We start from the raw sequence: 57,671 nt of genomic DNA, 5'->3' as shown, positions 1-57,671 counted from the left end.
GGGTCCGGCTGTGGAACGTCACCCGCCCCGACCGGCCGGTGTCCCTGGGCGAGCCCTTCCTGCGCGGCGACGGGGCCGAACGCACCATGACGTTCTCCCCCGACGGCCGCACCCTCGCGGTGCTCACCCCGAACCGCGAGGTGTACCTCTGGGACGTCCGCGACCCGTCCCACGCCGTCTCCTACGGCCCGCCCCTGCTGCTGCGCACGCGCTTCTCCGGCCCCACGGCCCTGGCGTTCGCCCCGGACGGCCGCACCCTGGCGACCACGTACGACGACCACACGATCCAGCTCTGGAACGTCACCCACCCCGCCCGCGCCACCCGGCTCGGCAGCCCGCTCACGGGTCACAAGGGGTACGTCAACAGCCTCCTGTTCGCCCCCGGCGGCCACACCCTGGCCAGCGGCAGCGCGGACGGCACGGTCCGCCTGTGGGACGTCGACGACCCCCGCCACGCCACCCCGGTGCGCACCCTCACCGGCCCCACCGGCCCGGTGAACGTCCTCGCCTTCAGCCCCGACGGCCACACCCTCGCGGCCGGCAGCGACGACGACACGGTCCGCCTGTGGAACGTCACCGACCCGCGCGGCGCCGCCCCCTCCGGGCACCCCCTGTCGGGCCACACCGAGGCGGTGGTCTCCCTGACCTTCAGCCCCGACGGCCGCACCCTCGCCAGCGGCGGCAACGACAACACCGTGCGCCTGTGGAACGTCGGCGACCCCGCCGACCCCTCACCCATCGGCCAGTCGATGAGCCCCCACGCCAAGACCGGCCACTTCCTCGCGTTCGCCCCGCGCACCAACCGCCTGGGCATCTCCAGCGGCGCGGGCACGGTCCGCCTGTGGAACCTGGACGTGGACGCGGCCATCACCCACATCTGCACGACGACCCACAACGTCCTGACCCCCCGCACCTGGCACGAGTACCTCCCCCGCCTGCCCTACGACTCCCCGTGCGGGGACTGACGCACGGGGGGTGCAGGATTCGCCCTGGGGACGATGGGGAGTGCGCCGACTCCATCGCCGAGATGGTCCACCAGCCTGCCCGGCATCAACCGACGTCAGGCCTGTGCCGAACAGAGGCAGCACCAAGCGCGCCTCGCCTCGCCCCCCAGCTCCCCGTCCGCCGCCGACCTCACGACCGCGGACGCCGAAGACCCCCAGCCGATATCGACTGGGGGTCTCCGTGCTGGTGGGGCTAACAGGATTTGAACCTGTGGCCTCATCCTTATCAGGGATGCGCTCTAACCAACTGAGCTATAGCCCCGCCGCGCTCTGCGGTGTGTGTCCCGCGCGCTGACTCCTGAAGATTAGCGCACGACCCGGGCACTCCCAAAATCGGTTCCCGGGGGGCCCGGCTCGGGGGTCCTGCCGCAGGTCACTCGTCCTCTGCGAGCGTCAACTCCACACCGCCCACGAAGCCCGCAGACAGGTTGTAGATGAAGGCGCCCAGCGTCGCCAGCGCCGTCGCGAGGACGACGTCGATGACCGCGATGATCGTCGCGAACGTCAGCACGTGGGGGAGCGACAGGTACGACTGGACGTCGAAGCCGTTCGACTCGGTCGAGCCGGTCGCATCGGACACCGCGCTGCCGACCGACGAGAAGACGCCCATCGCGTCGATGACCATCCACAGCACCGCCGCCGCGACGATCGTGCAGACGCCCAGCGCGATGGAGAGCAGGAAGCTCACCTTCATCACGGACCACGGGTCGGCCTTGGCCACCCGCAGCCGGGCCTTGCGCACCCGCGGCGTGGTGCGCGCGCCCGTCCGGGGCCGCCGTACCGCGCCGGCCGCGGTGCCGCCCTGGGCCGGGTAGGCCTGCGGCGGGTGGTACGGCCCGGCCTGTTGCTGCGTCCGGCGCTCGCCGGGCAGCGGCGAGGCCGTCTCCGGGGCGCCGGCCTGGCCGGCCGGGCCCGCACCGGCCCCGTACGGCTGGGCCTGCGGGCCTCGGGTCTCCGTCACAGTTCCCCCCTGGGATCCGTCCACGTCGGGAGCGGGCGGTTCGGCGTCCACCTTGACCGGCTTCAGGTTGGTCGTCTGCGGATCCGTCACCTGCGCGGCGGAGCCACGGCCGCCGCCGCCCTTCTTCCCGGAAGACGTCCCGGCGCCCGTGGCTCCGCTCACGATGACTCTCTCCTCGTGCTACTCGGCCGAGGGCGCCTCACCCTCGTCCGTGCCGGTGGTCGCGGCATCCTCCGCGGGCTCGTCCACGGCCACGTCGCCGTCGACTTCCTCCGCCTCGCGCCCCGCCTCGGCGTTACGTGCGATACCGACGACGGCATCGCGCTTGCCCAGGTTGATCAGTTGGACGCCCATGGTGTCACGGCCCGTCTCCCTGACCTCGTTGACTCGCGTACGAATCACACCGCCGGACAGCGTGATGGCGAGGATCTCGTCGAGCTCCTCGACAACCAGCGCGCCGACGAGCGAACCGCGGTCCTCCACGATCTTGGCGGCCTTGATGCCGAGGCCGCCGCGACCCTGGACGCGGTACTCGTCGACGGCGGTCCGCTTCGCGTACCCGCCGTCGGTGGCAGTGAACACGAACGTACCGGGTCGAACGACATTCATCGAGAGCAGCTCGTCGCCCGCGCGGAAACTCATGCCCTTGACGCCCGAGGTCGCACGGCCCATCGGCCGCAGCGTGTCGTCCGTGGCGGTGAACCTGATCGACTGTGCCTTCCTGCTGATCAGCAGGAGATCGTCGTCGGCCGACACGAGCTCGGCACCGATCAGTTCGTCGTCCGAACCGTCTTCCCGCTCACGGAGGTTGATGGCGATCACACCGCCGGAGCGGGGCGAATCGTAATCCTTCAGTGGCGTCTTCTTCACCAGGCCGCCCTTGGTCGCGAGGACCAGGTACGGCACCGCCTCGTAGTCCCGGATGGCGAGGATCTCGGCGATCGCCTCGTCCGGCTGGAAGGCCAGCAGGTTCGCCACGTGCTGCCCGCGCGCGTCGCGCCCGGCGTCCGGGAGCTCGTACGCCTTGGCCCGGTAGACCCGGCCCTTGTTGGTGAAGAACAGCAGCCAGTGGTGCGTGGTGGAGACGAAGAAGTGGTCGACGATGTCGTCTTCCTTCAGCTTCGCGCCGCGCACGCCCTTCCCGCCGCGCTTCTGCGCGCGGTAGTCGTCCGCCTTGGTCCGCTTGACGTACCCGCCGCGCGTGACGGTGACGACGATGTCCTCCTCGGCGATCAGGTCCTCGATGGACATGTCGCCGTCGTAGGGCACCAGCATGGTCTTGCGGTCGTCGCCGTACTTCTCGACGATCGCCGCCAACTCCGCGCTGACGATGCCCCGCTGACGGACCGGCGAGGCGAGGATCTGGTTGTACTCGTTGATCTTCGCCTGGAGCTCGTCGTGCTCCTGGACGATCTTCTGGCGCTCCAGGGCGGCCAGCCGGCGCAGCTGCATCTCGAGGATGGCGTTGGCCTGGATCTCGTCGATCTCCAGGAGCTCCATCAGGCCGCCGCGCGCGACGTCGACCGTCTCACTGCGCCGGATCAGCGCGATGACCTCGTCGATCGCGTCCAGCGCCTTGAGCAGACCGCGCAGGATGTGCGCCCGCTCCTCGGCCTTGCGCAGCCGGAAGCGCGTGCGGCGGACGATGACCTCGATCTGGTGCGTCACCCAGTGGCGGATGAACGCGTCCAGCGACAGGGTGCGCGGCACGCCGTCGACCAGCGCCAGCATGTTGGCGCCGAAGTTCGTCTGCAGGTCGGTGTGCTTGTACAGGTTGTTCAGCACGACCTTGGCGACCGCGTCCCGCTTGAGCACGATGACCAGGCGCTGGCCCGTGCGCGAGGACGTCTCGTCGCGGACGTCCGCGATGCCGCCGATCTTGCCGTCCTTCACCAGGTCGGCGATCTTCTGCGCGAGGTTGTCCGGGTTCACCTGGTACGGCAGTTCCGTCACCACCAGGCACTGGCGGTTCTGGATCTCCTCGACCTCGACGACCGCGCGCATGGTGATCGAGCCGCGGCCGGTGCGGTACGCCTCCTCGATGCCCTTGCGGCCGACGACCAGCGCGCCGGTCGGGAAGTCCGGGCCCTTGATGCGCTCCAGGAGCGCGTCCAGCAGCTCCTCGTGCGAGGCCTCGGGGTTCTCCAGGTACCACTGGGCGCCGGCGGCGACCTCGCGCAGGTTGTGCGGCGGGATGTTGGTCGCCATGCCGACCGCGATGCCGGCCGAGCCGTTGATCAGCAGGTTCGGGAAGCGCGACGGCAGGACGGTCGGCTCCTGGGAGCGGCCGTCGTAGTTGTCCGTGAAGTCGACGGTCTCCTCGTCGATGTCGCGGACCATCTCCATCGACAGCGGCGCCATCTTGCACTCGGTGTAGCGCATGGCCGCGGCCGGGTCGTTGCCCGGGGAGCCGAAGTTGCCGTTGGAGTCCACCAGCGGCATCCGCATCGACCACGGCTGGGCGAGGCGCACCAGGGCGTCGTAGATCGAGGAGTCGCCGTGCGGGTGGTAGTTGCCCATGACGTCGCCGACGACGCGGGCGCACTTGTAGAAGCCGCGCTCGGGGCGGTAGCCGCCGTCGTACATCGCGTACAGCACGCGGCGGTGGACGGGCTTGAGGCCGTCCCGCACGTCCGGCAGCGCGCGCGAGACGATGACGGACATCGCGTAGTCGAGGTACGAGCGCTGCATCTCCGTCTCGAGCCCGACGGGCTCGACACGCTGGGCGATGACGCCGTCGCCCTCAGGGGTGACGGGAGTGTTCTCGTCGGTCATTGCTGGTGAAGGTCCTTCCTGGTGCGGTCAGCTGAGACCGACTCAGATGTCGAGGAAGCGGACGTCCTTGGCGTTGCGCTGGATGAACTGGCGGCGGGCTTCGACGTCCTCACCCATGAGGACCGAGAACAGCTCGTCGGCCTGGGCGGCGTCGTCCAGGGTGACCTGGCCGAGGACCCGGTGCTCCTGGTCCATGGTGGTCACGCGCAGCTCCTCGGCGTTCATCTCGCCGAGGCCCTTGAAGCGCTGGATGGAGTCCTCGCGCACGCGCTTGCCGCGCTGCCGGCCCATCTCGATCAGGGCGTCGCGCTCGCGGTCGGAGTAGGCGTACTCGATGTCGTCCCGGCCCCACTTGATCTTGTAGAGCGGGGGTCGCGACAGGTACACGTGCCCGGCCTCGACCAGCGGCCGCATGAAGCGGAACAGGAACGTCAGCAGCAGGGTGCTGATGTGCTGGCCGTCGACGTCGGCGTCCGCCATCAGGATGATCTTGTGATAGCGGAGCTTCTCGATGTCAAAGTCCTCGTGCACGCCCGTGCCGAAGGCGGAGATCAGCGCCTGGATCTCCTGGTTCTGCAGGATCTTGTCGATCCGCGCCTTCTCGACGTTGAGGATCTTGCCGCGGATCGGGAGGATCGCCTGGTACTGCGGGTTGCGGCCGGACTTGGCCGAGCCGCCGGCGGAGTCGCCCTCGACGATGAAGATCTCGCACTTGGCCGGGTCGTTGGACTGGCAGTCGGCCAGCTTGCCCGGCAGGGAGGCGGTCTCCAGCAGGCCCTTGCGCCGGGTCAGGTCGCGCGCCTTGCGGGCCGCCACGCGCGCGGTGGCCGCCTGGATGCCCTTGCGGATGATGTCGGCGGCCTCGACCGGGTTGCGGTCCAGCCAGTCGTTGAGGTGCTCGTAGACCGCCTTCTGCACGAAGGTCTTGGCCTCCGTGTTGCCCAGCTTGGTCTTGGTCTGGCCCTCGAACTGCGGCTCGCTCAGCTTCACCGAGATGATCGCCGTCAGGCCCTCGCGGATGTCGTCACCCGTGAGGTTGTCGTCCTTCTCGCGCAGCAGCTTCTTGTCGCGCGCGTACTTGTTGATCAGCGAGGTCAGCGCGGCCCGGAAACCCTCTTCGTGGGTACCGCCCTCGTGGGTGTGGATGATGTTGGCGAAGGAGTACACACCCTCGCTGTAGCCCGAGTTCCACTGCATGGCGACCTCGAGGGACAAGCTCTTGTCCTTGTCCTCGGCCTCCAGCGACACCACGGTGGGGTGCACCACGTCTCCCTTGCGGGAGTTGAGGTACTTCACGAAGTCGACGATGCCGCCCTCGTAGTGGTACGTGACCGTCTTCGGCTCGTCCTTCTCGTCCGCGCCCGCCTCGTCCGCGCCGGCCGTGGCCTTCGCCGACTCGCGCTCGTCGGTGAGCCGGATGGTCAGGCCCTTGTTGAGGAACGCCATCTCCTGGAAGCGCCGGGAGAGCGTCTCGAACGAGTACTCGGTGGTCTCGAAGATCTCCGGGTCGGCCCAGAAGGTCACCGAGGTGCCGGTCTCCTCGGTGGCCTCGTGCTGCGCCAGCGGAGCCGTCGGCACGCCCGTCTTGTAGTCCTGCGTCCAGCGGTGGCCGTCCGTCCTGACCTCGACCGACACCCGGTTCGACAGGGCGTTCACGACCGAGACGCCGACGCCGTGCAGACCGCCGGAGACGGCGTAGCCGCCGCCGCCGAACTTGCCGCCCGCGTGCAGCACGGTCAGCACGACCTCGACGGCCGGCTTGCCCTCGGAGGGGACGATGCCCACGGGGATGCCACGGCCGTTGTCGACGACGCGCACGCCGCCGTCGGCGAGGATCGTCACGTCGATCGTGTCCGCGTACCCGGCCAGCGCCTCGTCGACGGAGTTGTCGACGACCTCGTACACGAGGTGGTGCAGACCGCGCTCACCGGTCGAGCCGATGTACATACCGGGTCGCTTGCGGACTGCGTCCAGGCCCTCGAGGACGGTGATGGCGCTCGCGTCGTACGAGGTCGTTGCCTCGCCGGCGGCCGGGACGGCCGCGGTGGTCGCGCCTTCGTCGGTGGACGGGATGTTCTCGTTGGGGTTGCCGGAATCGGCCACGAAGCGCCCTTTCTGGCACAGCACAAGCCAGGCTCGTCGGCGGGGTGCCGGAGCGGCTGCGGCATGGTGCGTTGGTAAGCCTTGATCAGCGTTGCTCAGCTTTTCCCGGGCGGTCCCCACGGTTGGGGCGGGATTGCTTCCAGTCTACCGGTACCACTGACAGCGATGGGGGTTTGCCGGTACCTGAGTCCGCATGTGCCGCCCTGAACCGGCCTCTCCCGACTCCCGATATGTGGATGGGGGCTCCAGGAGGCTCACGGCGGCACTCAGCGCTTCCAGCTGTCAACCCTTGGCTACCGCGGAGTCACTCCGGGATTCGCACCCGTGTGCGGCGGTTTGACCTGGTGTTCTGCCGGGCGTGCGGGCCCGCGGCGCACCACCGGGGGTGCGCCGGCCCGCATCCGGTCGTACGAAACGACGGCAGGGACGGTTCAGAAGAACCGTCCCTGCCGTCGAAGGGCCCGCGGAGCGCGGGCCTCAGCCCCTCCCTACGTGACGCACATCACGCGCGCGAGAGGCCGTCTCGGGGCGCTCACGCACGCGTGGTGCCGCACCGAGGCACCCCACAGGGGGTTACGGAGGCACCCCGGGGGTCGTGTCACCCGTACGTGTCGCCGGGCCCCTTGCTGCCGGGGGCGCGCAGCGGGCCGTAGCGGCGGACGGGACCGCTGGGGCCCTGCACCTTGATCTGCCGCACCGCGCCGTGCCCGAGGTCCTCGTTCAGGCGGGCGACCAGGGTGGGCGCGAGGAGGCGCAGGTTGGTCGCCCAGGCCGTGGAGTCGCAGCGCACCACCAGCACCCGCTCGTCCTCGTCGTAGCGCTCGGGCTCGCAGTGCTTGGCCACGTCCTCGCCGACGATCTGCGGCCAGCGGCCCATCACCCCGCCGACCGCGGCCGGCGCCTCCCAGCCGCGCTCGGTGAGCAGCCGGTTGATCGCGGCACCCAGCGCCATGGGGTCGCGCCCGTCCGCCCGCGCGCCGGAGCGCAGGCCGCCCCCGCGCCGGGCCTGCTTCTTCTGCCGCGCCGCGTCGCCCCGCGCGCGTGCCTGTTCGCGCGCCGCCCGCAGCGCCACGCGCGCGAGGTCGACGCCGGACTGCTCGGGCTTCCCGCCGGGCTCCTGGGCCGTCATACGCGCTCCACCGTTCCGTCGGACACCGTGTACCGGGCGCCGCTCAGCACATGCGGTACGTCGTCGTCGACCGCGGCCGTCACCAGCACCTGCTCCCCGGGCGCGACCAGCTCCGCCAGCCGCTCCCGGCGCCGGGAGTCCAGCTCGGCGAAGACGTCGTCAAGGACCAGCACCGGCTCGTTGCCCTCGGCCCGCAGCAGGTCGTAGGAGGCCAGCCGCAGCGCCAGAGCGTACGACCAGGACTCGCCGTGCGAGGCGTACCCCTTGGCCGGCAGCTGTCCCAGCTTGAGCAGCAGGTCGTCGCGGTGCGGACCCACCAGGGTCACGCCCCGCTCGATCTCCTGCTTGCGGGCCTCGACCAGCGCGGCCGTCAGCTGCTCGTACAGCTCCTCACGCGTGTGTGCCTCGCCCGGCGCGGACGGCCGGTACTCCAGGGCGACCGGACCACCGCCCGGCGCCAGCTGCTCGTACGCCTTGTCGGCCAGCGGCTGCAGCGCCGCGATCAGGTCGAGCCGCTGGGCGAGCAGCTCGGCCCCGGCCCGCGCCAGGTGCTGGTCCCACACGTCGAGCGTGGACATGTCCATGGAGCGCCCGCCGTGCCGACGGGCCAGGGCGGCCGACTTCAGCAGGGTGTTGCGCTGCTTGAGCACCCGCTCGTAGTCCGACCGCACGCCCGCCATGCGCGGCGAGCGCGCGGTGATCAGCTCGTCCAGGAACCGCCGCCGCTCCCCGGGGTCCCCCTTCACCAGCGCGAGGTCCTCGGGCGCGAACAGCACGGTCCGTACGATCCCCAGCACGTCCCGCGGCCTGACCTGCGAGGACCGGTTGATGCGGGCCCGGTTGGCGCGGCCCGGGTTCAGCTCCAGCTCGACCAGTTGCTGCCGCTCGCCCTGGCGGACCTGGGCCCGGATCACGGCACGCTCGGCGCCCATGCGGACCAGGGGAGCGTCGGAGGACACCCGGTGGCTGCCGAGGGTGGCGAGGTAGCCGACCGCCTCGACCAGGTTCGTCTTGCCCTGTCCGTTGGGCCCGACGAAGGCCGTGACGCCCGGGTCGAGCGGGACCTCGACCCGGGCGTACGAGCGGAAGTCGGCCAGCGACAGGTGCGTGACGTGCATGGTCGGGTGCCGACCTCCCCAGCTGTGGTGCTGCTTACTTCTTCTCGACCGCGTGGCCGCCGAACTGGTTGCGCAGCGCGGCGATCATCTTCATCTGCGGGGAGTCCTCCTGGCGGGAGGCGAACCGCGCGAAGAGCGAGGCCGTGATCGCGGGCAGCGGCACGGCGTTGTCGATGGCGGCCTCCACCGTCCAGCGTCCCTCACCGGAGTCCTGTGCATAACCCCGCAGCCCGTGCAGGTGCTCGTCGTCGTCGAGGGCGTTGACGGCGAGGTCGAGGAGCCAGGAGCGGATGACGGTGCCCTCCTGCCAGGAGCGGAAGACCTCGCGGACGTTCTCCACGGAGTCGACCTTCTCCAGCAGCTCCCAGCCCTCGGCGTAGGCCTGCATCATCGCGTACTCGATGCCGTTGTGGACCATCTTCGCGAAGTGCCCGGCGCCGACCTTGCCGGCGTGCACCGAGCCGAAGTCGCCCTCCGGCTTGAGCGCGTCGAAGACCGGCTGCACCTTGGCGACGTTCTCCGCGTCGCCGCCGTACATCAGCGCGTAGCCGTTCTCCAGGCCCCACACACCGCCGGAGACGCCGCAGTCGACGAAGCCGATGCCCCGGGCGGCCAGCTGCTCGGCGTGCTTCTCGTCGTCCGTCCAGCGGGAGTTGCCGCCGTCGACGACCACGTCGCCGGGCTCCAGCAGCTCGGCCAGCTGGTCGACGGTGGACTGGGTGGGCTCGCCCGCCGGGACCATCACCCAGACCACGCGCGGGGCGCTGAGCTTGCCCACGAGTTCTTCCAGGCTGTGGACGTCCGCGACGTCCGCGTTGCGGTCGTACCCGATGACGGTGTGGCCCGCGCGGCGTATCCGCTCGCGCATGTTGCCGCCCATCTTGCCGAGGCCGACGAGACCGAGCTCCATCAGTTGTGTTCCTTAGGTCGCTGTGGCGTGTGCGGCACCTTCGTGCCGACGTATGAGCCTAATCCCGCAGGGTTGTGCACAGCTGTGGGCATACGCGCTCAGACGTGGCGCCTGACCTGTGGCTTCCGTGCTGGTCACGGTGCCGGTCGCCCACAGGGGCGGACCGGCACCGTGCACACCTGTGGACGACGTCAGCCGCTGAGCCGCACCGGCATGATCAGGTACTTGTAGGCGTCGTCCGCCTCCGCGTCCAGGGCGGGCCGGCCGCTCAGCAGCGCCGGCTTGGTGGACGTGGTGAACGACAGCTGCGCCACCGGGGAGTCGATCGCGCTCAGGCCGTCCAGCAGGAACGTCGGGTTGAAGGCGATCGAGATGTCGTCGCCCTCCAGCTGGGCGTCGACCCTTTCCACAGCCTGTGCGTCGTCGCTGGAGCCGGCCTCCAGGATCAGCACGCCCTGCTCGAAGCTCAGCCGGACCGGGGTGTTGCGCTCGGCCACCAGCGCGACGCGCTTGACGGCCTCCACGAAGGGCGCGGTCTCGATCACGGCGACCGAGTTGAACTCGGTCGGGAAGAGCGTGCGGTACTTCGGCAGGTCGCCCTCGAGCAGGCGCGTGGTGGTGCGCCGGCCGGCACCTTCGAAGCCGATCAGACCCTCACCGGCACCGGAGCCCGACAGCGCCAGCGTGACGGTGTCACCGGCGCCGAGGGCCTTGGCGGTGTCCAGCAGCGTCTTCGCGGGCACCAGGGCGACCGCGGACGCGTCCGGGTTCTCCGGCTTCCACAGGAACTCGCGGACCGCGAAGCGGTAGCGGTCGGTGGAGGCCAGCGTGACCGTGTCGCCCTCGATCTCGATGCGCACACCGGTCAGCACGGGCAGCGTGTCGTCCCGGCCGGCCGCGATGGCCACCTGGGAGACGGCGGCCGCGAAGACCTCGCCGGGGACGGTGCCCGTGGCGTTCGGCATCTGCGGCAGCGCCGGGTACTCCTCCACCGGCAGGGTGTGGAGCGTGAACCGCGAGGATCCACAGACCACCGTCGCCCGTACACCGTCTGTGGAAATCTCCACCGGCCGGTTGGGCAGGGCGCGGGAGATGTCGGCGAGCAGCCGGCCCGAGACGAGGACCGTGCCCTCCTCCTCGACCTCCGCCTCGACGCTCACCCGTGCCGAGACCTCGTAGTCGAAGCTCGACAGGCTCAGCTGACCGTCCTCGGCCTTCAGCAGCAGGCCGGCGAGGACCGGCGCCGGCGGACGGGCCGGGAGGCTGCGCGCCGCCCAGGCCACTGCCTCCGCGAGTACGTCGCGTTCCACCCGGATCTTCACCGTAAGCCGCCTCCTGCTGTTGCCGGCGCTTCTCGCCCTGCTTCGCTTCGTCGTCTGTCTGGGTGTCGCGGCTCCCTGGGTCGGGAAGGACACCGGGGTCCAGTCTGACGCACCGCACTGACAGTCGGTGCCGCTCGGGGTCAAGTCGTGACGAGGGGCAGCCGGGCACCGGAGGGCGAGTTGTGCACAGGACCCCCTTCGAAGCGATTTCCTGGCTCTTACTAGTCGGGAGTAGTAGTAGGGCCTGTGGAAACCGTGGATAACCTCGTTTGCCCAGGTCAGGGGCGGAATTTTGTCCACCGGGCCTGTGGGCGGAGCCGGTGGACAACTCGGGGCTTCTGTGGAGAACGGAAAGTTCTGCACACCCCGTGCACAGGCCGGGGCGACTTCTCCCCAGCGGCGTCCCCAGGTTTACCCGCCTTTCCCACAGCCCAACCCGGCACCTTCGTGTGACGCCTTTCACTCGACACGGTGAGGAGGCGTGCCGCGTTGCCGAACAGTGGACAGCCATGTGGAGAAGCCGGTGATCGCTGGGGACAACCGGCCCCAGCCTGTGGGCCGCCCGTGGACAACTTTGCGCACAGGCTGTGGATCACGGCGTCGTCCACAGTCTGTGGAGATCCTTCGTCCACGAATCCACAGCCACCTGACCTCGGCTGATGATCCCTCAACAGGCCTGTCTGTGGACAGGATCGGGACAACTTCGCGGTCCCCAGTCTGTGGACGGGAGAAAGTCGCCGAATCTGTGGAGGGAGGCCGTAACCCGGGACGTAATCGAACAGCGGGCGCGGCGGCGGGCGGTCCGCGGACGCGTCCCGGGACGGCCACGGCAGCGAAAAGGCGCCCCCGGAACCCTCCGGGAGCGCCTCACGGGCCGTGGAACCGCCGGCGGCGTCAGCCGTTCTTGATCCGGTTCGTCAGCTCGGTCACCTGGTTGTAGATCGACCGCCGCTCGGCCATCAGATTGCGGATCTTGCGGTCGGCGTGCATGACCGTCGTGTGGTCCCGGCCGCCGAACAGCGCGCCGATCTTCGGCAGCGACAGGTCCGTCAGCTCGCGGCACAGGTACATGGCGATCTGCCGGGCGGTGACCAGCGCGCGCCCGCGCGAGGTGCCGCACAGGTCCTCGACGGTCAGCCCGAAGTAGTCCGCCGTGGCGCCCATGATGGCCGTCGACGTGATCTCGGGGGCCGAGTCCTCGCCGCCGGGGATCAGGTCCTTCAGGACGATCTCGGTCAGCCCCAGGTCCACCGGCTGCCGGTTGAGCGAGGCGAACGCCGTCACCCGGATCAGCGCGCCCTCCAGCTCACGGATGTTGCGCGAGATGCGGGACGCGATGAACTCCAGCACCTCCGGCGGCGCGTTCAGCTGCTCCTGCACCGCCTTCTTGCGCAGGATCGCGATGCGCGTCTCCAGCTCGGGCGGCTGGACGTCGGTGATCAGGCCCCACTCGAAGCGGTTGCGCAGCCGGTCCTCCAGCGTCACCAGCTGCTTGGGCGGCCGGTCGCTGGAGAGCACGATCTGCTTGTTGGCGTTGTGGAGCGTGTTGAAGGTGTGGAAGAACTCCTCCTGCGTCGACTCCTTGTCCGCCAGGAACTGGATGTCGTCGACGAGCAGGATGTCCATCTCGCGGTAGCGCTTGCGGAAGCTGTCGCCCTTGCCGTCGCGGATCGAGTTGATGAACTCGTTGGTGAACTCCTCGGAGCTCACGTAGCGCACGCGCGTGCCGGGGTACAGGCTGCGCGCGTAGTGCCCGATGGCGTGCAGCAGGTGCGTCTTGCCGAGACCGGACTCGCCGTAGATGAACAGCGGGTTGTACGCCTTGGCGGGCGCCTCGGCGACGGCCACCGCGGCCGCGTGCGCGAAGCGGTTGGACGCGCCGATGACGAACGTGTCGAAGAGGTACTTGGGGTTCAGCCGGGCCGTGGGCTCACCCGGTCCGCCGGACGGCGTGGGCTGGGCGGCCGTCGGTCCCGGCCCGCCGGTCCCGCCGGAGGACGGCACAGGGCCGCCCGGACCGCCGCGGTGGCCCGGACCGCCGCCCTGCTCGGACAGCTCGCGCCGGCCGCCGTCCCGCTGGTCGTAGTCGCGCGACGGCTCGTAGTCGCCGCGGGACTTCTCGTACGGCGACTCGTACCCGGTCCGCTCCGGGGGCTTCGGGCGGTAGTCCGAGGAGGGGGCGTCGTAGGAGTCCCGACCGCCGGGGCCGCCGTAGCCGTCCTGGGAGGGCGAGGCGTACGGGTCGCGCTCGGGGAAGCCGAGGCGCTGCTGCTGCCAGCCGTAGTCGTCCTGCTGGGCCCGCGGCCAGGCGCCCGGCTCGGGGCGCTGGTACTCCGAGGGGTAGGCCGGCCGGGCCGAGGGCAGGTCGCGCCCACCGGGACGCTGGTCCCGGCCGCCGGGGTGCTGGTCGCGCCCGCCAGGGTGCTGGTCCCGCCCGCCGCCGTGCTGATCGCCGGGCGGCCCGGGCAGCGGTTCCGCGCGGTGGCGGCCGTACCCCTCGTACGAGCCGTCGTAGGACGTCTCGTACGAGCTGCGGCCGGCGTGGTTGCCGCGGCCCCCGTCGTAAGAGGTGTCGTACGGGCCGGTCGGCAGCTCGGGCTGGGCCGACTCGTCCTCGTAGCGCTGCGGCTGCGGGGCGGAGGGCGCCGGCGGGGCCGGGGGCTCGCCCGCGGAGTCGTCGACGGTGATCGCGATGCGGATCGGACGGCCGCACTCACGGGTCAGGGACTCGCTGACGATCGGCGCGAGCCGGCCCTCCAGCACGTTCTTGGCGAACTCGTTCGGCACGGCGAGCAGCGCGGTGTCCGCGACCAGCGCCAGCGGCTGGGTGCGCCGCAGCCAGTGCTCGTCCTTCACCTCGACGCCCTGGCCGCGCCCTTCCCCGAGGAGTTGCTCCAATACGCGTGGCCACACTGCGGCAAGATCGGCAGGTACGTCAGCCACAGGGCACGCTCTCTCACAGGTCCCACGTTCGTGTGATCGTGGGACGGGTCGGGATGTCGTCGGGTGGACGGGTGGGGACTGATCCGCTGGTGCGGGTCACAAGGGAACGAATCGGAGTCCAGCCACGGTAGTCAGCGCGGCGGGTACGGTTCAAGTTGTTGTCCCCAGGCTGTGGACAGTGTCCCCCGACGGCCGCCGGTTTGACCGGATGGCGTAGCCGCGCGTACCGTAACCAGGTCGAGTTGTCGATGGCTGCTGCCGCCTGCCTCCGATGGGCACAGATCGCTTCAAGGTGATCGGGAAGCGGTGCACTCGGGCGTGACGCGAGCTACTCGTGGGCGCACGGTGACAGCCAGGACGGCACCCCGCCACCACCGATTCTTTTCTGGAGCCCCCGAGTGAGCAAGCGCACCTTCCAGCCGAACAACCGTCGTCGCGCGAAGACCCACGGCTTCCGGCTGCGGATGCGCACCCGTGCCGGCCGCGCGATCCTCGCGTCCCGCCGTAGCAAGGGTCGCGCCCGTCTGTCCGCCTGATCCCGGTCAGGTCATGCCGTCGTGCTGCCCACCGAGAACCGGCTGAGGCGGCGCGAGGACTTCGCGACCGCGGTACGACGAGGGCGCCGGGCCGGACGCCCGACGCTCGTCGTCCACCTACGAAGCGGTGCCACGGACCCGCACGCGCCTGGGGAGAGCGCTCCCCCGACGCGTGCGGGTTTCGTCGTGAGCAAGGCCGTGGGCGGCGCCGTCGTCCGCAACACGGTGAAGCGTCGACTGCGGCATCTCCTGCGTGACCGAGTCGCCCTTTTCCCGCCCGGTAGCCTGGTAGTCGTACGAGCGCTGCCCGGCGCGGGCGACGCCGACCATGCACAGCTGGCCCAAGACCTTGATGCCGCCCTTCAACGGCTGCTGGGAGGGGGCGCGCGATGAAGTACCCGCTGCTGGCTCTGATCAAGCTGTACCAGTGGACGATCAGTCCTCTGCTGGGGCCGGTCTGCAAGTACTACCCGTCGTGTTCCCACTACGGCTACACGGCCATCGACCGGCACGGCGCCATCAAGGGAACGGCGCTCACCGCCTGGCGGATCCTTCGGTGCAATCCGTGGTCGCTCGGCGGTGTGGACCATGTTCCACCGCGCAAGCGTCCGCGGTGGTACGAGATGCTGCGCGACGCCTGGCGTGCACGCAGGGGCGGGCCCTCCGCCGCCGAAACGGCCACCGGGGACAATCGCTCCCCGAGCCCGGCCGCAGAGACACCGTCCCATGCCCAAGGAGCATGATTAGTGGACACGATTGCCAGCCTCTTCAGTTTCATCACGACACCCGTCTCCTGGGTCATCGTCCAGTTCCACAAGGTGTACGGCGCCCTCTTCGGCCCGGACACCGGATGGGCCTGGGGCCTGTCCATCGTGTCCCTGGTGATCCTGATCCGCATCTGCCTGATCCCGCTCTTCGTGAAGCAGATCAAGGCGACCCGGGCCATGCAGACGCTGCAGCCCGAGATGAAGAAGATCCAGGAGCGCTACAAGAACGACAAACAGCGCCAGTCCGAAGAGATGATGAAGCTGTACAAGGAGACGGGTACGAACCCGCTCTCCTCGTGCCTTCCCATCCTGGCGCAGTCCCCGTTCTTCTTCGCCCTGTACCACGTGCTCAACGGCATCGCGTCGGGCAAGACCATCGGCGTCATCAACGACTCGCTGCTGGAGAGCGCGCGCAACGCGCACATCTTCGGCGCCCCGCTGGCCGCCAAGTTCAAGGACGGCTCCTCCACCATCGAGGCCCTCGGCGCCTCGGTGACGGACGTGCGCGTCGTGACCGTCATCATGATCGTCCTGATGTCGGCCTCGCAGTTCTTCACCCAGCGCCAGCTGATGACGAAGAACGTCGACACCTCGGTGAAGACGCCGTTCATGCAGCAGCAGAAGATGCTGATGTACGTCTTCCCGCTCATGTTCGCCATCTTCGGCATCAACTTCCCCGTCGGTGTCCTCGTCTACTGGCTGACCACCAACGTGTGGACCATGGGCCAGCAGATGTACGTCATCCACAACAACCCGACCCCGGGTTCCAAGGCCCAGGCCGCGTACCTGGAGCGTCTGTACAAGCGCGTCACGCACCACGGCGGCACCCGCGGACGGGGCGAGCGGGCCATCGTCAAGGCCATCGTCGCCAAGGGCCGCGACCGCAACGAGGCCGAGCGCAAGTTCATCAACGGGCTGAGCAAGGCGGGTCTCGCCGCCCAGGTGGACGGGACCATCGTCAAGAGCGAGGCCCGGGCCGTCGAGGGGACCGAGGACGGCGGGACCACCGCCGCGGCCGCCGCCAAGCGCCAGCAGCCCAAGCGGCAGTCCAAGTCCCAGCGCCAGTCCACCGTCAAGGCGGCCGGCGAGCCCACCACCTCGCTGTCCAAGTCCGACGACGAGCCGCTGGACGACGAGCCGCCCGCTGCCGCTGCCCCGCAGGCCGCCCCGAAGCAGCCCACTGCCAAGCAGCCCGCCGCCAAGACCGGCGGTGGCCGCAGCAAGGCGCAGTCCGGGCAGCGCAAGGGTGGCCCGCAGCGCCCCAAGTCCCCGTCCAAGAAGTAAGAAGGAGCCCATCCCGTGACGGAAGGCACCACCTCCGCTGCCGCCGAGGGTGCAGACACCCTGACCCGCCTGGAGCAGGAGGGTGAGATCGCGGCGGACTACCTCGAGGGTCTGCTGGACATCGCCGATCTCGACGGCGACATCGACATGGACGTCGAGGCCGACCGTGCCTCCGTGTCGATCATCAGCGACGCGGGCGGCCGCGACCTCCAGAAGCTGGTCGGCCGTGACGGCGAGGTGCTGGAGGCGCTGCAGGAGCTGACGCGTCTGGCCGTGCACCGGGAGACCGGCGACCGCAGCCGGCTGATGCTGGACATCGGGGGCTACCGGGCCACCAAGCGCGCCGAGCTGTCGGAGCTGGGCGCCAAGGCCGCGGCCGACGCGAAGAACAGCGGCGAGCCGGTCAGGCTGGAGCCCATGACGCCGTTCGAGCGCAAGGTCGTCCACGACGCGGTGAAGGCGGCGGGTCTGCGCAGTGAGTCCGAGGGCGAGGAGCCGCAGCGCTTCGTCGTCGTGCTCCCCAACTGACTCGGTACTGCACCACCCCGCGGCCCCGTCTGTTGCGCAGGCGGGGCCGCTCTTTGTCAGCCTGATAGTTCTGATGACCGGCGTGAGAAGCGCCGGTGCGGTACGGAAGGACGGTCCCCGTGACGGAGGCAGCGGAGCTCCCCCCTGCGCCCGAGCAGGCTCGCGAGGTATTCGGTGATCGCTTCGCTGATGCGGTCCGGTACGCCGAGCTGCTGGCCGAGGCAGGCGTGCAGCGTGGGCTGATCGGCCCGCGGGAGGTGCCCCGCCTGTGGGAGCGGCACCTGCTGAACTGCGCGGTGCTCTCCGAGGTCGTGCCCGAGGGTGTGACCGTGTGCGACGTCGGCTCGGGAGCCGGACTCCCCGGTATCCCCCTGGCGCTCGTCCGGGAGGACCTGAAGATCACGCTGCTGGAGCCGCTGCTGCGCCGCACGAACTTCCTCACCGAGGTCGTCGAGCTGCTCGGCCTCGACCACGTGACCGTGGTGCGCGGTCGCGCCGAGGAGGTCATGGGCAAGCTGAACCCGGTCCACGTGGTGACGGCCCGGGCCGTGGCGCCCCTGGACCGGCTGGCCACCTGGGGCATTCCGCTGCTGCGTCCCTACGGCGAGATGCTCGCCCTCAAGGGGGACACGGCGGAGGAGGAACTCAAGAGCGCGGCGACCGCACTGAGCAAGCTCGGCGCCGTCGACACTTCCGTCGTGCAGGTGGGCGAAGGCGTCGTGGATCCCCTGTCCACGGTCGTCCGCGTCGAGGTCGGGGAAAGCCCGGGCGGTGTGCGCTTCGCGGCCAAGCGAGCGAAGGCCGCGCGGACCGGACGGACGCGTCGCCGACGCTGACCCGTACTCCACACAAGCTGCCCCACCCTTGCCTGACGGAGTGTCGCGACCATCCGGTCGTCGGCGCTGTGCATCGTGTTTCACGTGAAACGTCGCTCACTGCTGCACGGCATCATCAGTCGGGGCCGCGCCGCGGCCGACCCCCGCGACCGCAAGCCTCTTGGGTCCCTCGATGAGGGGGCGGAGTTGTCCACAGAGGTGGATTTCTCCACAGAACACCAGGCCTCACTGGTTCATGACCCCGAAGGCATGGGAGGCTCTGTTCATTGCGAGCCTGAAGTCGAGGAGAGTGAATCCTTGCGGTCCGACGCCAACATCGCGGGACCGATGACCGATCCGGTCCCCGGTCCCCGTACCGAGTCGATGGGGGAGGATGTTTCACGTGAAACACCGCCCCCGATGGACGACACTCCGATCGGTCGTGCTGCCCAACTGGCGGTAGAGGCTCTGGGCCGTGCCGGCGAGGGCCTGCCACGGCCCGAGCAGACACGCATCATCGTGGTGGCCAACCAGAAGGGCGGGGTCGGCAAGACCACGACCACCGTGAACCTGGCTGCCTCCCTGGCCCTGCACGGGGGCCGCGTCCTGGTGGTCGACCTGGACCCCCAGGGCAACGCGTCCACGGCTCTCGGGATCGACCACCACGCCGAGGTTCCCTCCATCTACGACGTGCTGGTGGACAGCAGGCCGCTCTCCGAGGTCGTCCAGCCGGTCCCCGACGTCGAAGGTCTCTTCTGCGCGCCCGCCACGATCGATCTGGCCGGTGCGGAGATCGAGCTGGTGTCCCTGGTGGCCCGCGAGAGCCGGCTCCAGCGGGCGATCCAGGCGTACGAGCAGCCCCTGGACTACATCCTTATCGACTGCCCGCCCTCCCTCGGCCTGCTGACCGTGAACGCCCTCGTGGCGGGGGCCGAGGTCCTCATCCCGATCCAGTGCGAGTACTACGCGTTGGAGGGCCTGGGACAGCTGCTGCGCAACGTCGACCTGGTACGGGGGCACCTCAACCCCCACCTGCACGTGTCGACCATCCTGCTCACCATGTACGACGGCCGGACGCGCCTCGCCTCCCAGGTCGCGGAAGAGGTGCGCACCCACTTCGGTGACGAGGTGCTGCGGACGAGCATTCCCCGCTCCGTCCGCATCTCCGAGGCGCCGAGCTACGGACAGACGGTGCTGACCTACGATCCCGGATCGAGCGGTGCCCTGTCGTACCTTGAGGCGGCACGAGAGATCGCGCTGAAGGGTGTCGGCGTCAGCTACGACGCCACCCACGCCCATATCGGCGCCCAGAACAATCCGAGCATGGTGGAGGGGATCCAGTGAGCGAGCGACGGAGGGGGTTGGGCCGTGGGCTCGGCGCGTTGATCCCTGCTGCTCCGACGGAGAAGAACCCGGCCTCGGCAGCGGTGGGAAGCGGCGCACCCGTCTCCCCGGCTGCCGTCCCGGTGCTGACGGACCGCGGAGTGGCCGCCGCCAGGGTGGCGACGCTGCCGCCGGTTCCACGTGAAACCACGGAGGGACCGTCGACGAACGGCGCCGCAGAGGTCCCCGCGCCTCCGGTGGGCGCGCACTTCGCGGAGCTCCCGCTCGACGCCATCACCCCCAACCCGCGTCAACCGCGTGAGGTCTTCGACGAGGACGCGCTCGCCGAACTGATCACCTCCATCAAGGAGGTCGGCCTCCTCCAGCCCGTCGTCGTACGGCAGCTGGGCCCCGAGCGCTACGAGCTCATCATGGGCGAGCGGCGTCTGCGGGCCAGCCGTGAGGCGGGGCTGGAGGCGATCCCGGCGATCGTCCGCGAGACGGACGACGAGAAGCTCCTCCTGGACGCGCTCCTGGAGAACCTCCACCGGGCGCAGCTGAACCCGATCGAAGAGGCGAACGCCTACGAGCAGCTGCTGAAGGACTTCAACTGCACCCATGACCAGTTGGCGGACCGCATCGGACGCTCCCGTCCGCAGGTCTCCAACACGCTGCGCCTGCTGAAGCTGTCGCCGGCGGTACAGCGTCGGGTGGCGGCCGGGGTCCTCTCGGCCGGACACGCGCGGGCACTGCTGTCGGTGAACGACCCGGAGGAGCAGGACCGGCTGGCCCACCGCATCGTCGCCGAGGGGCTGTCGGTGCGGTCGGTGGAGGAGATCGTGACCCTGATGGGGTCCCGGCCGCAGTCGGCGCAGCGAGCCAAGGGGCCACGGGCCGGCGGCCGGGTCTCCCCGGCGCTCACCGATCTCGCCACCCGGCTCTCGGACCGCTTCGAGACCCGGGTGAAGGTCGACCTGGGGCAGAAGAAGGGGAAGATCACCGTCGAGTTCGCCTCCATGGAGGACCTGGAGCGCATCCTGGGCACGCTCGCCCCGGGCGAGGGGCCGGTGCTGCCCAAGGGCCTCGCGGAGGGCGGCTCCGACGAAGCGGAGTCCTGACCGGGCGTCGGCCGGGCGGATGCCGCCCGGCCGACGCGGAGCGGGCCCTGTCCGGTGTGTACCGGAACAGGGCCCGCTCTTTGCTTTTCGTCAGTTTCGACGCAAACGCATCGTGGATACGCTCAAGGAACGGAGTTCTCCAACGGCCGTCCGCGGTGGCGCGGGCGAAGGAAGCGAGGAACAGCCTTCATGGGCCGACGGCTCGTACCGCTCACGCTGGACAACCTCCAGGACCTCCCCCAGCGCTGCGGCTCGTGCGTCTTCTGGGAGCTGGACCCCGTCAGCGGCGAAGCAGCGGTGAAGGGCGGCACGGCCACGCTGGAGAAGGAGGCCTGGATCTCCGCCGTACTGCTCGACTGGGGCTCCTGCGGCCGGGTCGTCTACGTGGACGACGCTCCCGTGGGTTTCGTGCTCTACGCCCCGCCCGCTTATGTGCCCCGGTCGTCGGCGTTCCCGACCAGCCCGATCTCCCCGGACGCGGTGCAGCTGATCACGGCCTTCATCGTGCCGGGCTACCAGGGACAAGGACTCGGCCGGGTGATGGTGCAGACGGTGGCGAAGGACCTGCTCCGCCGGGGCTTCAAGGCGATCGAGGCGTTCGGCGACGCGCGGTGGAAGGAGCCCGCCTGTCTGCTGCCGGCCGACCACCTCCGGGCGGTGGGCTTCAAGACGGTGCGGTCCCATCCGGCCCACCCGCGGCTGCGGCTGGAGCTGCGGTCCACCCTGTCCTGGAAGGAAGACGTGGAGATGGCGCTCGACCGGCTCCTGGGAGCGGTACAGAAGGAACCCGTGCTGCGGCCGCTCTGAGCGCGGTGGCTGACCGAGCATGACGAAGGGGCCGCCCCAGCGGGGCGGCCCCTTCGTTCGTCACCGTGTTTCACGTGAAACATCGGGCCGTCGGCGGACGGCTCCGGGGGTCACTCGGCGATGAAGTCCGCGAGGTCGCGCAGGAGCGCGGCCTTCGGCTTGGCGCCGACGATGGTCTTGGCGACCTCGCCACCCTGGTAGACGTTGAGCGTCGGGATGGACATGACGCCGTACTTGGCCGCGATCCCCGGGTTCTCGTCGATGTTGAGCTTGACGATCTCGATCTTGTCGCCGTGCTCAGCGGCGATCGCCTCGAGCGACGGGGCGATCTGGCGGCACGGACCGCACCAGGCGGCCCAGAAGTCCACCAGGACGGGCTTGTCGCTCTTGAGGACGTCCTGCTCGAAGGAGTCGTCGGTCACGTTCTTCAGGTCGGCCACGGCGGGCTCTCCTTCACTGGTCGGTGCGTGGGGCGGAAGGGGGATCAGACGGAGGTCTTCTCGGGCTCGGCCTGCTGCTCGGTATCGGCCAGGGCGGCGAGGTACCGCTCGGCGTCCAGAGCAGCGGAACAGCCGGTGCCGGCGGCGGTGATCGCCTGGCGGTAGGTGTGGTCCACCACGTCGCCCGCGGCGAAGACACCGGTCACATTCGTCCGCGTGGACGGGGCGGCGACCTTGAGGTAGCCCTCCGCGTCCAGGTCGAGCTGGTCCTTGAAGAGCTCGGTGCGCGGGTCGTGGCCGATCGCGATGAACAGGCCGGTCACCGGCAGGTCCGACAGCTCGCCGGTCTTGAGGTTGCGCAGCTTCAGCCCGGCCAGCTTCGGGTCGCCGTGGATCTCGGCGACCTCGCTGTCCCAGATGAACTTGATCTTCGGGTCGGCGAAGGCACGCTCCTGCATCGCCTTGGAGGCGCGCAGGGTGTCCCGGCGGTGCACGATGGTCACGGACTTGGCGAAGCGCGACAGGAAGGTGGCCTCCTCCATCGCGGTGTCGCCGCCGCCGATCACGGCGATGTCCTGGTCCTTGAAGAAGAAGCCGTCACAGGTGGCGCACCAGGACACACCGCGGCCGGAGAGCGCGTCCTCGTTCGGCAGGCCGAGCTTGCGGTGCTGCGAGCCCGTCGTGACGATGACGGCCTTGGCGCGGTGGACGGTGCCGGCGGTGTCCGTGACGGTCTTGATGTCACCGGTGAGGTCGACGGAGACGATGTCGTCCGGGACGAGCTCGGCGCCGAAACGCTCGGCCTGGGCACGCATGTTGTCCATGAGCTCGGGCCCCATGATGCCGTCCTGGAAGCCCGGGAAGTTCTCGACCTCGGTGGTGTTCATCAGCGCACCACCCGCGGTGACAGCACCCTCGAACACCAGCGGCTTCAGCGACGCGCGCGCGGTGTAGAGCGCCGCCGTGTAGCCGGCGGGCCCGGAGCCGATGATGATCACGTTTCGGACGTCGCTCACGGCTGGATTCCTCGTCTCTGGTCTACGTCAGTTCGACCGGTGGGAGTTGCTCTGAACTCTCACCCCACCCAACGGATCCTAAGGGGCGTGCATTCCCGGTGTGTCCGGGCACACGGAGGGTGGCGAAGGGCGTCGGGACAGTGTCCCAGGACGTGCGGATCAGGGACGGGCGTAGGTGTGCCGCAACAGCACCTTCGGCTGGGCTCCCGGGTGCTGAACGCAGCGCGTGTCCACCAGGTAGGCGGTGACCTTGCCGGTGTCCGCGGGGTCGGGCAGCACGACCAGGAGCACGTCGCGCCCCTGGTACACGCCGGTCTGGGTGGCCAGGGCCGTGTCCTGCCGGCCGATGCCCTGCTGGACGCAGGCGGGCACGGTCGGCTGAGTGAAGACGCGGGGCGGCTCGGAGTCGCCGTCGAGACCCAGACTGTGCGGCGCGCGGGAACCTTGGCTCTTCGAGAGGAGAGCGGTCACCTGACGCTCCAGGGCGGTCCGGGAGAAGGTGTCCGCCGCGGTGGAGTGGCTGCTGCTCGCCGTGGTGCCGCCGTCCTCGCCCCCGCCCAGCGAGGCCACCAGTACGGAGCCGAGGCCCAGTGCGGCCGCGCCGAAGACGGCACCCAGGACTGCGATCTTGCGGCGCCCAGGACGCTTGCGTTCCTTGCGGCCCGGTCCGGTCGAGGAGCTGCGGGCATGTCCCGCCGGCCGGTCGGGCGCCGCCGCCGATGTTTCACGTGAAACAGGCGTCGTTTCACGTGAAACATGAGAGGTGACACCGCTCATGACACCGCTCGCCTCGGAGCCCTGGGCCGCGTCCAGCGCCTCGGCGTCGAGCAGAGCCTCGGCCGCCAGGGCGGCGTCGATGCGCTGGGCGACGTCGTCCGGCATGCGGGCCGGCCCGGGGAGCGTGCCGAGCAGCCCGCGGATCTCCTCCAGGGAAGCCTGGACGTCGGCGCACAGGGCGCAGGCCGCCAGGTGCCGTCGGATCTCCTCACTGCGGGACGGGCCGAGCAGGCCGTCGGTGAGATCGGAGATCTCGGTGACGTCCGGGTGCCCCGTCGTGTCCGTCGTCGATGTCACGCTCGCCCACCTCCGCCCTTCACTGCGGCTGAGTCGCCTGCTCCGTCCCCACTCGGACCCTCACCGCGAGGACCCGCTGCGGGTGGGACGGATGTCCCCTCCGCCCGGTTCCGTCCCGCGCCGGGTTCTTCCCTGTCGTCGGCGTCGCGTTCCTCGTCCTGCCCGGGGCGGTCCGGCCGGAGGTGGGTCAGCAGGGGCAGGAGTCTGGCTCTGCCCCGGGCACAGCGGCTCTTGACCGTGCCCACGGGCACGTCGAGCACGCGGGCGGCTTCGGCGACCGGATAGCCCTGCATGTCGACCAGGACGAGGGCGGCCCGCTGATCGGGAGGAAGGGTGCCGAGCGCCTCCAGGAGCTGGCGGTGGAGGTCGTTGCGCTCCGCGGGGGCCGAGGCCGACTCGTGGGGCTCCAGGAGCTGTTCCAGGCGCTCGGTGTCGTCGACCGGCGCGGTCTTGCGGGAGGCGGCCTTGCGGGCCCGGTCGAGGCAGGCGTTCACCGTGATCCGGTGCAGCCAGGTCGTGACGGCCGACTGGCCCCGGAAGGTGTGGGCGGCCCGGTAGGCGGAGACGAGGGCGTCCTGGACGGCGTCGGCGGCCTCCTCGCGGTCACCCAGCGTCCGCAGCGCGACGGCCCAGAGCCGGTCCCGGTGCCGGCGCACGATCTCGCCGAAGGCATGGGGGTCACCCTCCAGGTGCCGGGCGAGCAGGTCCTGATCGCCCACCCCGTCGTACCCGCCGCCCTCGGCCATCCGACCCCTCCCCGCTCGGCCTAGCTGGTCACCTTGATGTCCGCCACCCGGCCGCGGTAGGTGCCTTCCTCGGTCATCGGCAGCTTCGTCAGCCAGACCAGCAGGTAGCGGGTCTTCACGGACCGGCTCGGCTTGAGGGTCACGGTCGAGCCGGTGCCCGAGGCGGCCTTGGTGAAGGCCTCGAACGTCGTCGGCTCCGACCCGGTGTCGGCGGACGCGGTCCGCAGTTCGACCGACGTGGAGCCCACGAAGGTCACGGTCACCTTGCCGACCTCCTGGACCTTGCCGAGGTCGAGGACGACGCCGAGGCCGGGCTTCAGGTTGCCGAACGCGGCGCCCTGGTAGTAGTCGGTCTGCCAGTAGGTCGCCGTGCTGTCGTCGTACGTCTTGCTTATGTCGGACGGCTTCTCCGACCCGTCGCCGAACGGGTCGAAGTCCCGGGCGCCGACGATGCTGATCGGCCGGCTGATCGGCTTGACCGGGCTCTTGTCGTTGCCGTCCGTCGTCTGGGTCTGGTTGTTGTCGTCGGACTGGTTGCCCTGGTCCATGAGGGCGTCCGCCAGCTGCCAGCTGCCGAGTCCCAGGGCGGCGATGAGGAGGGCCGAGACGGCCCACTTCAGGGCGCGGCCGGTACGGCTCTGCAGCGGGGGCGGTGCGGTGAGCGGCTGCGTGACGCCTGCGGGCGCGGGGCGGCCGTAGGTGCCCTGCTGGTACGTCGTGTGCTGGTACTCCGGCGGCGCCGTGAACGCGGGCTCCGGCGGGCGGATGCGGGGCATCTCACCGATCGCCTTGACCAGTTCCTCGGGCGTGGTGCACGGGGCCTCGTGGCGCGAGGCGGTCGCCCCGTCGTTGGCGAGCGCGCGCATGGTGAGCTCGGACAGCCCGCGGTGGATACCGGCCCGCACCTGGTCGGGGGCGATGAGACCGATGTGCTTGGGCAGCCCGGACAGCCCGTAGGCGTCGTTCTCGTACGGCCAGCGCTGGGTGAGCGCCGCGTACAGCAGGGCGCCGATCGCCTCGGTGTCCGTGCGCTGCGGCGTCTGCGAGGAGACGCCGCGCAGGGCGGCGTTCACCGCGAGGCCGCGGATGCGCCACTGGCCGGTGGAGGTGCGCAGCACGGCGTTGGGGTTCAGCCGCAGGTGGGCCAGGCCCTCGCGGTGCGCGGCGGCCATGGCGGCGGCGACCTGACTGACCATCTGGTACGCGTCGTGCGGTTCCAGCGGTCCGGCGGCGAGGAGGGTGGTCAACTCCGTGGCGTCGGGCAGCCATTCGTGGACGACGTAGACGACGTCGTTCTCCTCGACGGCGTCCAGCACCTGCACGAAGCGCGGATCGCCCAGCAGCGCGGAGGAGCGGGCGGCGGCGAGGACGGAACGGGCCCGCGAGTGGTCCGCGGGCAGGATGTGGACGCCGACGGCACGCCGGAGTTTCTCGTCGACCGCGCGCCAACTGCTGAACCCGTCCAGACGGGTGACGCACTCCTCCAGCCGGTAGCGCCGGGCGAGCTTGTGGCCGCTGTGCAGCTCGGGCGGTGAGGTCTTCCCGGGACGTTCCGTCCCCCCGCCCCCCTGGGCCTCGTCGTTGTCCGTGTCCCGCTCCCGGTTCGTGGCCACCCCGTCGGCCGTGGCCTGGTCCGCCTGTGCGGTCAGCGGCTCGTCGCCGCTGTTGTCTGCCACGTCGACGGCAGCCGTGCTCCGTTCCGCCACCGTCGTTCCTGCCTCCCCATCCAGTGCGTGCCCTCCGACCTCGAGCACGCCGTCCGACGCCGAAACCAATTGTGCCCACAGTCCGGCGCTATGCACGACACGCGGCGACGGACGATGGTTGTGCGCCTACCCCCCGACTCAGCGACCCAGGCGTCCCCGGACGGTACCGACGAGCGAGTTGAGCTCCTCGATGCGCATCCGGCGGGCACTGACGTAGAAGACGGCGAGCAGGACAGCCCCGCCGGCCAGCAGCGCCACGAAGGACCCCCCGACGCCCTGGCCCAGGGTGCGGCCGATGCCGTAGCAGGCCGCGCCGCTGAGCAGGGCGGCCGGTACGGAGGCGATGCACAGTCTCGCGTACGTCCGCAGCACCCGGGCGCCGTCGAGGTCGCCGCCGAGCCGCTTGCGCAGCCGGTTCCAGGCGACGCCGACGCCGATGGCGTAGGCGAGCCCGTAGGAGGCGGCCATGCCGACCACGGCCCAGCGGGCCGGGAGGACGAAGAAGCAGAGGGTCGAGGCGCCCGCGTTGACGGCGGCGACGATGACCGTGTTGTAGAAGGGCGTCCGGGTGTCCTCGTAGGCGTAGAAGGCGCGTAGGACGACGTACTGCACCGAGTACGGGACCAGGCCGAGGCCGAAGGCCATCAGCATGTACCCCATGTTGGTGGCCTCGCTGGTGCCCGACGAGCCGAAGATCAGGGTGCACATCGGGATGCCGAGCGCCAGGAAGCCGAACGCGATCGGCACGATCGCGACGGCCGTGGTGCGCAGCCCCTGGGAGATGTCCTCGCGGACGGCGCCGCCGTCGCCCTCGGCGGCCGAGCGGGAGATGCGCGGCAGCAGCGCGGCCATCAGCGAGACGGTGATGATGGCCTGCGGCAGGCCCCAGATCAGCTGGGCGTTGGCGTAGGCGGCGAAACCGGTGCCGTCGACGGGCGAGTCGTCACCGGCGGCGGTGGACAGCTGGGAGACGACCAGCGCGCCCGCCTGGTTGGCGAGGACGAACAGGAAGGTCCACTTGGCGAGCGTCACCGCCTTGCCGAGGCCGTGGCCCCGCCAGTCGAAGCGCAGCCGCATCCGGAAGCCGGTCTCCCGCAGGTACGGGATCATCGCGAGCGCCTGGACGACCAGGCCGAGCAGGATGCCGACGCCGAGGAGGCGCTGGCCCTCCGCCGGGATGGTGGTGACCTTCATGCCGGAGTCGGCGGCGGTGCCGTAGACCCAGATGAACATGCCGAGCGTCACGATGATGACGACGTTGTTCAGGACCGGCGTCCACATCATCGCGCCGAACTTGCCGCGCGCGTTGAGGACCTGCCCCATCACCACGTGGACGCCCATGAAGAAGATCGAGGGCAGGAAGTACTGCACGAAGGTGACGCCGACGTCGTTGGCCGCCGGGTCGCTGGCGACGCGGTCCGACAGCAGCCGGATCAGCAGCGGCGCGGCGAAGATCGCGGCGACCGTGAGCAGGCCGAGCGCCACCATGACGAGGGTGAGCAGCCGGTTGGCGTAGGCCTCGCCGCCGTCCTCGTCCTCCTTCATGGCGCGCACCAGCTGCGGCACGAAGACGGAGTTCAGGCCACCGCCGACGGTCAGGATGTAGATCATCGTCGGCAGCTGGTAGGCGACCTGGAAGGTGTCGCCGAGCAGGCCCACGCCGAGCGCGGAGACGATCAGCGCCGAGCGGATGAAGCCGGTGAGCCGGGAGACCATCGTGCCGGCGGCCATGACCGCGCTGGACTTCAGCAGTCCCCCGGCCCGGCCGCCCTTCTTGGCGGCCGGAGCGGCAGCCGCCGCGGCGACGGGAGCGGTGGCCTCGGCGGGCGCGGTGCCCAGGTTCATCGTCCGGTCGTCGGCGGGTGCCGACGCCGCCGCGTACTGCTGCGCCGGGCCCGGTCCACCGGGTGCCGCGGCCGGGCCGGGTACCGCCGGGGAGTCGGTGAGCGGGCGGGTGCCGCTCTGCTGCTGGTCGCGGAAGAGGTGCGCGAAGGCGTCCGGCTCGTGCTGCTCCTCGCCGGAGTGCGACACCAGGTCGTCCACGCCCACGTACTGGGTCGTGCGCGGGTCGTCGCCGTACGGCAGGTACTGGGTGGCACCGTCCGGCTCGGGCGCCGGCGTCTGCGCCCACACCCGCGGGTCGGGCGCGTACGGCGACTGCGGCGGGCGCCCGTACAGCGACTGCTGCGGCTGCTGGTAGGTGCCGGGCGGCGGCGGGGGGTGCGCGGCGCGGTCGTACAGCGCCTCGGCGACGGGGTCCTGCGCGGTGAGGTCCTGTGCGCGGTAGGGGTCCTCGTCGTAGGCGTCCTGGAGGTACATGTCCGCGGGGTGCTGCTGGGGCACCTGGCCGTGCTCGGGCGGCGGGCCGTCGGGGTACCCCGAGCTGCCCGCGGCCTGACCGCGGTCACCGTCGTACGGCGCGTTCATGGTTACCCCACCTCATCGTTCCGGGCCACCGGCCACGACATCCTCAACGGTCCACTCTCTCACCCGTGCCGGACGGGTCGGCGCTTTCCGCTGCGGTGTCCGGCGTCCCGTCACTCGGCTGCTGCGGGCCATCGGCCCGGGGACGGGCGGCGGTCCCGTCCGGGAGACGGTCCCCGGTGCCCTGCGGGTTCCGGGCGGCGTCACCGGGCTCGTCGGCGTCCTCGGCCGCGGCCTCGTCCGTGCCGTCGTCCTCCGGCGACCCCTCCGCCTCGCGGGCGGCCGCGCGCTTGCGCTGGGTGTACATCCGGAAGCCGGCCAGCACCAGCAGCAGCACACCGCCGCCGATGACCAGCATCACCGTGGCCGTGATCTCGGTGACCTTCACGTCGAACGTGACCGGGGCGCCGTACGCCTGGCCGTCCTGCGTGTACAGCTGGGCGACGAGCGTGGACTGGCCGTTGGCGTTGGCCGAGGTGGTGAACTTCACCGTCGTGCTGTGCCCGCCCGAGACGGCGATCGGCTGCTCGTCGTAGTCCTTGCCGCTGATCTCCAGGCGCGTCGGGTTGGTGGAGCTGAGCCGCAGCACCAGGTGCTCGACGCCCTGCACCAGGTTGTTCTGCACGGTCACCGGGATGGTGGCGCTGCGCCCGGACAGCTTCGTCGGTGACTTGTCGATCAGCCTGACCCGGCCGGCGAGCGTGTCGAGGTAACTGCGCACCGCCTGGCGGAACACGCCGGCCGCGCCGGGCCGGCCGCGCCACGACGTGGACATCTCCCGGTTGACGGCCCGCCCGAAGGGGGTCACCACCCGGGACTGGTCGCTGAGGATCACCTTGAACCGGTCGAGCCGCTCCTGCGTGGTGGCGGTCTCCTGGAACGCCGTCCGCGCCAGCTCCTGCTTGCGCAGCGCGGAGGGGTACGCCGAGCGGGCGGGCACCTTGGTCGTGGCGTCCGGGTCGGGCTTGGCCTTGGCGGTCGCGGTGAGGTCCTGCGGCTGCGACCAGGTGCTGCCCTGCAGGGCCGACACCGCCTCGGCCATCGCCCGGGCCTGTCCCGCGGTGAGCAGGCGCTGCGGGGCGACGACGACGCTGCGCTGCTTGTCGGTCTGCAGGTTCAGGGCGAGGCTCTGCGCGAGGAACTGCTGCACCGCCAGGGTGGCCGCGGAGGCGTTCGTCAGGTCGCCCTCGAAGGCGCGTGACAGCTTGCTGTCCGCGACGACCGCCGTGGTGCCCCCGCCGATGGGGCGGGCCGCGGACGGCGTGTACGTCAGACCGCCCGTCTCCTGCAGGCTGTCGCTGCGGGCGATGACCTTGTCGGCGCCCGCGGAGGTGGCGACCTTGACGATCGACGGGTCGACGGCGCCCTGCACGGGCCAGGCGAAGTCGGTGCTCGGCGTCACGTGCAGCACGGTCTCCACCGTGGTGGCGGCGACGTCCGTGGCGGCCTTGAGCTGGCTGAGCGAGCCGGTGACGCGGGTGCCGTTGTGGGCGAGGGAGGCCAGGTCCGGGTCAGCGAAGGGCAGGGCCACGACCTCCTTGCCGGCGACCGCGTCCTGGAGCTTGGCGAGCCACTGCTGGGCGACCGCCTGGTGCGTGCCCGGCTCGGTGGTGTCGCCGTTGACGCGGAGGCGGTAGCCGCCCGCCATGGCGTCGACGGACGCCAGCAGGTCGGGGTCGATCACCCAGGTGACGTCGAGTTCCTTGCCGAGCGCCAGCAGCTGGTCCAGGCGGCCGCCGGGCGCGATCTCCGTGGCGAGGCCGTCGTCGAGGAACACCGGAGTCTGCTGCTGGTTGGACCCGGTCTCCGCCGTCATGTGCACGGTCGAGATGAGCGGCCACAGCACCGTCGTCCTGGTCGTCGGGTCGGCCTCGTCGGCCTGCCACGGCAGGAAGGTGCGCTGGATCCCCAGCACCTGGTCCCACGGCTGCGCGGACGTCTCACCGGACAGCGCGACCCCCAGCGGGTAGACGCCGTCCCCGCCCAGGTCGAGCTTGTCGACGGGCACGGAGATCGTGAAGTGCTCGGCGACGCCGGGCGTGAGCTTGACGAACGTCGCCTTGTACGCGCCGCCCACCGCGGTGCCGTCGGTGCCCGGCAGGTCGTCGGCGCGCTTGGCGACGTCGGCGATCGCCGACCGCGTGGTCAGCGCCGACCCCACCCGCAGGTCGACGTGGGCGTGGGTGACGGCCTGCTTGCCCTTGTTCGTCACCGTGCCGGACACGGTCACCGTGTCCCCGTCGGTGGGGGCACCAGGGGTGAGGGAGTCCACGGACACGGCCACCGAACCGGAGCGCGAGGCCTGCCGTGCGCCGTCCGGACCGGCCGCCTGTGCGGGACCGGCCGCGGGCAGCTGGAGCAGCCCGGCCAGCAGCGGTGCTCCGGCGAGCAGTGCGCCGGTGCGCCGAAGCCACCGGCGGGCAGCTGAGGGAGTCGTCCCCGGGGTGTCTGCCGCCTCGGCCACGCGTTCGCCGTCCCTCGTCGTCGTCAGTGGTCGTCGGAAAGTACGTCCACGCATGGTAACGAGGTGCGCTGAGAGGAAGTGCCGCGGAGCCCTCCACAAGATCGGCGAGAGGGCCTCGGGCCGTCCTCTATGTGCACGTATAAAGAGGAGCGCCGTCGAACACCACAAGCGCTGATCTTGTGGGTGTATCGAGGGAGGTGTCCGGCCCCGCCGGGGCGCGGCGGCCCGGGGCTCGCCGGGGCGCGGGGGGCCTCCGGGGCCACGTACCCTTTCCTGTTGTGCCGAACGCCAACGAAGACAACACCAGTGCCCTGAGCCAGGCGCAGCACCGCGCGGTCAACGAGCTGCTGCGGGTCGCCCCGGTCGCCGACGACCTCGCCCGCCGCTTCCAGGCGGCCGGGTTCTCGCTCGCCCTGGTCGGCGGCTCGGTCCGGGACGCGTTGCTCGGGCGGCTCGGCAACGACCTGGACTTCACCACCGACGCCCGCCCCGAGGACGTCCTGAAGATCGTCCGGCCCTGGGCGGACGCCGTGTGGGAGGTCGGGATCGCCTTCGGCACGGTCGGTGCCCAGAAGGACGGCTACCAGATCGAGGTCACGACCTACAGGTCGGAGGCCTACGACCGCACCTCCCGCAAGCCCGAGGTGTCCTACGGCGACTCCATCGAGGAAGACCTCGTCCGCCGCGACTTCACCGTGAACGCGATGGCCGTCGCGCTGCCGGAGAAGGAGTTCGTGGATCCGCACGGCGGCCTCGTCGACCTCGCGGCCCGGGTGCTGCGTACGCCGGGCACCCCCGAGGAGTCGTTCTCGGACGACCCGCTGCGGATGATGCGGGCCGCGCGCTTCGCCGCCCAGCTCGACTTCGCGCTGGCGCCGGAGGTCGTCACGGCCATGACGGACATGGCCGACCGCATCGGCATCGTCTCCGCCGAACGGGTCCGGGACGAGCTGAACAAGCTCATCCTGTCCGCCCACCCCCGTCAGGGCCTGACCCTGCTGGTGGACACGGGCCTCGCGGACCGGGTGCTGCCCGAGCTGCCCGCGCTGCGCCTGGAGAGCGACGAGCACCACCGGCACAAGGACGTCTACGAGCACTCGCTGATCGTCCTGGAGCAGGCGATCGACCTGGAGCAGGACGGCCCCGACCTCGCCCTGCGACTGGCTGCCCTGCTGCACGACATCGGCAAGCCGCGCACGCGCCGCTTCGAGCAGGACGGCCGGGTCTCCTTCCACCACCACGAGGTGGTCGGCGCGAAGATGACCAAGAAGCGGATGACCGCGCTGAAGTACTCCAACGAGCTGGTGAAGGACGTCTCCCGGCTCGTCGAACTGCACCTGCGCTTCCACGGCTACGGCACCGGTGAGTGGACGGACTCGGCGGTGCGCCGCTACGTCCGGGACGCCGGCCCCCTGCTCGACCGCCTGCACAAGCTGACCCGCTCCGACTGCACGACCCGCAACCGGCGCAAGGCGGCAGCGCTGTCACGTGCGTACGACGGGCTGGAGGAGCGCATCGCCGAGCTGCAGGAGCAGGAGGAGCTGGACGCCATCCGTCCCGACCTCGACGGCAACCAGATCATGGAGGTCCTGGGCGTCGGCCCGGGCCCGGTCGTGGGCAAGGCCTACCAGCACCTGCTGGAGTTGCGCCTGGAGAACGGCCCGATGGAGCGCGATGACGCGGTCGCGGCCCTGAAGGAGTGGTGGGCCGAGCAGAACTGAGGGAACGCAACGGGGTCATGTTTCACGTGAAACATGACCCCGTTGCTTTGCTGCGGTCTTGCTGTCACACGAGTGCGGGGCGTTGTTTCACGTGAAACATCGCTCCGATCCGAGTGCCTCGTCCTACTTCGCGTAGCCCTTCAGGCAGAGCAGGAAGTCGCCCCCGTCGCCGGACTGGGTGTAGACGTACTCGAAGCCCTTGGCCTTGGCCTCGGCCTCGCACTTCGTCGACGCGGCCATCTGGCCCGAGTACGTGCCCTTGATCTTGGCCAATACGACGTACTGGGCCTTCGACGACTTGCAGTCGACGACCTCGAGGTCCGGGTCGTTCGATGAGCTGCTCCCACGGTGCATGCAGTCGCCGACCGCGGCCGTGTCCGCGTCGTCCCGGCTCGCTATGAAGCTGCCGATGGCCACCCCGAGGACGACCAGCACGATGACGATGTTCTTGATGAGCTTGAAGCTCACCTTGCGGCGGGGCGGCTGCGGCGCGGGGACGCCCTGGTTCGGGAACGGGGCGTAGGGCACCTGACCCGGCTGCTGCGGCTGGCCGCCCTGCGGCGGGTACGGGGCCTGGGGCTGCTGCGGCTGGCCGGCCGGCTGCTGGCCCTGCGCGTAGGGGTTCTGGCCCTGCGCGTAAGGGTTCTGGCCCTGGGGCGGCGTCGTGGTCACGGAGGGGTCCCCCTGCGAAAAGTTGGTGAGCGCTCGCATAAGAAGCGCATAAGACGCACGTAAGTTACCGGCCACCACTGACACTGCTGCTACCTGGCGGGACTCTGTGGCTCGGATGTGACACTCAGCGGTGCCCAAAGCGGGCCATAGCCCCTGCAACCGCTCCGTAGATCACGGCGATCGTTACCACCAGGGCCGCTGACCGGCCGTCCTGCGGGAGCATCAGGGCGGCGACCCCGGCGGCGCCCACGAAGGCGACGTTGAACAGGACGTCGTAAAGGGAAAAGATCCGGCCGCGATAGCCGTCCTCCACCTCGGACTGGACGACGGTGTCGGTGGCTATCTTCGCCCCCTGGGTCACGAACCCCAGCAGGAAGGCGAGGACGAGGGCCGGGCCCTGGCGGAACGGCGGCCCGAGGACCAGTTCCAGGACGGCCGCCGCGGCCGCGCACACGACGATCCAGCGGACCGGGCCCAGCCTCCCCGCCGCCGACGGCGTCACCAGGGCCGCCGCGAAGAAGCCGGCGCCGGAGACACCCACCGCCAGACCCAGCAGTGCCAGCCCCTCGTCCGGGTCGGAGCCGGACGACCAGGCGTACCGGCACAGCATCAGCACCATCACGGTCAGCGCGCCGTAGCAGAACCGCATCAGCGTCATGGAGCCGAGCGCCCACGCGGCCGCCCGGCGCCGCGGCTCGGTCAGGTGCCGTACCCCGGCGGCCAGGCCGCTCGCCGTCCCCCGGAGGGCGACCGACAGCCGTGGGCGCACCAGGGCGCGGTCCGGACCGAGCAGGTCGGGCGCCATGCGCAGGGCGGCGAGCGCCGAGCACAGGTACAGGCCGGCCCCCAGCAGCACCACGGCGGCGTCGGAGTCCGCCACGACCAGCCGTACGAGGAAGGCGAGCCCGCCGCCCGCGGTCGCGGCGAGCGTCCCGGCGGTCGGGGACAGCGAGTTGGCGAGGACGAGCCGGTCCGCGTCCACCACGCGGGGCAGGGCCGCGGACAGCCCGGCCAGGACGAAGCGGTTGACGGCCGTCACGCACAGGGCGCAGACGTAGAACAGCCAGTCGGGGACGTGCGTGACCATCAGGGCGGCGGTGACCGTCGCGAGCACGGCGCGCAGCAGGTTGCCGAACAGGAACACCTGCCGGCGGCGCCAGCGGTCCAGCAGGACGCCGGCGAAGGGGCCGACGAGCGAGTAGGGCAGCAGCAGGACCGCCATGGCGGAGGCGATGGCACCGGCCGAGGTCTGCTTCTCGGGGGAGAAGACGACGTACGTCGCGAGCGCCACCTGGAACACCCCGTCGGCGCACTGGGAGAGCAACCGCACGGCGAGCAGCCGCCGGAAGGTGCTGAAGCGCAGCAGGACGCGCAGATCAGGGACGACGGCCATGGCGGACAGCCTCACATACGGCAAGGTCCCCGGATCGAGTGACCCGGGGACCCTGTGCGCCCTGGCAGGAGCGGTGTGTGCGGTGCCGTGCTTAGCGCTCGACCTCGCCGCTGATGAACTTCTCGACGTTCGCGCGGGCCTCGTCGTCGAAGTACTGGACCGGCGGGGACTTCATGAAGTAGCTGGAGGCCGACAGGATCGGGCCGCCGATGCCGCGGTCCTTGGCGATCTTCGCGGCGCGCAGGGCGTCGATGATGACGCCGGCGGAGTTCGGGGAGTCCCAGACCTCGAGCTTGTACTCCAGGTTCAGCGGGACGTCACCGAAGGCACGGCCCTCGAGGCGGACGTAGGCCCACTTGCGGTCGTCGAGCCACGCGACGTAGTCGGACGGGCCGATGTGGACGTTCTTCTCGCCGAGGTCCCGGTCGGGGATCTGGGAGGTGACGGCCTGCGTCTTGGAGATCTTCTTGGACTCCAGGCGCTCGCGCTCGAGCATGTTCTTGAAGTCCATGTTGCCGCCGACGTTCAGCTGCATGGTGCGGTCCAGGATGACACCGCGGTCCTCGAACAGCTTCGCCATGACGCGGTGCGTGATGGTGGCGCCGACCTGCGACTTGATGTCGTCACCGACGATCGGGACACCGGCCTCGGTGAACTTGTCGGCCCACTCCTTGGTACCCGCGATGAAGACCGGGAGGGCGTTGACGAAGGCGACCTTGGCGTCGATGGCGCACTGGGCGTAGAACTTCGCCGCGTCCTCGGAACCCACCGGCAGGTAGCAGACGAGCACGTCGACCTGCTTGTCCTTCAGGACCTGGACGACGTCGACCGGCTCCTCGGCGGACTCCTCGATGGTCAGGCGGTAGTACTTGCCGAGGCCGTCGAGGGTGTGACCGCGCTGGACCGTCACACCGGTGGTGGGGACGTCGCAGATCTTGATGGTGTTGTTCTCGGAGGCGCCGATCGCGTCCGCGAGGTCGAGACCGACCTTCTTGGCGTCCACGTCGAAGGCGGCGACGAACTCGACGTCCCTGACGTGGTACTCGCCGAACTGGACGTGCATCAGGCCCGGCACCTTGGCCGCCGGGTCGGCGTCCTTGTAGTACTCGACTCCCTGCACCAGCGAAGCGGCGCAGTTGCCCACGCCGACGACGGCTACGCGAACCGAACCCATTCCGGTTGCTCCCTGTGTGTACGAGTGAGGCCCTGACTGGGCGCTCACGTGGCGGTGTCGCCGGGCGTATCCGTCCCGGGAGTGTTCCCGGGACGGGGCAGGCCGCCCGTCGATCCAGTGGTGGTGTCCTGCTGAGCGGTCCCCCCGGAGCCGGCACCCTTCAGGTCCCGTCCGGCCCGCTCGCTCTCGATGAGCTCGTTCAGCCAGCGCACTTCGCGCTCCACGGACTCCATTCCGTGGCGCTGGAGCTCGAGTGTGTAGTCGTCGAGGCGCTCCCGGGTGCGCGCCAGCGAGGCGCCCATCTTCTCCAGGCGCTCCTCCAGACGGCTGCGGCGGCCCTCCAGGACGCGCATGCGCACGTCGCGGGAGGTCTGCCCGAAGAAGGCGAAGCGTGCGGCGAACGTCTCGTCCTCGTACGCGTCGGGCCCCGTCTGGGAGAGCAGCTCCTCGAAGCGCTCCTTACCTTCCGCCGTCAGCCGGTAGACGATCTTGGCGCGGCGGCCCGCGAGGGTGGTGGCGAGGGCGTCCTCGGGGCTGTGCCCCGGTTCCTCCGTCAACCAGCCGTTGGCGAGCAGCGTCTTGAGGCAGGGGTAGAGCGTCCCGTAGCTGAACGCCCGGAACACCCCCAGAGACGTATTGAGTCGTTTGCGCAGCTCATAGCCGTGCATCGGAGACTCGCGGAGCAGGCCGAGGACGGCGAACTCGAGGATGCCTGCACGCCGGCTCATCCGTCGCCTCCCCTCCTGTCGTCCTGCTTTATCTCGCGCTGATGTATCGACTCGATACATCACGACGATAGAACGGCCTTGCGCACGGGACAAGAGGGGAGAGGGTGAACGGGATCACATCACCGTTTCGTTCGCAGCAAGTTGCCGGGTTTGGGGTGAACTTCGGAACTCGGCGGGTTTTGGCGGCCCGTAGTCTGTGCGCCATGCACACCACCGGGAACCGTGGGACGCCGGGGGGCGTCGAGGCTCTCGGTGCCGTACGGGTGAATGGGGAACCGACCCCATCCGTACTTCGGGGGGACCGGAAACCAGCCGCCGTTTCCAGGCGCGCACGGATGCGCCTGCCCGAGGAGTAGTCGTTCGATGAGCGAGCACCGTCGCAAACCGCCGCAGCCGCAGGGAGGCGGACGTGCCGCGGCCCGACGCGGCCAGTCCGGTGCGTCCTCCGGTCGCCGCGCGGCACCGCGAGGCGCCACCGGATCTCCCTCCGACTCGTACGGGTCGGGTCAGTACGGCGCGGGAGGCGAGCAGCAGTCCTACGGCGGCCGGGCCGAGGCCCGGCGCGCGGCACAGCGGAGCGCCGGCGGCCGGCGCCGGGCGCCCGAGCCGGGCGCGGGTCGGCGCGGCGGCGCGGCGGGCCCGGGCGGAGGCCGGGGCCGCCAGGGGCCCGAGCGCAAGCGCCTGATCGACTACCCGCGCCACGGCAGGGACGGCTGGCGCCGCTGGATGCCCTCCTGGAAGCTGGTCAGCGGCTTGTGCCTCGGCTTCATCGGCAGCCTGGTGGCCGTGGCGGGCATCGGCTACGCCATGGTGGGCGTCCCGGACATCGCGAAGACCGCGACGGCCCAGAACAACGTCTACTACTGGTCGGACGGCACCGAGATGGTCGCCACCGGCGGTGAGACCAACCGGCAGATCATCGACTACTCCCAGATCCCCGCGGCGATGCGCTACGCGGTGATCTCGCAGGAGAACAAGACCTTCGAGACGGACCGCGGCGTCGACCCCAAGGGCATCGCCCGCGCGTTCCTCAACATGGCGCGGGGCGGACAGACGCAGGGTGGTTCGACCATCACCCAGCAGTACGTCAAGAACGCGATGCTGAACGACCAGTCCCAGACGGTCTCCCGGAAGTTCAAGGAGATCTTCGTAGCCATCAAGGTGGGGGCCACGTTCGACAAGGACGAGATCATGGCCGGGTACCTGAACTCGGCCTACTACGGGCGCAACGCCTACGGCATCCAGGCCGCCGCCCGCGCGTACTTCAACAAGGACGCCATCAAGCTCAACCCCGGCGAGTGCTCCTTCCTCGCGGCCATGCTCAAGGGCGCCACCTACTACGACCCGGCGGGCGCCGAGTCCATCGACACCGCCGCCACGCCCCAGGCCAACACGAAGCGCGCCTTCGCTCAGATGCAGGACACGCTCGACAAGATGGTTGAGTACGGCCACCTGAACGCCACCGAGCGGGCCAAGTACACCCAGCTCCCGAAGTGGCAGAACCCCCGGTCGAACACGGCGCTGAGCGGTCAGACCGGCTACCTCGTCGACCTCGCCAACAGCTACCTGGTCAACAACAGCGACAAGACCGGGATCACCGAGGAGAAGCTGCGCACCGGCGGCCTGTCGATCCACACGACCTTCGACAAGAAGAAGGTCAAGGAACTCACCGCCGCGGTCACCAAGGTCCAGAAGTCCAACATCAAGCCGAAGGAGCGCCCGGAGGACACCCACGTCCAGTTCGGCGGCGCCTCCGTGGACCCGGACAGCGGCGCCATCCGGGCCATCTACGGCGGTGAGGACGCGACCAAGCACTTCACCAACAACGCCGACCAGACCGGTGCCCAGGTCGGTTCGACGTTCAAGCCCTTCGTCCTCGCGGCCGCGATGACCTGGGGCGTGCGCGATCCCGACCTCGGCTCGTCGCAAGCGCAGGACGAGCGCACCATCGTCTCCCCCAAGAGCCTGTACCCGGGCAAGAACAAGCTCAAGATCAGGAACTACGACGGGTCGGTCTGGAAGAACGAGAAGGGCGAGGAGTGGCTCCAGACCAACGACGGCCAGGCCTCGTACGGCAGCCCGCCCAACTACAAGATCGACCTGCGGGAGGCCATGCGGGAGTCGGTGAACTCCGCCTTCGTGCAGCTCGGCATGGACGTCGGCCTGGACAAGGTCAAGGACGCGGCCGTCAGCGCCGGCCTGAAGGAGAAGAGCCTGACGGGCACCGGCTTCCCGTCCTTCTCCATCGGCATCTCGGACCCGAGCGCGATCCGCATGGCGGGCGCCTACGCGACCTTCGCCGCCAGCGGCAAGCAGCGCGACCCGTACTCGGTGGAGAAGGTCACCAGCAAGGACGGGGTGACCTACACGCACAAGACCGAGACCAAGGAAGCGTTCACCTCGCCGGTCGCCGACAACGTCACGGACATCCTGAAGACCGTGGTCGACAAGGGCACCGGTACGGCGGCCCAGCTGCCGGGGCGGGACGTGGCCGGCAAGACCGGTACCACCGACGGCAACAAGTCGGCCTGGTTCGTCGGCTACACGCCGCAGCTGTCGACCGCGATCACGATGTTCCGGTACGACGACAACGAGTCCAACAAGAACCGCACGTTCCTGGAGATGTATGGAACGGGCGGCCAGAAGAAGATCCACGGTGCGTCGTTCCCGGCCCAGATCTGGCACGACTACATGGCCGAGGCGCTCAAGGGCGAGAAGGCGAAGTCGTTCCCGACGCCCGAGCCCATCGGTAAGGTCCTGAACGAGGACCCGCTGCCGAGCCCGTCGCCGTCGGTGAGCGAGTCCGAGGAGTCCTCGCCGAGCCCGTCCCCGAGCCCCAGCGAGAGCGAGGTCGAGCCCTCGCCGTCACCCAGCGACACGTGCGGCAGGTTCGACTGGCAGTGCCAGAGCAACGGCGGCACCAACCAGGGCTCGACCAACGGCGGCGGCCCGGGCGGTGGCGACACATCGCCCTCGCCCTCGGAATCGCCGTCCGACGGCGGTAACCCCAGGGGCCAGGACGGTGGCCTCTTCGGAGGCCGGGACGGTTAGCGGCCGTTCATCCGACACCGGGTGTTTCACGTGAAACGTGCGCATGTTTCACGTGAAACACGGTCTGTCCCCAGAGGGCAGGGACCGGTGCCCTCAGGAGACGGGGGCCGTCACACCGCACCAGGTGTGGCGGCCCCCGGCCTTTTCCTGGGTCCGTACGGCAGGATGTGAGCCATGCCCAGCGCAGATTCGACGCAAGCGAGCGTGCACGAAGCGGACCCGGTGTGCCCCACCAGGGACGACGCGGTCTCCCGGGCCGGCAGCGAGCTGATCGGCGGCCCGATCGGCCGGCGCGCCCTGCTCGGCACGTCCTGGTGGACGCCGGTGCGCGTGGTGGCGCTGGTGGCGATCGGGATGTTCGCCCTCGGCATGGTCCAGAAGCTGCCCTGTTACGACTCCGGGTGGTTCTTCGGCGCCAGCTCCCAGTACACGCACGCCTGCTACTCGGACATCCCGCACCTGTACCAGGGGCGGGGCTTCGCGGACGGCCTGCTGCCGTACTTCGACAAGCTGCCCGGCGACATGCAGTACCTCGAATACCCGGTGCTGACCGGCCTCTTCATGGAGGTGGCCGCCTGGCTCACTCCCGGCAGCGGCAGCCTCCAGCACCAGGCCCAGTGGTACTGGATGGTCAACGCGGGGATGCTCATGGCCTGCGCGGCCGTGATCGTGGTCTGCGTGAGCCGTACCCACGCCCGCCGTCCCTGGGACGGCCTGCTGGTCGCGCTCGCACCCGCCTTCGCATTGACCGCCACCATCAACTGGGACCTGTTCGCGGTCGCCCTGACGGCCGCGGCGATGCTGATGTGGTCGCGGGGCCGCGCCCTCGCCTTCGGTGTCCTGCTGGGGCTCGCCACGGCCGCCAAGCTCTACCCGGTGTTCCTGCTCGGCCCGCTGTTCCTGCTGTGCTGGCGGGCCGGCACCTGGCGGCCCTTCGGCAAGGCCCTGGCCGGTGCCGTGGTCGCCTGGCTGGTGGTCAACCTGCCGGTCATGTGGTTGGCCTTCGACGGCTGGTCGAAGTTCTACACGTTCAGCCAGGAGCGGGGCGTCGACTTCGGCTCCTTCTGGCTGATCCTGGCGCAGAAGTCCTCCGACCCGCTGACCACCCACAGCGTCAACACGCTGGCCACGGCGCTGGTCGTGCTGTGCTTCCTGGGCATCGCCGGGCTGACCCTGACCGCGCCGCGCCGGCCCCGCTTCGCCCAGCTGGCGTTCCTGGTGGTGGCGGCCTTCATCGTCACCAACAAGGTCTACTCCCCGCAGTACGTGCTGTGGCTGGTGCCGCTCGCCGTGCTGGCCCGCCCCAAGTGGCGGGACTTCCTGGTCTGGCAGGCCTGCGAGGTGGCGTACTTCCTGGGCATCTGGCTGTACCTCGCGTACACGACCAGCGGTGACGCCCACAAGGGCCTGCCGACCGACGGCTACCAGTACGCCATCGGCCTCCACATCGCCGGAACCCTCTACCTGTGCGCCGTCGTCGTACGCGACATCCTCACGCCCGAGCGGGACGTCGTCCGGCAGGCCGGGGACGACGATCCCTCCGGGGGTGTCCTCGACGGCGCACCGGACGTCTTCGTCCTCGGGGCCGCGGCCCATCCGCCGCGGCACGCCGCCCACTTCGACGGCCCGCAGGTGGAGTGGGGCCGCGAGGAGGCGTCCGACGGCCCCTTGTGAGCCGTCGGGGACGCGGGAGGCCCTTCGGGGCCCCGGGCATGCGAAAGGCCGTACACAGCCCGTGTACGGCCTTTCGTGCTGTCCTGGTGGCGGCGCCGGAGCGGCTAGCGGTCCACGATCCGGTCGAACTGCGTGGTGGTGTGCCGCAGATGGGCCACCAACTCGTCGCCGACCTGCGGCTCCGGTGCGTCCGAGGGCACGAACAGGATCGACACCTGCATGTGCGGCGGCTCGGCGAACCAGCGCTGCTTGCCGCCCCAGACGAACGGCGCGAGGTTCCGGTTGACCGTGGCGAGACCGGCCCGGGCGACGCCCTTGGCGCGCGGCATGACACCGTGCAGGGCCTTCGGGGCCTCCAAGCCCACCCCGTGCGAGGTACCGCCCGCCACGACCACCAGATAGCCGTCGGAGGCCGCCTTCTGCTGGCGGTAGCCGAAGCGGTCGCCCTTGGCGACCCGGGTGACGTCCAGCACCGCACCGCGGTACTCGGTGGCGTCGTGGTCGCCCAGCCACAGCCGCGTGCCGATCCGCGCGCGAAAGCGGGTCTGCGGGAACTGCTGCTGCAGCCGCTGCAGTTCCTCGGCCTTCAGGTGGCTGACGAACATGGTGTGCAGCGGCAGCCGGGCCGCGCGCAGCCGGTCCATCCAGCCGATGACCTCCTCGACGGCGTCGGAGCCGTCGGTGCGGTCGAGCGGCAGGTGGATGGCGAAGCCCTCCAGGCGGACGTTCTCTATGGCGGAGTGCAGCTGTGGCAGGTCCTGCTCGCTCACCCCGTGGCGCTTCATCGAGGACATCACCTCGATGACCACCCGGGCCCCGACGAGGCCGAAGACGCCGTCGATGGAGGACACCGAGCGGATGACCCGGTCCGGCAGCGGCACCGGCTCCTCGCCGCGCCGGTACGGCGTCAGCACCAGCAGGTCACCGCCGAACCAGTCCTTGATGCGCGCGGCCTCGTACGTCGTCCCGACGGCGAGGACGTCCGAGCCGAGACGGGTCGCCTCCTCGGCCAGCCGCTCGTGCCCGAAGCCGTAACCGTTGCCCTTGCAGACCGGGACGAGACCGGGGAACTGCTCCTGCACGTGCTTGTGGTGCGCCCGCCAGCGCGCGGTGTCGACGTAGAGCGTGAGCGCCATGGCCGGACCCGGGACCTTTCTCGTGACTGTGTTGGCTGTGTGGGTATCGAAGCACCCGAGGGGACGCGTCAGCGGCGCGACATGTAGATGTCGAGGGCCTTGTGGAGCAGCTTGTTCAGCGGGAAGTCCCACTCGCCCAGGTACTCGGCCGCCTCTCCGCCGGTGCCGACCTTGAACTGGATCAGACCGAAGAGGTGGTCGCTCTCGTCCAGCGAGTCGGAGATGCCGCGCAGGTCGTAGACCGTCGCGCCGAGCGCGTAGGCGTCGCGCAGCATCCGCCACTGCATGGCGTTCGACGGGCGGAACTCACGGCCGATGTTGTCGGAGGCGCCGTAGGAGTACCAGACGTGCCCGCCGACGATCAGCATGGTCGCCGCCGCCAGGTTCACCCCGTTGTGGCGGGCGAAGTACAGCCGCATCCGGTTGGGGTCCTCGGAGTTGAGGGCCGTCCACATGCGCTGGAAGTACGACAGCGGGCGCGGCCGGAAGTGGTCGCGCACGGCCGTGATCTCGTACAGCCGCTGCCACTCCTCCAGGTCGTGGTAGCCGCCCTGGACGACCTCGACGCCGGCCTTCTCGGCCTTCTTGATGTTGCGGCGCCACAGCTGGTTGAAGTTCTTGTGGACCTCTTCGAGCGAACGGTTCGCCAGCGGCACCTGGAAGACGTAGCGCGGCTGGACGTCGCCGAAGCCGGCGCCGCCGTCCTCGCCCTGCTGCCAGCCCATCCGGCGCAGCTTGTCCGCCACCTCGAAGGCGCGCGGCTCGATGAAGTCGGCCTCGATGTCGCGCAGCCGCTTCACGTCCGGGTTCTGGATGCCCTGCTTGATGGAGTTGGCCTCCCAGCGCCGGATGACGACCGGGGGGCCCATCTTCACGGAGAACGCGCCCTGCTGCTTGAGGTGCGCGAGCATCGGCTCCAGCCACTCGGTCAGGTTCGGCGCGTACCAGTTGATGACCGGGCCCTCGGGCAGGTAGGCCAGGTAGCGCTTGATCTTGGGGAGCTGACGGTAGAGGACGAGACCCACGCCGACCAGCTGGCCGGTGCGCTCGTCGAACCAGCCGAGGTTCTCCGACCGCCACTCGGCCTTGACGTCCGCCCAGGCCGGGACCTGCATGTGGCTCGCCGACGGCAGGCTCTGGATGAATGCCAGATGCTGCTCGCGGCTGATCGTCCTCAGGGTCAGGCTCATGTCGGGGCGCTCCTCGGGCTGGTGTGTCCCCATGGGTTCAGGGGCTCCGGCTCTCGCGCCGAAGCCTACTGCGCCCGGGGAGCACCCCGTTTGGGCGTACGGCACCTTCGCCCCGGCCCGGCTGCGGCGGGGGCGTGCGCGGGGCGGCCGGAGGAGCCCGGCCGCCGGTCGCGGTCAGGTCACCAGAGGCCGCCGAAGAGGCCGCCGTGGGCCATCCCCAGCAGGAAACCGACGCCGGAGGCACCGAGGCCCAGGATCAGTCCGAAGCGCTCGCGGGTGGTCACGGAGATCCACTGCCCGTAGGCGCCGGTGACGATCCCCACCAGACCCGTCCACGAGCTCAGCAGGTGGAGGCTGTCGAACTGCGCCGTGACGAAGGACACCACCCCGAGGACCAGGGTGACCGCCGTGAGGGCGTCCTGGACCGGGTGGCGTTTGCCGTCGGTGGCGAAGAGGGATCCGGCGGTATTGGGTTGCAATGCCTGTTGTGCCATGGGGCACCTCCTGCGGAAGGCGGCGCATCGTAGCGCCCTACACACCCGACGTGTACAAGACTGACGGGCCCCCCGGCCGGATTTCAACCGGAAGCGGGGGTGCGGGTAGTGTGTACCGTCTGCACCGGTGTCTGCCCATGCCCCGACCGATTGTCAGTGGCGGCCGATACCGTTGCGAACGCATCACAACCCTCCTGCCACGGAACGACCGTGGCCGCTGAGTCCGAAGGAGGTGGGTTCCACATGCGTCACTACGAGGTGATGGTCATCCTCGACCCCGATCTGGAGGAGCGCGCCGTCGCCCCCCTGATCGAGAACTTCCTCTCCGTCGTCCGTGAGGGCAACGGAAAGGTGGAGAAGGTCGACACCTGGGGCCGTCGTCGTCTCTCGTACGAGATCAAGAAGAAGCCCGAGGGCATCTACTCGGTCATCGACCTGCAGGCCGAGCCTGCGGTCGTCAAGGAGCTCGACCGCCAGATGAACCTGAACGAGTCGGTCCTCCGGACCAAGGTCCTCCGTCCCGAGACCCACTGAGCCTCCGGCTCAGCCGATCCCGGGAATCGAGTAGCACCACCAGCAGCCAGCAGCAGCAAACCCGCCGAGAGGTTCCCCCATGGCAGGCGAGACCGTCATCACGGTCATCGGCAACCTTGTCGATGACCCCGAGCTGCGCTTCACCCCCTCCGGTGCGGCGGTCGCGAAGTTCCGTGTCGCGTCCACTCCCCGCACCTTCGACCGCCAGACGAACGAGTGGAAGGACGGCGAGAGCCTGTTCCTGACCTGCTCGGTCTGGCGTCAGGCGGCGGAGAACGTCGCCGAGTCGCTCCAGCGGGGCATGCGCGTCCTCGTGCAGGGCCGGCTGAAGCAGCGGTCCTACGAGGACCGTGAGGGCGTCAAGCGCACGGTCTACGAGCTGGACGTCGAGGAAGTCGGCCCCAGCCTGCGCAACGCCACGGCCAAGGTCACCAAGACCGCCGGCCGTAGCGGCCAGGGCGGTGGCGGCGGCTTCGGCGGCGGCGGTGGCGGCCAGCAGGGCGGCGGCTGGGGCGGTGGCCCCGGCGGCGGCCAGCAGGGCGGCGGCGCTCCGGCCGACGACCCCTGGGCCACCAGTGCTCCCGCCGGCGGCGCCCAGCAGGGCGGCGGCGGCTGGGGCGGCGGCTCCGGCGGCTCCGGCGGCGGTGGCGGCTACTCGGACGAGCCCCCCTTCTAGGGGCGGGCTCGAATCCCCCCTTCTTGATCACACAGGAGATACACCATGGCGAAGCCGCCTGTGCGCAAGCCGAAGAAGAAGGTCTGCGCTTTCTGCAAGGACAAGGTCACGTACGTGGACTACAAGGACACGAACATGCTGCGGAAGTTCATTTCCGACCGCGGCAAGATCCGTGCCCGCCGCGTGACCGGCAACTGCACGCAGCACCAGCGTGACGTCGCCACGGCCGTCAAGAACAGCCGTGAGATGGCGCTGCTGCCCTACACGTCCACCGCGCGATAAGGGAAGGGTGACCGACTCATGAAGATCATCCTCACCCACGAGGTCTCCGGCCTCGGCGCCGCTGGCGAAGTCGTCGACGTCAAGGACGGCTACGCCCGCAACTACCTGATCCCGCGGAACTTCGCGATCCGCTGGACCAAGGGTGGCGAGAAGGACGTCGAGCAGATCCGTCGTGCTCGCAAGATCCACGAGATCCAGACCATCGAGCAGGCCAACGCCATCAAGGCCCAGCTCGAGGGCGTGAAGGTCCGTCTGGCCGTTCGCTCCGGCGATGCCGGTCGGCTCTTCGGTTCCGTCACCCCGGCCGACGTCGCGTCCGCGATCAAGGCCTCCGGTGGTCCCGAGGTCGACAAGCGCCGCATCGAGCTCGGTACGCCGATCAAGACGCTGGGCGCCCACGAGACGTCCGTGCGTCTGCACCCCGAGGTGGCCGCCAAGGTCAGCATCGAGGTCGTCGCCGCGTAAGCGGTGTGCTCGCTGAGCACGGGCAGGGGCCGCATCCTCCAGGGTGCGGCCCCTGCTCTGTTTCACGTGAAACGCTCAGCGCGTCGCGCCCGTGACGATCCAGCGGCCGGAGCGGGACCGCAGCCACAGCGTCACCATGCGCACGATCATCATCAGCGTCATCGCCGCCCACAGCGCGGTGAGCCCACCGTCGAAGACCGGCACGAGGAACGCCACCGGCGCGAAGACCGCCAGGGTCACGAGCATCGCCCAGGCCAGGTACGGGCCGTCACCCGCGCCCATCAGGACACCGTCGAGGACGAAGACGATCCCGGAGACCGGCTGGGAGAGCGCCACGATCACCAGTGCGGGCAGGGCGGCGTCCTGTACGGCGGCGTCGCTGGTGAACAGCGTCAGGAACACCGGCCGGCTGATGACGACCAGCGCCCCCAAGACCACGCCTACGGCGACGCCCCACTGGACCATGCGCCGGCAGGCGGCACGGGCGCCGTCGGCGTCGCCCGCCCCGAGGTAGCGGCCGATGATGGCTTGTCCGGCGATGGCGATGGCGTCGAGCGCGAAGGCCAGCAGGCTCCACAGGGACAAGATGATCTGGTGGGCCGCGATGTCGGCGTCGCCGAGCCGTGCGGCGACGGCCGTCGCGATCATCAGGATCGCCCGCAGGGACAGCGTCCGCACGAGCAGGGGCGCACCGGCCTGGGCGGAGGCCCGGATCCCGGCGGCGTCGGGCCGCAGGGACGCGCCGTGGCGCCGGGCACCCCGGACGACCACGACGAGGTAGACCGCGGCCATGCCGCACTGGGCGATGACGGTGCCCCAGGCGGAGCCGGCGATCCCCAGGCCGGCGCCGTAGACGAGCCCCGCGTTCAGGGCGGCGTTGGCGACGAAGCCTCCGACGGCCACGTAGAGCGGTGTCCTGGTGTCCTGGAGCCCGCGCAGCACGCCGGTCGCCGCGAGCACGGTGAGCATGGCGGGGATCCCGAGCGACGAGATCCGCAGGTAGGTCGTCGCGTAGGGGGCCGCCGTGTCGGAGGCGCCGAAGAGGCCGACGAGCGCGGGAGCCGTGGGCAGGACGACGACGATCACGGCGGCGCCGAGGAGCAGGGCGAGCCAGATGCCGTCCATGCCCTGGCGGATGGCTGCCTGCAGGTCGCCCGCGCCCATCCGCCGGGCGACGGCCGCGGTGGTGGCGTAGGCCAGGAAGACGAAGACGCTGACGGCGGTGGTGAGGAGGGCGGAGGCGACGCCGAGCCCGGCGAGCTGCGCGGTGCCGAGGTGGCCGACGATGGCGCTGTCGGCCATGACGAAGAGGGGCTCCGCGACCAGGGCGCCGAAGGCGGGAACGGCCAGGGTGACGATCTCGCGGTCGTGTCGGCGCCGGAGGCTCTGGGGGGTCGCGGGGGCCTGTGTCATGAGCACCAATCTAACCGTCCACAGGTAAGAGATGCAATGACTCACTGACCCTTACTGACCGTCCGGCCGTACGTGCTTGTGCACACAGTTCGAACCGATCTTGCGCCGACCGGGAAAGTTTTTCTTCTGCACAGCCGGTGGACGGGGAAAACGCAGGTCAACGAGGTCCCGCAAGAAAGATCGAGGGCTTGTTCACAGGGCTGTCCACCGGCTCGTGCACAGGTTTTGCGGAGTTCTCCACAGCATCGGGGCCGTCGTCCACATGGCCTGTGGATAACCAGATTGGCTGACGGTGCCCGCGGGCCTACCGTGGTCCGGCGCCCGCTCCGTCCGCCGGTTGGGAAACCAGCACAAAACCGACGCGCCACAAGCGGAGTTGGGCCTCTCGATTGTCAGTGCCGTGCCGTAGAAATGAGGGGCACGGCGAGGTCCGCTCGGCGGACGGGAGGAGGTCGCTCGGTGAGCATTTCCGAGCCCTTGGACGACCCGTGGGCCGACAGCGGTCCGAGTGATCGTCTGCCGTCCTCCCGCCGACGGAGCGACGGCGGCCGGGGCCGCGACGACCAGCACGACCGGGGCCGGGACAGCGACGCCTGGGACGGCGGGGGCCCCGCCTTCGAGCGGGTACCGCCCCAGGACCTGGACGCCGAGCAGTCCGTGCTCGGCGGCATGCTCCTGTCCAAGGACGCCATCGCGGACGTCGTGGAGATCCTCAAGGGCCACGACTTCTACAAGCCGGCCCACGAGACGATCTTCCAGGCGATCCTCGACGTCTACGCCAAGGGCGAGCCGGCCGACCCGATCACGATCGCGGCCGAGCTGACCAAGCGCGGCGAGATCAACAAGGTCGGCGGCGCCTCGTACCTCCACACCCTCGTCCAGACGGTCCCCACGGCGGCCAACGCCGAGTACTACGCGGAGATCGTGCACGAGCGGGCGGTCCTGCGCCGCCTGGTCGAGGCGGGGACCCGCATCACGCAGATGGGATACGCGGCCGACGACGACGTCGACGAGATCGTCAACCGCGCCCAGGCCGAGATCTACGCCGTCACCGAGCAGCGCACCAGCGAGGACTACCTGCCGCTCGGCGACATCATGGAGGGCGCCCTCGACGAGATCGAGGCGATCGGCTCACGCAGCGGCGAGATGACCGGTGTGCCGACGGGGTTCACGGACTTCGACTCGCTCACCAACGGCCTGCACCCCGGCCAGATGATCGTCATCGCCGCCCGTCCCGCGATGGGCAAGTCGACCCTCGCGCTGGACTTCGCCCGGGCCGCGTCGATCAAGAACAACCTGCCCAGCGTGATCTTCTCCCTGGAAATGGGGCGCAACGAGATCGCGATGCGCCTGCTGTCCGCCGAGGCGCGGGTGGCGCTGCACCACATGCGCTCCGGCACGATGACCGACGAGGACTGGACGCGGCTGGCCCGGCGCATGCCCGACGTCTCGGCCGCGCCGCTCTACATCGACGACTCGCCCAACCTGTCGATGATGGAGATCCGCGCCAAGTGCCGCCGCCTGAAGCAGCGCAACGACCTGCGGCTGGTCGTCATCGACTACCTCCAGCTGATGCAGTCCGGCGGCTCCAAGCGCGCCGAGAGCCGTCAGCAGGAGGTCTCGGACATGTCCCGTAACCTCAAGCTCCTCGCCAAGGAGCTGGAACTCCCGGTGATCGCGCTGTCCCAGCTCAACCGTGGCCCGGAGCAGCGCACCGACAAGAAGCCGATGGTGTCCGACCTGCGTGAGTCCGGCTCCATCGAGCAGGACGCCGACATGGTCATCCTGCTCCACCGCGAGGACGCCTACGAGAAGGAGTCACCGCGCGCGGGCGAGGCCGACCTGATCGTGGCCAAGCACCGTAACGGCCCGACGGCGACCATCACCGTCGCCTTCCAGGGCCACTACTCCCGCTTCGTGGACATGGCCCAGACCTGACCTGGCTCAGATCTGCCTGGCCCGGATTTGATCCGGCCCGGACCTGACCGGCGGGCCGCCCGCCGAATTGCGGTCGACGCGGTGCGGTCGTGCGGGATGGACTGGGCCCATGACGACACCTCACGAAGAGCTGCTGCCCGGTACCCGGCGCGCGCTGCTGCACCGGATCGCCGTCGCCCAGGCGGAGGGCCGCACCCCCTCGCTGGTCGCCACGGTCGTCCGGGACGGCCGGGCCGTCTGGCACGGGGCGCGGACATCGGTGGACGGGCACGGGCCGGACGAGAACGTGCAGTACCGGATCGGCTCGATCACCAAGACCTTCACCGCCGTGCTCGTGCTGCGCCTGCGCGACGAGGGGGTGCTCGACCTGAACGACCCCCTGGAGAAGCACCTGCCGGGGACCGGGGTGGGGGAGGCCACCCTCGCCCAGCTCCTGTCCCACACCGGCGGCCTGGCGGCGGAGACCCCCGCGCCCTGGTGGGAGCGGACCCCGGGCTCCCTGCGGCCCGGGCTGGCCGACGTGCTGGGCGACCGGCCGCTCCGCCATCCGGCCGGCCGGCGCCACCACTACTCCAACCCCGGGTACGCCGTGCTCGGCGCGCTCGTCGAGCAGGTGCGCGGTGCGTCCTGGGAGGAGGTGCTGCGCCGGGAGGTGCTGGAGCCCCTGGGACTGCACCGGACGAGCCTGCGGCCGGAGGCGCCGCACGCGGGCGGCTGGGCGGTGCACCCGTGGGCCGATGTGGTGCAGCCCGAGCCGGTCGAGGAGTACGGGCCGATGGCGCCGGCCGGACAGCTCTGGTCCACGACCGGTGACCTGGCGCGTTTCGCGGCCTTCCTGATGCGGGGCGACGACCGCGTCCTCGGCGCCGACACGCTGCGGGAGATGCGGGCGCCCGCCGCCCCGGCCGAGGCGGCGGACCTGGGCGAAGGCTCCGCCTACGGCCTCGGACTCCAGGTCCAGCACCGGGACGGCCGGCTGCTCGTCGGCCACTCCGGCTCGGTGCCCGGCTTCCTCGCCAACCTCACGATCGCCCTGGACGACGACGTCGCCGCCGTCGTGCTGACCAACTGCACGTCCGGACCGGCGGTGTCCCAGGTCGCCGCCGACCTCGTCCGGATCGTCGCCGAGGCGGAGCCGCGGATCCCCGCACCCTGGCGTGCGCTGCGGGAAGTCGATCAGGACGTACTGGAGCTGGCGGGCCAGTGGTACTGGGGGACCGCCGCCTTCGCGCTGCGCGTGACGGCCGACGGCCTCGTCTCACTGGGTCCGTTGTCCGGCGCCGGCCGGCGTTCCCGCTTCCGGTCGCTCGGTGACGGGACGTGGAGCGGGCTGGAGGGCTATTTCGCCGGGGAACCGCTGCGCGTGGTGCGGCGGGCGGACGGGAGCGTGGACCACCTGGACGTCGGGTCGTTCGTGTTCACCCGCGAGCCGTACGACGAGACGGCGGACGTGCCCGGCGGGGTGGACCCGGAGGGGTGGCGCGGGATCGGTTGAGGCTCGGGCGGGCGGATCGGCCGACCCGCCGACTGGTTCCTGCCTGAGCGAAAGGGGTGTGTTTCACGTGAAACACACCCCTTCGGTGTCAGAGCTGGAGCTTGAACCCCACGTGGGACGCCTCGAAGCCCAGCCGCTCGTAGAAGCGGTGGGCGTCGGTACGGCTCCGGTCGGACGTCAGCTGCACCAACTGGCACCCGGCGGCCCGGGATTCCTCGATCGCCCACTGGATGAACCGGGTGCCGAGCCCGCTGCCCCGCTCGTCGGCGTGCACCCGCACCCCTTCGATGATCGACCGGGTCGCGCCGCGCCGGGACAGTCCGGGGACGAGGGTGAGCTGGAGCGTGCCCACGACCCGGCCCTCGCGGACGGCGACGACCAGGCGCTGGTTGGGGTCGGAGCTGAGGCGCTCCAGCGCGGCGACGTAGGGCGCCAGGTCGTCGGGGGACTCGCGCTGGGCCCCCAGGGGGTCGTCGGCGAGCATGGCCACGATCGCGGGCACGTCGTCGGCGACGGCGGGCCGTATCTCAAGATCTCCCATGCCCGGCAGCCTAAGCGGTGGCCGGTACCTTCAGGTCTTCCACGACCCGGACCAGCGGAGCCAGTTCGGGGTTCTTCGCCGCCTCGTCGAGGGCCTCGCGCAGGGCCGCGTCGTTGGTGGGCCGGGCCTCGTCCAGCAGCTTCAGGCCCGCGTCTGTGACGTTCGTGTAGATGCCGCGCCGGTCGGTGGGGCAGAGGTAGCGCTCCAGCAGGCCGCGGTCCTCGAGCCGGGTGACCAGTCGCGTCGTGGCGCTCTGGCTGAGGACGACCGCGTCGGCGACCTGCTTCATCTGCAGGTGGCCGCCTTCGCCGTCGTGCTGCCGGCTGAGCACGTCGAGCAGGGAGTACTCGCGCGCGCTCAGGTCGTGCCGGGCCTGCAGCGCGCGCTCGATGTGGGCCTCGATCCTCCCGTGGAGCAGGGAGAGCGCGCACCAGCTCTGTGCCAGTGCGGTGAGCGAGGGGTCCGTCGCGGTCATGGGCGATTCCTCCGTCCGGAGCGGCTGTCTCCAGGATAGAGCAACGGCGAAATATACGGCGCTTGCAATTAACGCGCGTCTGCAACTATTGTGGACGCACGCAAAGCGCACCTGCAATCGTTCGGAAGGTCTACCCCCTCATGCCTCTCGCGCTCCTGGCCCTCGCGATCGGGGCCTTCGGCATCGGAACCACCGAGTTCGTGATCATGGGTCTGCTGCCCGAGGTCGCGGGCGACTTCGGTGTCTCCATCCCCACGGCCGGCTTCCTCGTGACGGGCTACGCGCTCGGCGTGATGTTCGGCGCCCCGCTGATGACCGTCCTCGGCACCAAGGTCCCCCGCAAGCGGATGCTGATGCTGCTGATGGGCCTGTTCGTCGTCGGCAACCTGCTCTCGGCCCTCGCCCCCGCGTTCGGCGTCATGCTGATCGGACGCGTGGTCGCCTCGCTGGCCCACGGTGCCTTCTTCGGCATCGGCTCCGTCGTCGCGGCCGAGCTGGTCGCACCGGAGAAGAAGGCCGGCGCCATCGCCATGATGTTCACCGGCCTGACCGTCGCCAACGTCGTGGGCGTCCCGTTGGGCACCCTCGTCGGCCAGAGCATCGGCTGGCGCGTCACCTTCGGCATCGTCGCCGCCCTCGGCGTGATCGGCCTCGTCGGCATCGCGAAGCTCGTCCCCGACGTGCCCCGGCCGGAGGGCGTGCGCCTGCGCCACGAGCTGGCCGCGTTCAAGAATGCCCAGGTCCTGCTCGCCATGGCGATGACCGTCCTCGGCTTCGGCGGCGTCTTCGCGGCCATCACCTACATCGCGCCGATGATGACCCACGTCGCCGGCTTCGCCGACGGCTCCGTCACCTGGCTCCTGGTCCTCTTCGGCCTCGGCATGGTCGGCGGCAACCTCGTCGGCGGCAGGTTCGCCGACCGCGCCCTGATGCCCATGCTGTACGTCTCCCTGGGCGCGCTGGCGATCGTCCTGGCCCTCTTCACGGTCACCGCGCACCACAAGCTCCTCGCGGCCGTCACGATCGTCCTGATCGGCGCCCTGGGCTTCGCCACCGTGCCGCCGCTGCAGAAGCGCGTCCTGGACCAGGCGCACGGCGCCCCGACCCTCGCCTCGGCCGTCAACATCGGCGCCTTCAACCTGGGCAACGCGCTCTCCGCCTGGCTCGGCGGCCTCGTCATCGCGGCCGGCCTCGGCTACACCGCTCCCAACTGGGTCGGTGCCGCCCTCGCCGCGGGCGCCCTGCTGCTCGCCGTCCTGTCCGCGGCCCTCGAGCGCCGGGACAACACCGCGAGCACCGTCGCCGCGGGCTCCGCGCCGACCGGGACGCGCGTCCCGGCCCACCAGCGCTGAGCCGCCCGGCCGCTTTCCCACGGCCGCCTGAGCGGAGCCGCTCCTCCCGACCACCTGCCGGGTCGGCTCCCCTCGACCACCCGACCGGATCCGCGACCACCTCGCCGGATCCCGCACCGCACCACCCGCAAGGAGAAACCCCGATGAGCACCACCACCGCCCCCGTCGCCCCGCTCACCACCCAGGACGCCGAGGCCCTCGTGTCGGCCGCGCACCGCGCCGCCGAGGCGGCCGGCGTCACGGTCAGTGTCACCGTCCTGGACGCCGGCGGTCACCTGCTGGCCTTCCGCCGCGACGACCGGGCCGTGCTGATCTCCGGGGAGACCAGCACCCGCAAGGCCTACACGGCGCTGCAGCTGAACGCGCCCACCGCCGACCTCGTCGACGCGGTCCAGCCCGGCGGTCCCTTCCACACGCTGCCCACCGCGCTCGACCGGCCGCTGCTCTTCATCGCCGGTGGGGTGCCGGTCCGCCGGGACGGCCGGCTGATCGGCGCGATCGGCGTCGGGGGCGGCGCCCCGGAGCAGGACCACGGGTTCGCCACGGCGGCCGTGGCGAACCTCGCCGCCTGACCACCGCCCCCCCCTCGCGCGCCGACGGCTCCGACGGCTCGTCGCGCCGCATACGCACCGACGGGAACGCCGGCTTCCAGGGAAGCCGGCGTTCCCGTATGCCCGTATGCCCGTATGCCCGTATGCCCGTATGCCCGTATGCCGGGGTGCCGGGGTGCCGTCAGCCGGCCGCCACCGTCAGCGGGGCGAAGCGGCGCGTCCAGTCACCCGGCAGTTCCGTGATGCCGTGGGTCATGACGGAGTTGAAGGCGACCGAGGCCAGGCCCCGTTCCTTCAGCCAGGCCAGCAGGTCCTCGTGCCGCACGTCGACGTCGGTGCGCAGGGGCCGGTCGGTGTGCGCGGCGAGGGAGGCGACCAGGGCCCGCGCGGTCTCCGTGTCCCGGGCGATCAGCGGGCCGATGACATGGGTGTCCATGTTGGGCCAGGCCGCCGCGTAGCCGATGATCCGGCCGTCCTCCACGGCGACGCGCAGCCGGTCGGCGAAGGCGGGCAGCCGGGTGATCATGTGGGTACGATCGGTGCCGAAGACGTCCTCGTCCAGCCGGATGATCGCCGGGAGGTCCCCGGCCGTCGCCGCGCGGGTCGGCACCGTGGGCGCCGGCCCGCCGGGGAGGAAGTGCCCGCTCACCATCTCGGCCCGGCCCGTGGTCTTGAACCCCAGCTCCTCGTACAACGGACGACCGAGGGGCGTGGCGTGCAGGGTCAGCGGGGTGGGGCCAAGCGCGGAGACGACATGGCGCAGCAGATGCCGTCCGAGCCCCTGCCGGGCGTGCCGCTCCGCGACCAGCATCATGCCGATGGCGCTCAGCTCCGGCCGCTCCTGCGGGCCGTACCGGGTCACGGCGCAGGCGGCCATGAGCCCGCCCGCCGGATCGTCGATGCCGTACCCCTGCCCGGCCGTCAGCAGCAGGCTCCACTTGTGCTCCTCGCGGGGCCACCCGCGATCCTCGGACAAGTCGGCGCACGCGATGAGGTCACGGTGTGTCAGCCGACGGACGGGCAGAGCGGTTGGGGAAGGAGTGAGCACGCAGGTCAGGCTCTCCGACCCGCGCCCGCGGCGTCCACCCGTTTCGCCTTCTTTCCCCAGAGACGTACGCGCTTTTGGCCACCTCGTGGTCCTGGACGACACGGCCGGGGTCGTTCACTGTTCCACGTGAAACAACGCCTGGGCGAAACCTGTGAACCGGACTGTCCGGTACGCCAGTTGAGCAAAAGGGCGGAGTGTCTGCCTCGAGCGTTCCGCAGGGGGAAGCGGGTACATGGGTGCGGGCGACGGACGGTAGGGTCGACTCCGGTCCGTGCCCGGGGCGACCCCTGCCGGCAGGGTGCTCCGCATTCCGCACGGGCTGAGAGTAGGCGAGGCACAGCATGGACGTTCCGACCAGCAGGTCGGCCGACAACGGCTCGTCCCGCGGGGAGGACGGCTGGTTCGGGTCGCGCACGCGGCCGCCCTCCGAGCCGGGCGTCGGCGCGCCGGACTCGCGGGCGCTGCCCCAGCGGGCCGCCCCGGTGCCCCAGGCCTCCCCGGACGCAGCCCTCATCCGCCGCACCATGGCCGAGCTGACCCCCATGGCCGACGAGGTCACGTCGTACTTCTACGCGTTGCTCTTCGTGCGGTACCCCGGTCTGCGGCCGCTCTTCCCGCCGGCCATGGACGTCCAGCGCGACCGGCTGTTCAAGGCCCTGCTGACGGCCGTCGAGCACGTCGACGACACGCCCGCGCTCGCCGATCACTTCCAGCGCCTCGGCCGCGGACACCGCAAGTACGGCACCCGGCCCGAGCACTATCCGGCGATCGGGGAGTGCCTGATCGCCGCGCTGCGCCGGTTCGCCGCCTGCGTGTGGGACGCGGAGACGGAAGCCGCCTGGGTGCGCGCGTACACGAGGATCTCCCAGGTCATGATCGACGCGGCCGCGGCGGACGAACTCCTCGCCCCGGCCTGGTGGCACGCCGAGATCGTGTCCCACGAGCTCAGAACGCCGGACGTGGCGGTGCTCACGCTCCGCCCCGACCGGCCGTACCCCTTCCTCGCCGGGCAGTACACGGCCCTGGAGACCCCGTGGTGGCCCCGGATCTGGCGCCACTACTCGTTCGCCTCGGCGCCCCGCTCCGACGGACTGCTCACGTTCCACGTGAAGGCGATATCGGCCGGCTGGGTGTCCCGTGCGCTGGTGCACCGGGCCGGACCCGGCGACGTACTGCGCCTCGGCCCGCCGACCGGATCCATGACCGTGGACGCCGCCGGGGACAGCGGGCTCGTCTGTGTGGGCGGGGGCACGGGCATCGCCCCCATCAGGGCGCTCGTCGAGGACCTGGCCGAGCGCGCCGTACGACGGCCGGTCGAGGTGTTCTACGGCGCCCGCTCCCAGCGGGACCTCTACGACATCGACACGATGCTCGGGCTCCAGCGGGCGCACCCCTGGCTCGAGGTCCGCCCCGTGGTAGACCGCGACGGCCGGCCCCAGCTGTCCCACGCGTTACGGACCTTCGGCCCCTGGGACGCGCACGAGGCGTACGTCTCCGGACCGCCCGCGATGATCCGCAGCGGCGTGGACGCGCTGCGGGACATCGGCATCCCGCCGGAGCGGATCCGTCATGACGCGGTCGAGGAGCTGGGCGTCGCGGGACGCTGACCGGGAGCCGGGGACCTCACCCCAGATCGGGTGCGTGCATGGCGCGCACACCCTCGATGTTGCCGTCCAGGTAGTGCCGCAGCGACAGCGGTACGAGGTGGACGGAGGCGATCCCCACGCGGGTGAACGGCACCCGCACGATCTCGTACTCCCCGGCGGGCTCCTCGACCTCCGGTCCGTGCCGCAGGGCCGGGTCCATGGATTCCAGGTGGCAGACGAAGAAGTGCTGCACCTTCACTCCCGTGGTGCTGCTGTCCTCGCCGATGTGCTCGACGGTGTCGACGAAGCAGGGCACCACATCGGTGATCTTCGCCCCGAGTTCCTCGTACACCTCGCGGTGCAGGGCGTCCACGACGGTGGTGTCCTCCGGCTCGACCCCGCCCCCGGGAGTGACCCAGTAGGGATCCACGCCGGGCTTGGTGCGCTTGATCAGGATCAGGTCGTCACCGTCCAGCAGAACGGCGCGGGCGGTGCGCTTGACCACGGGTCGGACGGTCATGGGAGAAATGTGGCCCGCTGGGTTCCACGTGAAACATCGTCCCGCGTTTCACGTGAAACATCGCAAAACGTCACCAAGCGTACCGGTGAGTGATGCGTCCCGCGGCGGAGGAGCCGTACGGCGGTCGCGCGCTGCCGCAGGCGCCATTGGCTACTGACACCCAGTCAACTAGCCTGTGCAAGACGGTTCTTCGCGCGGAGAACCGGGGACGGTCCGGGCCACCAGGGGGGGAGGCTCGGACCGTCCGTG

At 70.5% G+C, this 57,671-nt stretch carries 49 protein-coding genes and 1 tRNA gene (1 of these 50 running past the window's edge); 22 read left to right on the top strand and 28 right to left on the bottom strand.

Translation table 11 applies throughout. The features are described from left to right. Positions 1–965, top strand: partial view of an nSTAND1 domain-containing NTPase gene (locus E4U91_RS17715; RefSeq protein WP_137307761.1) — the 3' portion only. It extends 3,205 nt beyond the left edge of the window; the window shows 965 of its 4,170 coding nt (coding positions 3,206–4,170); its start codon lies beyond the left edge, outside the window; the stop codon is at positions 963–965. A 224-nt stretch (positions 966–1,189) separates the two neighbouring features. On the opposite strand, the gene E4U91_RS17710 is transcribed toward E4U91_RS17715, so the two are convergent. From E4U91_RS17710 to dnaA, 9 genes are all read right to left on the bottom strand, one after another. Then, positions 1,190–1,266: transfer RNA gene (locus E4U91_RS17710), tRNA-Ile, on the bottom strand. Positions 1,267–1,377: 111 nt separating this feature from the next. Continuing rightward, positions 1,378–2,127 (bottom strand): DUF3566 domain-containing protein, encoded by a 750-nt coding sequence (locus E4U91_RS17705; RefSeq protein WP_137307760.1) that lies wholly within the window; start codon positions 2,125–2,127, stop codon positions 1,378–1,380. Between the two features lie 18 nt (positions 2,128–2,145). Then, the gene (gene gyrA, locus E4U91_RS17700; protein WP_137307759.1) at positions 2,146–4,740 is read right to left on the bottom strand and encodes a DNA gyrase subunit A; all 2,595 of its coding nucleotides are present in this window, start codon (positions 4,738–4,740) and stop codon (positions 2,146–2,148) included. A gap of 42 nt (positions 4,741–4,782) precedes the next feature. Further along, positions 4,783–6,867: a DNA topoisomerase (ATP-hydrolyzing) subunit B gene (gene gyrB, locus E4U91_RS17695; protein ID WP_137307758.1), complete on the bottom strand. Its 2,085-nt coding sequence runs from the start codon at positions 6,865–6,867 to the stop codon at positions 4,783–4,785. A 574-nt stretch (positions 6,868–7,441) separates the two neighbouring features. Then, positions 7,442–7,972, bottom strand: coding sequence for a DciA family protein (locus tag E4U91_RS17690; RefSeq protein ID WP_137307757.1), 531 nt, complete (start codon positions 7,970–7,972; stop codon positions 7,442–7,444). Beyond that, complete coding sequence (gene recF, locus E4U91_RS17685; RefSeq protein WP_137307756.1) at positions 7,969–9,090, bottom strand: DNA replication/repair protein RecF; 1,122 nt, start codon at positions 9,088–9,090, stop codon at positions 7,969–7,971. Before recF ends, E4U91_RS17690 begins: the two co-directional genes overlap by 4 nt. A gap of 34 nt (positions 9,091–9,124) precedes the next feature. Then, positions 9,125–10,000: a phosphogluconate dehydrogenase (NAD(+)-dependent, decarboxylating) gene (gene gnd, locus E4U91_RS17680; RefSeq protein ID WP_137307755.1), complete on the bottom strand. Its 876-nt coding sequence runs from the start codon at positions 9,998–10,000 to the stop codon at positions 9,125–9,127. Between the two features lie 191 nt (positions 10,001–10,191). Next, positions 10,192–11,322: a DNA polymerase III subunit beta gene (dnaN, locus tag E4U91_RS17675; protein WP_137298467.1), complete on the bottom strand. Its 1,131-nt coding sequence runs from the start codon at positions 11,320–11,322 to the stop codon at positions 10,192–10,194. Positions 11,323–12,216: 894 nt separating this feature from the next. Beyond that, on the bottom strand, positions 12,217–14,265 hold the full coding sequence (gene dnaA / locus E4U91_RS17665; RefSeq protein ID WP_137307753.1) for a chromosomal replication initiator protein DnaA: 2,049 nt from the start codon (positions 14,263–14,265) through the stop codon (positions 12,217–12,219). 398 nt (positions 14,266–14,663) lie between these two features. Here dnaA and rpmH point away from each other — a divergent pair, with 398 nt between their 5' ends. From rpmH to E4U91_RS17620, 9 genes are all read left to right on the top strand, one after another. Then, entirely contained in the window at positions 14,664–14,801 is a 138-nt protein-coding gene (rpmH, locus tag E4U91_RS17660; RefSeq protein WP_003956500.1) for a 50S ribosomal protein L34, read from the top strand. Between the two features lie 21 nt (positions 14,802–14,822). After that, a complete protein-coding gene (rnpA, locus tag E4U91_RS17655; RefSeq protein WP_137298464.1) occupies positions 14,823–15,194 on the top strand; it encodes a ribonuclease P protein component in 372 nt (123 codons plus the stop codon). Next, on the top strand, positions 15,191–15,544 hold the full coding sequence (gene yidD / locus E4U91_RS17650; RefSeq protein ID WP_137307752.1) for a membrane protein insertion efficiency factor YidD: 354 nt from the start codon (positions 15,191–15,193) through the stop codon (positions 15,542–15,544). Before rnpA ends, yidD begins: the two co-directional genes overlap by 4 nt. 3 nt (positions 15,545–15,547) lie before the next feature. Then, a complete protein-coding gene (gene yidC, locus E4U91_RS17645) occupies positions 15,548–16,852 on the top strand; it encodes a membrane protein insertase YidC (protein ID WP_137307751.1) in 1,305 nt (434 codons plus the stop codon). A gap of 15 nt (positions 16,853–16,867) precedes the next feature. Next, positions 16,868–17,380, top strand: coding sequence for a Jag family protein (locus tag E4U91_RS17640; RefSeq protein ID WP_137307750.1), 513 nt, complete (start codon positions 16,868–16,870; stop codon positions 17,378–17,380). 119 nt (positions 17,381–17,499) lie between these two features. Then, on the top strand, positions 17,500–18,216 hold the full coding sequence (rsmG, locus tag E4U91_RS17635) for a 16S rRNA (guanine(527)-N(7))-methyltransferase RsmG (protein WP_137307749.1): 717 nt from the start codon (positions 17,500–17,502) through the stop codon (positions 18,214–18,216). Between the two features lie 249 nt (positions 18,217–18,465). After that, the gene (locus tag E4U91_RS17630) at positions 18,466–19,539 is read left to right on the top strand and encodes a ParA family protein (protein ID WP_137307748.1); all 1,074 of its coding nucleotides are present in this window, start codon (positions 18,466–18,468) and stop codon (positions 19,537–19,539) included. Further along, positions 19,536–20,636 (top strand): ParB/RepB/Spo0J family partition protein, encoded by a 1,101-nt coding sequence (locus E4U91_RS17625; protein ID WP_137307747.1) that lies wholly within the window; start codon positions 19,536–19,538, stop codon positions 20,634–20,636. The genes E4U91_RS17630 and E4U91_RS17625 overlap by 4 nt, the downstream gene beginning before the upstream one ends. Positions 20,637–20,825: 189 nt before the next feature. Beyond that, a complete protein-coding gene (locus E4U91_RS17620; RefSeq protein ID WP_137307746.1) occupies positions 20,826–21,443 on the top strand; it encodes a GNAT family N-acetyltransferase in 618 nt (205 codons plus the stop codon). A gap of 110 nt (positions 21,444–21,553) precedes the next feature. Here E4U91_RS17620 and trxA read toward each other — a convergent pair whose 3' ends face one another. From trxA to E4U91_RS17585, 7 genes are all read right to left on the bottom strand, one after another. Continuing rightward, entirely contained in the window at positions 21,554–21,883 is a 330-nt protein-coding gene (gene trxA / locus E4U91_RS17615) for a thioredoxin (protein WP_137307745.1), read from the bottom strand. A gap of 44 nt (positions 21,884–21,927) precedes the next feature. Further along, a complete protein-coding gene (gene trxB / locus E4U91_RS17610; RefSeq protein ID WP_137307744.1) occupies positions 21,928–22,899 on the bottom strand; it encodes a thioredoxin-disulfide reductase in 972 nt (323 codons plus the stop codon). A 159-nt stretch (positions 22,900–23,058) separates the two neighbouring features. After that, the gene (locus E4U91_RS17605; RefSeq protein WP_137307743.1) at positions 23,059–23,973 is read right to left on the bottom strand and encodes an anti-sigma factor family protein; all 915 of its coding nucleotides are present in this window, start codon (positions 23,971–23,973) and stop codon (positions 23,059–23,061) included. Beyond that, positions 23,970–24,719, bottom strand: coding sequence for an RNA polymerase sigma factor SigM (gene sigM / locus E4U91_RS17600; protein WP_137307742.1), 750 nt, complete (start codon positions 24,717–24,719; stop codon positions 23,970–23,972). Before sigM ends, E4U91_RS17605 begins: the two co-directional genes overlap by 4 nt. Positions 24,720–24,739: 20 nt before the next feature. Next, the gene (locus E4U91_RS17595) at positions 24,740–26,425 is read right to left on the bottom strand and encodes a protein kinase family protein (RefSeq protein ID WP_137307741.1); all 1,686 of its coding nucleotides are present in this window, start codon (positions 26,423–26,425) and stop codon (positions 24,740–24,742) included. Positions 26,426–26,563: 138 nt separating this feature from the next. Continuing rightward, on the bottom strand, positions 26,564–28,852 hold the full coding sequence (gene murJ / locus E4U91_RS17590) for a murein biosynthesis integral membrane protein MurJ (protein WP_137307740.1): 2,289 nt from the start codon (positions 28,850–28,852) through the stop codon (positions 26,564–26,566). Between the two features lie 43 nt (positions 28,853–28,895). Next, positions 28,896–31,313: a DUF6049 family protein gene (locus E4U91_RS17585; RefSeq protein WP_137307739.1), complete on the bottom strand. Its 2,418-nt coding sequence runs from the start codon at positions 31,311–31,313 to the stop codon at positions 28,896–28,898. 278 nt (positions 31,314–31,591) lie between these two features. Here E4U91_RS17585 and E4U91_RS17580 point away from each other — a divergent pair, with 278 nt between their 5' ends. Continuing rightward, positions 31,592–33,034: a CCA tRNA nucleotidyltransferase gene (locus E4U91_RS17580; RefSeq protein WP_137307738.1), complete on the top strand. Its 1,443-nt coding sequence runs from the start codon at positions 31,592–31,594 to the stop codon at positions 33,032–33,034. Between the two features lie 123 nt (positions 33,035–33,157). On the opposite strand, the gene E4U91_RS17575 is transcribed toward E4U91_RS17580, so the two are convergent. From E4U91_RS17575 to E4U91_RS17560, 4 genes are all read right to left on the bottom strand, one after another. Then, positions 33,158–33,706, bottom strand: coding sequence for an LppU/SCO3897 family protein (locus tag E4U91_RS17575; RefSeq protein ID WP_137307737.1), 549 nt, complete (start codon positions 33,704–33,706; stop codon positions 33,158–33,160). A gap of 124 nt (positions 33,707–33,830) precedes the next feature. Continuing rightward, the gene (locus E4U91_RS17570) at positions 33,831–35,099 is read right to left on the bottom strand and encodes an MFS transporter (RefSeq protein ID WP_137307736.1); all 1,269 of its coding nucleotides are present in this window, start codon (positions 35,097–35,099) and stop codon (positions 33,831–33,833) included. 91 nt (positions 35,100–35,190) lie between these two features. Further along, positions 35,191–36,273, bottom strand: coding sequence for an inositol-3-phosphate synthase (locus E4U91_RS17565; RefSeq protein WP_137307735.1), 1,083 nt, complete (start codon positions 36,271–36,273; stop codon positions 35,191–35,193). 44 nt (positions 36,274–36,317) lie between these two features. Further along, complete coding sequence (locus E4U91_RS17560; RefSeq protein ID WP_137307734.1) at positions 36,318–37,001, bottom strand: PadR family transcriptional regulator; 684 nt, start codon at positions 36,999–37,001, stop codon at positions 36,318–36,320. A 363-nt stretch (positions 37,002–37,364) separates the two neighbouring features. On the opposite strand from E4U91_RS17560, the gene E4U91_RS17555 reads away from it, so the two are divergent. Continuing rightward, positions 37,365–40,052 carry a transglycosylase domain-containing protein gene (locus E4U91_RS17555; RefSeq protein ID WP_137307733.1) on the top strand — a complete coding sequence of 896 codons (2,688 nt, stop codon included), beginning with the start codon at positions 37,365–37,367 and terminating at the stop codon, positions 40,050–40,052. A 174-nt stretch (positions 40,053–40,226) separates the two neighbouring features. After that, positions 40,227–41,726 (top strand): glycosyltransferase family 87 protein, encoded by a 1,500-nt coding sequence (locus E4U91_RS17550; protein WP_137307732.1) that lies wholly within the window; start codon positions 40,227–40,229, stop codon positions 41,724–41,726. Between the two features lie 104 nt (positions 41,727–41,830). On the opposite strand, the gene E4U91_RS17545 is transcribed toward E4U91_RS17550, so the two are convergent. The 3 genes from E4U91_RS17545 to E4U91_RS17535 form a co-directional block, all read right to left on the bottom strand. Then, the gene (locus E4U91_RS17545) at positions 41,831–42,862 is read right to left on the bottom strand and encodes an alanine racemase (RefSeq protein WP_137307731.1); all 1,032 of its coding nucleotides are present in this window, start codon (positions 42,860–42,862) and stop codon (positions 41,831–41,833) included. A gap of 68 nt (positions 42,863–42,930) precedes the next feature. After that, on the bottom strand, positions 42,931–44,052 hold the full coding sequence (locus E4U91_RS17540) for a lipid II:glycine glycyltransferase FemX (RefSeq protein WP_137307730.1): 1,122 nt from the start codon (positions 44,050–44,052) through the stop codon (positions 42,931–42,933). A 179-nt stretch (positions 44,053–44,231) separates the two neighbouring features. Continuing rightward, positions 44,232–44,546: a hypothetical protein gene (locus E4U91_RS17535; protein ID WP_137307729.1), complete on the bottom strand. Its 315-nt coding sequence runs from the start codon at positions 44,544–44,546 to the stop codon at positions 44,232–44,234. Between the two features lie 243 nt (positions 44,547–44,789). On the opposite strand from E4U91_RS17535, the gene rpsF reads away from it, so the two are divergent. The 4 genes from rpsF to rplI all read left to right on the top strand — a co-directional run bounded on the left by rpsF (position 44,790) and on the right by rplI (position 46,503). Then, a complete protein-coding gene (gene rpsF / locus E4U91_RS17530) occupies positions 44,790–45,080 on the top strand; it encodes a 30S ribosomal protein S6 (protein ID WP_005482942.1) in 291 nt (96 codons plus the stop codon). 79 nt (positions 45,081–45,159) lie between these two features. Beyond that, a complete protein-coding gene (locus E4U91_RS17525; protein ID WP_137307728.1) occupies positions 45,160–45,756 on the top strand; it encodes a single-stranded DNA-binding protein in 597 nt (198 codons plus the stop codon). Positions 45,757–45,801: 45 nt separating this feature from the next. Further along, a complete protein-coding gene (gene rpsR, locus E4U91_RS17520; RefSeq protein WP_003949403.1) occupies positions 45,802–46,038 on the top strand; it encodes a 30S ribosomal protein S18 in 237 nt (78 codons plus the stop codon). An 18-nt stretch (positions 46,039–46,056) separates the two neighbouring features. After that, positions 46,057–46,503: a 50S ribosomal protein L9 gene (rplI, locus tag E4U91_RS17515; protein WP_137307727.1), complete on the top strand. Its 447-nt coding sequence runs from the start codon at positions 46,057–46,059 to the stop codon at positions 46,501–46,503. Positions 46,504–46,578: 75 nt separating this feature from the next. Here the strand turns inward: rplI and E4U91_RS17510 are convergent, their stop codons facing one another. After that, the gene (locus E4U91_RS17510) at positions 46,579–47,916 is read right to left on the bottom strand and encodes an MATE family efflux transporter (RefSeq protein WP_137307726.1); all 1,338 of its coding nucleotides are present in this window, start codon (positions 47,914–47,916) and stop codon (positions 46,579–46,581) included. Positions 47,917–48,375: 459 nt separating this feature from the next. Here E4U91_RS17510 and dnaB point away from each other — a divergent pair, with 459 nt between their 5' ends. Next, the gene (gene dnaB / locus E4U91_RS17505; RefSeq protein WP_137307725.1) at positions 48,376–49,854 is read left to right on the top strand and encodes a replicative DNA helicase; all 1,479 of its coding nucleotides are present in this window, start codon (positions 48,376–48,378) and stop codon (positions 49,852–49,854) included. 109 nt (positions 49,855–49,963) lie between these two features. Then, positions 49,964–51,349 (top strand): serine hydrolase domain-containing protein, encoded by a 1,386-nt coding sequence (locus E4U91_RS17500; RefSeq protein WP_137307724.1) that lies wholly within the window; start codon positions 49,964–49,966, stop codon positions 51,347–51,349. An 88-nt stretch (positions 51,350–51,437) separates the two neighbouring features. On the opposite strand, the gene E4U91_RS17495 is transcribed toward E4U91_RS17500, so the two are convergent. Together E4U91_RS17495 and E4U91_RS17490 are read right to left on the bottom strand one after the other, a co-directional pair. Further along, the gene (locus E4U91_RS17495; RefSeq protein WP_067239630.1) at positions 51,438–51,890 is read right to left on the bottom strand and encodes a GNAT family N-acetyltransferase; all 453 of its coding nucleotides are present in this window, start codon (positions 51,888–51,890) and stop codon (positions 51,438–51,440) included. 10 nt (positions 51,891–51,900) lie between these two features. Further along, positions 51,901–52,365 carry a MarR family winged helix-turn-helix transcriptional regulator gene (locus tag E4U91_RS17490; protein WP_137307723.1) on the bottom strand — a complete coding sequence of 155 codons (465 nt, stop codon included), beginning with the start codon at positions 52,363–52,365 and terminating at the stop codon, positions 51,901–51,903. A gap of 140 nt (positions 52,366–52,505) precedes the next feature. Here E4U91_RS17490 and E4U91_RS17485 point away from each other — a divergent pair, with 140 nt between their 5' ends. Together E4U91_RS17485 and E4U91_RS17480 are read left to right on the top strand one after the other, a co-directional pair. Further along, positions 52,506–53,717: an MFS transporter gene (locus tag E4U91_RS17485; protein WP_137307722.1), complete on the top strand. Its 1,212-nt coding sequence runs from the start codon at positions 52,506–52,508 to the stop codon at positions 53,715–53,717. A gap of 143 nt (positions 53,718–53,860) precedes the next feature. Then, positions 53,861–54,289 (top strand): GlcG/HbpS family heme-binding protein, encoded by a 429-nt coding sequence (locus E4U91_RS17480; RefSeq protein WP_137307721.1) that lies wholly within the window; start codon positions 53,861–53,863, stop codon positions 54,287–54,289. A 160-nt stretch (positions 54,290–54,449) separates the two neighbouring features. Here the strand turns inward: E4U91_RS17480 and E4U91_RS17475 are convergent, their stop codons facing one another. After that, complete coding sequence (locus E4U91_RS17475; RefSeq protein WP_137307720.1) at positions 54,450–55,316, bottom strand: GNAT family N-acetyltransferase; 867 nt, start codon at positions 55,314–55,316, stop codon at positions 54,450–54,452. Between the two features lie 341 nt (positions 55,317–55,657). On the opposite strand from E4U91_RS17475, the gene E4U91_RS17470 reads away from it, so the two are divergent. Further along, complete coding sequence (locus E4U91_RS17470; RefSeq protein ID WP_137307719.1) at positions 55,658–56,923, top strand: globin domain-containing protein; 1,266 nt, start codon at positions 55,658–55,660, stop codon at positions 56,921–56,923. Between the two features lie 16 nt (positions 56,924–56,939). Here E4U91_RS17470 and E4U91_RS17465 read toward each other — a convergent pair whose 3' ends face one another. Further along, positions 56,940–57,422, bottom strand: coding sequence for an NUDIX domain-containing protein (locus tag E4U91_RS17465; protein ID WP_067239621.1), 483 nt, complete (start codon positions 57,420–57,422; stop codon positions 56,940–56,942). Positions 57,423–57,671 lie beyond the last annotated feature (249 nt).

It is taken from the genome of Streptomyces lasalocidi (assembly GCF_005280215.1).
In the GTDB taxonomy this organism is placed as follows: Bacteria; Actinomycetota; Actinomycetes; order Streptomycetales; family Streptomycetaceae; genus Streptomyces; species Streptomyces longwoodensis.
Note: the sequence above shows the minus strand (reverse complement) of the source record. Positions and strands in the feature narration are given on the sequence as shown.

What these genes read in the sequence shown, in the direction of transcription:
- E4U91_RS17480 (WP_137307721.1), top strand. Translation starts at nt 53,861, where the DNA reads ATGAGCACCACCACCGCCCCCGTCGCCCCGCTCACCACCCAGGACGCC.
- E4U91_RS17525 (WP_137307728.1), top strand. Translation starts at nt 45,160, where the DNA reads ATGGCAGGCGAGACCGTCATCACGGTCATCGGCAACCTTGTCGATGAC.
- rplI (WP_137307727.1), top strand. Translation starts at nt 46,057, where the DNA reads ATGAAGATCATCCTCACCCACGAGGTCTCCGGCCTCGGCGCCGCTGGC.
- E4U91_RS17465 (WP_067239621.1), bottom strand. Translation starts at nt 57,422, where the DNA reads ATGACCGTCCGACCCGTGGTCAAGCGCACCGCCCGCGCCGTTCTGCTG.
- E4U91_RS17470 (WP_137307719.1), top strand. Translation starts at nt 55,658, where the DNA reads ATGGACGTTCCGACCAGCAGGTCGGCCGACAACGGCTCGTCCCGCGGG.
- rpsR (WP_003949403.1), top strand. Translation starts at nt 45,802, where the DNA reads ATGGCGAAGCCGCCTGTGCGCAAGCCGAAGAAGAAGGTCTGCGCTTTC.
- E4U91_RS17490 (WP_137307723.1), bottom strand. Translation starts at nt 52,365, where the DNA reads ATGACCGCGACGGACCCCTCGCTCACCGCACTGGCACAGAGCTGGTGC.
- E4U91_RS17535 (WP_137307729.1), bottom strand. Translation starts at nt 44,546, where the DNA reads ATGGCACAACAGGCATTGCAACCCAATACCGCCGGATCCCTCTTCGCC.
- E4U91_RS17630 (WP_137307748.1), top strand. Translation starts at nt 18,466, where the DNA reads ATGGGAGGCTCTGTTCATTGCGAGCCTGAAGTCGAGGAGAGTGAATCC.
- sigM (WP_137307742.1), bottom strand. Translation starts at nt 24,719, where the DNA reads ATGGCCGAGGGCGGCGGGTACGACGGGGTGGGCGATCAGGACCTGCTC.
- E4U91_RS17560 (WP_137307734.1), bottom strand. Translation starts at nt 37,001, where the DNA reads ATGAGCCGGCGTGCAGGCATCCTCGAGTTCGCCGTCCTCGGCCTGCTC.
- E4U91_RS17690 (WP_137307757.1), bottom strand. Translation starts at nt 7,972, where the DNA reads ATGACGGCCCAGGAGCCCGGCGGGAAGCCCGAGCAGTCCGGCGTCGAC.
- E4U91_RS17510 (WP_137307726.1), bottom strand. Translation starts at nt 47,916, where the DNA reads ATGACACAGGCCCCCGCGACCCCCCAGAGCCTCCGGCGCCGACACGAC.
- E4U91_RS17620 (WP_137307746.1), top strand. Translation starts at nt 20,826, where the DNA reads ATGGGCCGACGGCTCGTACCGCTCACGCTGGACAACCTCCAGGACCTC.
- E4U91_RS17545 (WP_137307731.1), bottom strand. Translation starts at nt 42,862, where the DNA reads ATGGCGCTCACGCTCTACGTCGACACCGCGCGCTGGCGGGCGCACCAC.
- recF (WP_137307756.1), bottom strand. Translation starts at nt 9,090, where the DNA reads ATGCACGTCACGCACCTGTCGCTGGCCGACTTCCGCTCGTACGCCCGG.
- rpsF (WP_005482942.1), top strand. Translation starts at nt 44,790, where the DNA reads ATGCGTCACTACGAGGTGATGGTCATCCTCGACCCCGATCTGGAGGAG.
- E4U91_RS17500 (WP_137307724.1), top strand. Translation starts at nt 49,964, where the DNA reads ATGACGACACCTCACGAAGAGCTGCTGCCCGGTACCCGGCGCGCGCTG.
- gnd (WP_137307755.1), bottom strand. Translation starts at nt 10,000, where the DNA reads ATGGAGCTCGGTCTCGTCGGCCTCGGCAAGATGGGCGGCAACATGCGC.
- E4U91_RS17550 (WP_137307732.1), top strand. Translation starts at nt 40,227, where the DNA reads ATGCCCAGCGCAGATTCGACGCAAGCGAGCGTGCACGAAGCGGACCCG.
- E4U91_RS17565 (WP_137307735.1), bottom strand. Translation starts at nt 36,273, where the DNA reads ATGGGTTCGGTTCGCGTAGCCGTCGTCGGCGTGGGCAACTGCGCCGCT.
- E4U91_RS17485 (WP_137307722.1), top strand. Translation starts at nt 52,506, where the DNA reads ATGCCTCTCGCGCTCCTGGCCCTCGCGATCGGGGCCTTCGGCATCGGA.
- gyrA (WP_137307759.1), bottom strand. Translation starts at nt 4,740, where the DNA reads ATGACCGACGAGAACACTCCCGTCACCCCTGAGGGCGACGGCGTCATC.
- murJ (WP_137307740.1), bottom strand. Translation starts at nt 28,852, where the DNA reads ATGAACGCGCCGTACGACGGTGACCGCGGTCAGGCCGCGGGCAGCTCG.
- E4U91_RS17555 (WP_137307733.1), top strand. Translation starts at nt 37,365, where the DNA reads ATGAGCGAGCACCGTCGCAAACCGCCGCAGCCGCAGGGAGGCGGACGT.
- E4U91_RS17495 (WP_067239630.1), bottom strand. Translation starts at nt 51,890, where the DNA reads ATGGGAGATCTTGAGATACGGCCCGCCGTCGCCGACGACGTGCCCGCG.
- E4U91_RS17570 (WP_137307736.1), bottom strand. Translation starts at nt 35,099, where the DNA reads ATGGCCGTCGTCCCTGATCTGCGCGTCCTGCTGCGCTTCAGCACCTTC.
- E4U91_RS17540 (WP_137307730.1), bottom strand. Translation starts at nt 44,052, where the DNA reads ATGAGCCTGACCCTGAGGACGATCAGCCGCGAGCAGCATCTGGCATTC.
- yidD (WP_137307752.1), top strand. Translation starts at nt 15,191, where the DNA reads ATGAAGTACCCGCTGCTGGCTCTGATCAAGCTGTACCAGTGGACGATC.